At 73.9% G+C, this 56,125-nt stretch carries 48 protein-coding genes and 1 pseudogene (2 of these 49 only partly in view); 25 read left to right on the forward strand and 24 right to left on the reverse strand.

The annotated features are described in order from the left end of the window. Nucleotides 1–440: the end of a 2-hydroxyacyl-CoA dehydratase gene (locus AB0H75_RS42125; RefSeq protein ID WP_367806081.1), read on the forward strand. Its footprint begins 649 nt before the window's first position; only the last 440 of its 1,089 coding nucleotides appear in the window; its start codon lies beyond the left edge, outside the window; the stop codon is at nt 438–440. Beyond that, on the forward strand, nt 428–1,690 hold the full coding sequence (locus tag AB0H75_RS42130) for a 2-hydroxyacyl-CoA dehydratase (protein ID WP_367806083.1): 1,263 nt from the start codon (nt 428–430) through the stop codon (nt 1,688–1,690). Before AB0H75_RS42125 ends, AB0H75_RS42130 begins: the two co-directional genes overlap by 13 nt. Here AB0H75_RS42130 and AB0H75_RS42135 read toward each other — a convergent pair. Further along, nucleotides 1,660–2,565: a PaaX family transcriptional regulator C-terminal domain-containing protein gene (locus tag AB0H75_RS42135; protein ID WP_367806085.1), complete on the reverse strand. Its 906-nt coding sequence runs from the start codon at nt 2,563–2,565 to the stop codon at nt 1,660–1,662. The genes AB0H75_RS42130 and AB0H75_RS42135 overlap by 31 nt on opposite strands. Nucleotides 2,566–2,666: 101 nt before the next feature. Here AB0H75_RS42135 and AB0H75_RS42140 point away from each other — a divergent pair, with 101 nt between their 5' ends. From AB0H75_RS42140 to AB0H75_RS42165, 6 genes are read left to right on the forward strand one after another with little or no spacing between them, the layout of a single operon-like run. Further along, entirely contained in the window at nt 2,667–3,593 is a 927-nt protein-coding gene (locus tag AB0H75_RS42140; RefSeq protein WP_367806087.1) for an SDR family oxidoreductase, read from the forward strand. Between the two features lie 10 nt (nt 3,594–3,603). Beyond that, a complete protein-coding gene (locus AB0H75_RS42145; protein ID WP_367806201.1) occupies nt 3,604–4,494 on the forward strand; it encodes an amidohydrolase family protein in 891 nt (296 codons plus the stop codon). Next, on the forward strand, nt 4,491–4,949 hold the full coding sequence (locus tag AB0H75_RS42150; RefSeq protein ID WP_367806089.1) for a MaoC family dehydratase: 459 nt from the start codon (nt 4,491–4,493) through the stop codon (nt 4,947–4,949). The genes AB0H75_RS42145 and AB0H75_RS42150 overlap by 4 nt, the downstream gene beginning before the upstream one ends. Before the next feature lie 52 nt (nt 4,950–5,001). Next, on the forward strand, nt 5,002–6,591 hold the full coding sequence (locus AB0H75_RS42155; RefSeq protein WP_367806091.1) for a long-chain fatty acid--CoA ligase: 1,590 nt from the start codon (nt 5,002–5,004) through the stop codon (nt 6,589–6,591). A gap of 16 nt (nt 6,592–6,607) precedes the next feature. Beyond that, the gene (locus AB0H75_RS42160; RefSeq protein WP_367806203.1) at nt 6,608–6,919 is read left to right on the forward strand and encodes a PadR family transcriptional regulator; all 312 of its coding nucleotides are present in this window, start codon (nt 6,608–6,610) and stop codon (nt 6,917–6,919) included. Then, complete coding sequence (locus tag AB0H75_RS42165; RefSeq protein WP_367806093.1) at nt 6,916–7,812, forward strand: hypothetical protein; 897 nt, start codon at nt 6,916–6,918, stop codon at nt 7,810–7,812. Before AB0H75_RS42160 ends, AB0H75_RS42165 begins: the two co-directional genes overlap by 4 nt. Nucleotides 7,813–7,836: 24 nt before the next feature. Here AB0H75_RS42165 and AB0H75_RS42170 read toward each other — a convergent pair whose 3' ends face one another. From AB0H75_RS42170 to trpB, 3 genes are all read right to left on the reverse strand, one after another. Beyond that, nucleotides 7,837–8,592, reverse strand: a complete 756-nt coding sequence (locus AB0H75_RS42170) for a GntR family transcriptional regulator (protein WP_367806095.1) — start codon at nt 8,590–8,592, stop codon at nt 7,837–7,839. 69 nt (nt 8,593–8,661) lie between these two features. Beyond that, the gene (gene trpA / locus AB0H75_RS42175) at nt 8,662–9,483 is read right to left on the reverse strand and encodes a tryptophan synthase subunit alpha (RefSeq protein ID WP_367806097.1); all 822 of its coding nucleotides are present in this window, start codon (nt 9,481–9,483) and stop codon (nt 8,662–8,664) included. Then, on the reverse strand, nt 9,480–10,667 hold the full coding sequence (trpB, locus tag AB0H75_RS42180) for a tryptophan synthase subunit beta (RefSeq protein WP_367806099.1): 1,188 nt from the start codon (nt 10,665–10,667) through the stop codon (nt 9,480–9,482). The genes trpA and trpB overlap by 4 nt, the downstream gene beginning before the upstream one ends. A 26-nt stretch (nt 10,668–10,693) precedes the next feature. Here trpB and AB0H75_RS42185 point away from each other — a divergent pair, with 26 nt between their 5' ends. Both AB0H75_RS42185 and AB0H75_RS42190 read left to right on the forward strand, forming a co-directional pair. Then, complete coding sequence (locus tag AB0H75_RS42185; protein WP_367806101.1) at nt 10,694–11,128, forward strand: hypothetical protein; 435 nt, start codon at nt 10,694–10,696, stop codon at nt 11,126–11,128. Nucleotides 11,129–11,152: 24 nt separating this feature from the next. Further along, nucleotides 11,153–11,428, forward strand: a pseudogene (locus AB0H75_RS42190) (nitroreductase/quinone reductase family protein); the annotation flags it as partial. On the opposite strand, the gene AB0H75_RS42195 reads toward AB0H75_RS42190, so the two are convergent. Beyond that, complete coding sequence (locus AB0H75_RS42195; protein WP_367806103.1) at nt 11,423–11,806, reverse strand: winged helix-turn-helix transcriptional regulator; 384 nt, start codon at nt 11,804–11,806, stop codon at nt 11,423–11,425. The pseudogene AB0H75_RS42190 and the gene AB0H75_RS42195 overlap by 6 nt on opposite strands. 88 nt (nt 11,807–11,894) lie before the next feature. On the opposite strand from AB0H75_RS42195, the gene AB0H75_RS42200 reads away from it, so the two are divergent. Beyond that, nucleotides 11,895–12,560 carry an NADPH-dependent F420 reductase gene (locus AB0H75_RS42200; protein ID WP_367806105.1) on the forward strand — a complete coding sequence of 222 codons (666 nt, stop codon included), beginning with the start codon at nt 11,895–11,897 and terminating at the stop codon, nt 12,558–12,560. Between the two features lie 31 nt (nt 12,561–12,591). On the opposite strand, the gene AB0H75_RS42205 is transcribed toward AB0H75_RS42200, so the two are convergent. From AB0H75_RS42205 to AB0H75_RS42215, 3 genes are all read right to left on the reverse strand, one after another. Then, the gene (locus AB0H75_RS42205; protein ID WP_367806107.1) at nt 12,592–13,092 is read right to left on the reverse strand and encodes a ricin-type beta-trefoil lectin domain protein; all 501 of its coding nucleotides are present in this window, start codon (nt 13,090–13,092) and stop codon (nt 12,592–12,594) included. A 145-nt stretch (nt 13,093–13,237) separates the two neighbouring features. After that, nucleotides 13,238–14,152: an alpha/beta fold hydrolase gene (locus tag AB0H75_RS42210; protein ID WP_367806109.1), complete on the reverse strand. Its 915-nt coding sequence runs from the start codon at nt 14,150–14,152 to the stop codon at nt 13,238–13,240. Nucleotides 14,153–14,352: 200 nt separating this feature from the next. Then, a complete protein-coding gene (locus tag AB0H75_RS42215; protein ID WP_367806111.1) occupies nt 14,353–15,336 on the reverse strand; it encodes a helix-turn-helix transcriptional regulator in 984 nt (327 codons plus the stop codon). A gap of 104 nt (nt 15,337–15,440) precedes the next feature. Between AB0H75_RS42215 and AB0H75_RS42220 the strand changes: the two genes are divergently transcribed. Further along, complete coding sequence (locus AB0H75_RS42220; RefSeq protein ID WP_367806113.1) at nt 15,441–15,863, forward strand: VOC family protein; 423 nt, start codon at nt 15,441–15,443, stop codon at nt 15,861–15,863. An 8-nt stretch (nt 15,864–15,871) separates the two neighbouring features. Continuing rightward, nucleotides 15,872–16,960 (forward strand): winged helix DNA-binding domain-containing protein, encoded by a 1,089-nt coding sequence (locus tag AB0H75_RS42225; RefSeq protein WP_367806115.1) that lies wholly within the window; start codon nt 15,872–15,874, stop codon nt 16,958–16,960. 20 nt (nt 16,961–16,980) lie between these two features. Here the strand turns inward: AB0H75_RS42225 and AB0H75_RS42230 are convergent, their stop codons facing one another. Next, the gene (locus AB0H75_RS42230) at nt 16,981–18,207 is read right to left on the reverse strand and encodes an MFS transporter (protein ID WP_367806117.1); all 1,227 of its coding nucleotides are present in this window, start codon (nt 18,205–18,207) and stop codon (nt 16,981–16,983) included. A 61-nt stretch (nt 18,208–18,268) separates the two neighbouring features. Beyond that, nucleotides 18,269–18,676 (reverse strand): ArsI/CadI family heavy metal resistance metalloenzyme, encoded by a 408-nt coding sequence (locus AB0H75_RS42235; RefSeq protein WP_367806119.1) that lies wholly within the window; start codon nt 18,674–18,676, stop codon nt 18,269–18,271. An 85-nt stretch (nt 18,677–18,761) separates the two neighbouring features. Here AB0H75_RS42235 and AB0H75_RS42240 point away from each other — a divergent pair, with 85 nt between their 5' ends. The 3 genes from AB0H75_RS42240 to AB0H75_RS42250 all read left to right on the forward strand — a co-directional run bounded on the left by AB0H75_RS42240 (nt 18,762) and on the right by AB0H75_RS42250 (nt 20,361). Beyond that, entirely contained in the window at nt 18,762–19,133 is a 372-nt protein-coding gene (locus tag AB0H75_RS42240) for an ArsR/SmtB family transcription factor (RefSeq protein WP_367806121.1), read from the forward strand. Further along, nucleotides 19,130–19,918: a GNAT family N-acetyltransferase gene (locus AB0H75_RS42245; protein ID WP_367806123.1), complete on the forward strand. Its 789-nt coding sequence runs from the start codon at nt 19,130–19,132 to the stop codon at nt 19,916–19,918. The genes AB0H75_RS42240 and AB0H75_RS42245 overlap by 4 nt, the downstream gene beginning before the upstream one ends. 173 nt (nt 19,919–20,091) lie before the next feature. After that, nucleotides 20,092–20,361 (forward strand): TfoX/Sxy family DNA transformation protein, encoded by a 270-nt coding sequence (locus AB0H75_RS42250; RefSeq protein WP_367806125.1) that lies wholly within the window; start codon nt 20,092–20,094, stop codon nt 20,359–20,361. Here AB0H75_RS42250 and AB0H75_RS42255 read toward each other — a convergent pair. Then, the gene (locus AB0H75_RS42255) at nt 20,358–21,527 is read right to left on the reverse strand and encodes a lactonase family protein (RefSeq protein ID WP_367806127.1); all 1,170 of its coding nucleotides are present in this window, start codon (nt 21,525–21,527) and stop codon (nt 20,358–20,360) included. The two genes, AB0H75_RS42250 and AB0H75_RS42255, sit on opposite strands and share 4 nt — an antisense overlap. Nucleotides 21,528–21,713: 186 nt before the next feature. Between AB0H75_RS42255 and AB0H75_RS42260 the strand changes: the two genes are divergently transcribed. Next, nucleotides 21,714–22,517, forward strand: coding sequence for an alpha/beta fold hydrolase (locus AB0H75_RS42260; RefSeq protein ID WP_367806129.1), 804 nt, complete (start codon nt 21,714–21,716; stop codon nt 22,515–22,517). Further along, complete coding sequence (locus AB0H75_RS42265; protein ID WP_367806131.1) at nt 22,514–23,791, forward strand: PP2C family protein-serine/threonine phosphatase; 1,278 nt, start codon at nt 22,514–22,516, stop codon at nt 23,789–23,791. The genes AB0H75_RS42260 and AB0H75_RS42265 overlap by 4 nt, the downstream gene beginning before the upstream one ends. A gap of 45 nt (nt 23,792–23,836) precedes the next feature. Here the strand turns inward: AB0H75_RS42265 and AB0H75_RS42270 are convergent, their stop codons facing one another. From AB0H75_RS42270 to AB0H75_RS42280, 3 genes are read right to left on the reverse strand one after another with little or no spacing between them, the layout of a single operon-like run. Beyond that, nucleotides 23,837–24,058: a DUF3072 domain-containing protein gene (locus AB0H75_RS42270; RefSeq protein WP_367806133.1), complete on the reverse strand. Its 222-nt coding sequence runs from the start codon at nt 24,056–24,058 to the stop codon at nt 23,837–23,839. A 27-nt stretch (nt 24,059–24,085) separates the two neighbouring features. Further along, nucleotides 24,086–24,607 (reverse strand): HPP family protein, encoded by a 522-nt coding sequence (locus AB0H75_RS42275; protein WP_367806135.1) that lies wholly within the window; start codon nt 24,605–24,607, stop codon nt 24,086–24,088. Nucleotides 24,608–24,622: 15 nt separating this feature from the next. Next, on the reverse strand, nt 24,623–25,477 hold the full coding sequence (locus AB0H75_RS42280) for an alpha/beta fold hydrolase (RefSeq protein ID WP_367806205.1): 855 nt from the start codon (nt 25,475–25,477) through the stop codon (nt 24,623–24,625). 100 nt (nt 25,478–25,577) lie between these two features. Between AB0H75_RS42280 and AB0H75_RS42285 the strand changes: the two genes are divergently transcribed. Then, on the forward strand, nt 25,578–26,105 hold the full coding sequence (locus AB0H75_RS42285) for a CGNR zinc finger domain-containing protein (RefSeq protein ID WP_367806137.1): 528 nt from the start codon (nt 25,578–25,580) through the stop codon (nt 26,103–26,105). A 118-nt stretch (nt 26,106–26,223) separates the two neighbouring features. Next, nucleotides 26,224–26,802 carry a dihydrofolate reductase family protein gene (locus AB0H75_RS42290; protein ID WP_367806139.1) on the forward strand — a complete coding sequence of 193 codons (579 nt, stop codon included), beginning with the start codon at nt 26,224–26,226 and terminating at the stop codon, nt 26,800–26,802. Here AB0H75_RS42290 and AB0H75_RS42295 read toward each other — a convergent pair. After that, nucleotides 26,784–27,494, reverse strand: a complete 711-nt coding sequence (locus AB0H75_RS42295) for a helix-turn-helix domain-containing protein (RefSeq protein WP_367806141.1) — start codon at nt 27,492–27,494, stop codon at nt 26,784–26,786. The two genes, AB0H75_RS42290 and AB0H75_RS42295, sit on opposite strands and share 19 nt — an antisense overlap. 38 nt (nt 27,495–27,532) lie before the next feature. After that, nucleotides 27,533–28,948 (reverse strand): alpha/beta hydrolase, encoded by a 1,416-nt coding sequence (locus tag AB0H75_RS42300; RefSeq protein ID WP_367806143.1) that lies wholly within the window; start codon nt 28,946–28,948, stop codon nt 27,533–27,535. A gap of 238 nt (nt 28,949–29,186) precedes the next feature. Between AB0H75_RS42300 and AB0H75_RS42305 the strand changes: the two genes are divergently transcribed. Continuing rightward, on the forward strand, nt 29,187–29,759 hold the full coding sequence (locus AB0H75_RS42305; RefSeq protein WP_367806145.1) for a hypothetical protein: 573 nt from the start codon (nt 29,187–29,189) through the stop codon (nt 29,757–29,759). 27 nt (nt 29,760–29,786) lie between these two features. Here AB0H75_RS42305 and AB0H75_RS42310 read toward each other — a convergent pair whose 3' ends face one another. Continuing rightward, entirely contained in the window at nt 29,787–30,638 is an 852-nt protein-coding gene (locus tag AB0H75_RS42310) for a helix-turn-helix transcriptional regulator (protein ID WP_367806147.1), read from the reverse strand. Between the two features lie 130 nt (nt 30,639–30,768). On the opposite strand from AB0H75_RS42310, the gene AB0H75_RS42315 reads away from it, so the two are divergent. Next, the gene (locus AB0H75_RS42315; protein ID WP_367806149.1) at nt 30,769–31,764 is read left to right on the forward strand and encodes an aldo/keto reductase; all 996 of its coding nucleotides are present in this window, start codon (nt 30,769–30,771) and stop codon (nt 31,762–31,764) included. A gap of 61 nt (nt 31,765–31,825) precedes the next feature. Here AB0H75_RS42315 and AB0H75_RS42320 read toward each other — a convergent pair whose 3' ends face one another. The 3 genes from AB0H75_RS42320 to AB0H75_RS42330 form a co-directional block, all read right to left on the reverse strand. Next, nucleotides 31,826–32,797 carry a nucleoside hydrolase gene (locus tag AB0H75_RS42320; protein WP_367806151.1) on the reverse strand — a complete coding sequence of 324 codons (972 nt, stop codon included), beginning with the start codon at nt 32,795–32,797 and terminating at the stop codon, nt 31,826–31,828. A 107-nt stretch (nt 32,798–32,904) separates the two neighbouring features. Beyond that, on the reverse strand, nt 32,905–34,005 hold the full coding sequence (locus tag AB0H75_RS42325; protein WP_367806153.1) for a hypothetical protein: 1,101 nt from the start codon (nt 34,003–34,005) through the stop codon (nt 32,905–32,907). 31 nt (nt 34,006–34,036) lie between these two features. Further along, nucleotides 34,037–47,074, reverse strand: coding sequence for a hemopexin repeat-containing protein (locus AB0H75_RS42330; RefSeq protein ID WP_367806155.1), 13,038 nt, complete (start codon nt 47,072–47,074; stop codon nt 34,037–34,039). 418 nt (nt 47,075–47,492) lie between these two features. Here AB0H75_RS42330 and AB0H75_RS42335 point away from each other — a divergent pair, with 418 nt between their 5' ends. Then, complete coding sequence (locus AB0H75_RS42335; protein WP_367806157.1) at nt 47,493–48,365, forward strand: hypothetical protein; 873 nt, start codon at nt 47,493–47,495, stop codon at nt 48,363–48,365. A gap of 37 nt (nt 48,366–48,402) precedes the next feature. Here the strand turns inward: AB0H75_RS42335 and cpt are convergent, their stop codons facing one another. From cpt to AB0H75_RS42350, 3 genes are read right to left on the reverse strand one after another with little or no spacing between them, the layout of a single operon-like run. Continuing rightward, nucleotides 48,403–48,936 carry a chloramphenicol phosphotransferase CPT gene (gene cpt, locus AB0H75_RS42340; RefSeq protein WP_367806159.1) on the reverse strand — a complete coding sequence of 178 codons (534 nt, stop codon included), beginning with the start codon at nt 48,934–48,936 and terminating at the stop codon, nt 48,403–48,405. 52 nt (nt 48,937–48,988) lie between these two features. Continuing rightward, entirely contained in the window at nt 48,989–49,297 is a 309-nt protein-coding gene (locus AB0H75_RS42345) for an STAS domain-containing protein (protein WP_367806161.1), read from the reverse strand. Further along, complete coding sequence (locus tag AB0H75_RS42350; protein WP_367806163.1) at nt 49,294–53,466, reverse strand: SpoIIE family protein phosphatase; 4,173 nt, start codon at nt 53,464–53,466, stop codon at nt 49,294–49,296. The genes AB0H75_RS42345 and AB0H75_RS42350 overlap by 4 nt, the downstream gene beginning before the upstream one ends. A gap of 216 nt (nt 53,467–53,682) precedes the next feature. Here AB0H75_RS42350 and AB0H75_RS42355 point away from each other — a divergent pair, with 216 nt between their 5' ends. Beyond that, entirely contained in the window at nt 53,683–54,960 is a 1,278-nt protein-coding gene (locus tag AB0H75_RS42355) for a PP2C family protein-serine/threonine phosphatase (protein ID WP_367806165.1), read from the forward strand. After that, nucleotides 54,939–55,295, forward strand: coding sequence for an STAS domain-containing protein (locus tag AB0H75_RS42360; RefSeq protein WP_367806167.1), 357 nt, complete (start codon nt 54,939–54,941; stop codon nt 55,293–55,295). Before AB0H75_RS42355 ends, AB0H75_RS42360 begins: the two co-directional genes overlap by 22 nt. Before the next feature lie 105 nt (nt 55,296–55,400). Here AB0H75_RS42360 and AB0H75_RS42365 read toward each other — a convergent pair whose 3' ends face one another. Further along, nucleotides 55,401–56,125 carry the 3' portion of an LLM class flavin-dependent oxidoreductase gene (locus AB0H75_RS42365; protein WP_367806169.1) on the reverse strand. The gene runs 52 nt beyond the window's last position, so only the last 725 of its 777 coding nucleotides appear in the window; its start codon lies beyond the right edge, outside the window; its stop codon occupies nt 55,401–55,403.

Raw genomic sequence — 56,125 nt, forward strand, 5'->3', positions numbered from 1 at the left:
AGGCGGGAGAGCTGGCCGAGCACACCGGGCGGCGGGTCTTCCTGAGCGGCAGCGACCACGACACGCCGCACGTGTACGAGGCCGTCGAGTCCGAGGGCCAGGTGATCGTCGGCGAGGACCACTCCTTCGGCGACCTCGCCGTGACCGGGCCGGTCGGCGCGGGCGGCCTCGACGCGCTGGCCGAGCACTACCACCACCACGTCGGCCCGACCGCCCACCGGGCCACGGCGGGCGAGCGGGCCGCGTACGCGGCGGCGGCCGTGCGGCGCTGCCGGGCCGAGCTGTTCGTCGCCTACTGCCGGGCCGGGGACGAGGCCCCGGCCTGGGACTTCCCCGCGCAGCGCGCGGCGCTGGACATCCCCGCCGTGCTGCTGGAGCGCCAGGAGTACGGGCGCGTCGACCTGGCCGCCCTGCGGAAGGAACACCCATGCCCGATGTGAGAACGCGCAGCGTGAAGTCCCTGGCCACGGCGGCCGAGGCCGGCAGGCACCAGCGCGAGTGGTTCGCCGACCTGCGCCGCCGGGTGGCCGGCGGCGAGCCGTTCGCCCTGCTCAACGCGGACGTCCCGCACGAGATCTTTCGCACGATGGACATCCCGTACGCGGTCAGCCAATGGTGGGCGTCGCTGGTGGCCGCCAAGCAGCGCTCCGGGCACTACCTGGAGCTGGTGCGGCGGCGCGGCTACCCCGACTACTCCGAGCAGTACAACTCGGTCACCCTCGGCTCGGCGTTCGACCCGGAGCCGGAGGCCGGCCCGTGGGGCGGCCTGCCCAGGCCGGACATCGTCGTCGGCGACGCCTCCGGCGACGTCACCCGCAAGATCTTCGACCTGTGGGGCCGCGAGCCCGGCGTCACCTTCTATCCCCTGGAGAGCGCGGCCGAGAACGAGCTGCCCGTCAACTGGTGGGAGCTCATGCCGCACCGGTGGGAGGAGGCCGTCGGCCCGGCCAGGCTGGACCTGCTCACCGCGGAGCTGGAGAACCTGGTCAGGTTCCTGGAGACCACCACCGGCAGGCGCTTCAGCGAGTCCCGCTTCCGGGAGGTGATGGCCCTGGTCAACGAGCAGGAGGAGTGGAACAGGAAGGCGCGCGACCTCATCGCCCGTGCCCGGCCCGCGCCGCTCGGCGTCGTGGACAGCATCCCCAGCGTCATGCTCCCGCAGTGGCACCGCGGCACCGAGTGGGCCAGGGACCTCGCCAGGCGCTTCTACGAGGAGGTGCGCGACCGGGTCGAGTCGGGCCAGGCCGCCTGCCCGGGCGAGCGGGCCCGGCTGATGTGGATCGGCCGCGGCCTCTGGTACGACATGGGCTTCTACCAGCGCTTCCAGGAGGAGTACGGCGCGGTGTTCGTCTGGTCGATGTACCTCGCCATCGCCGCCGACGGGTACATCCGCTACGGCGACGACCCCATGAGGGCACTGGCGGCGCGCTTCGCCGCCTTCAGCGACCAGCTCTACACCCCGCCGTGGTCGAGCGAGTGGTACGTCAAGGAGGCCCGCCTGCACGGCATCGACGGCGTGGTCCACCTGGTCTCCGACGACCCCCGGGGCAGCTACTTCACCGCCAGGGCGCTGGAGGCGGCCGGGTTCCCGGTGATCGAGATCCACGCCGACAACGTGGACACCCGCACCTTCGGCGACGACGTGGCCGCGCGGGTCGGTCAGTGGCTGGAGGACGTGGTCCTGACCTGACCGGGATCGCCGGGCCGCCGCCGCAGGCCGGAGGTCTCGACGATCGCCGAGGCCAGCCGCGCGGCGGGCGGCTCGTAGCCGCGGGCGAGCGCGTGGAAGACCTGCTCGGCGCGGATCGCCGGCCAGTCGGGCGGCAGGTGCTCGGCGGGCAGGTGCGGGTCCTGCCGGATGAGCTGCAGCCAGTCGGCGTGCAGCAGGAGCTGGCGGGCGAGGTCGTCGGGCGCGGCCGGCACGGGGCGCGGGGTGTCCCAGCGGTCGAGGAAGTGCCGGTAGCGTCCGGCGATGCGCTCGGTGTCGAACGCCTTGCGGACCAGGTCGGCCGAGTCGGTGGGCCGCAGCGCCCGGGCCTGCAGCACGGTGACGTGGTCGGCCACCCGCAGCCCGGCCGAGGCGACGCGGGCGAGGACGTCGCCGACGTCCTTCGTGCCCGGGGCGGCCCACAGCCCGCTCTGCAGCAGGCCGAACCCGGCCCAGACGAGCTGGGAGCGCAGGTCGTGCCGGATGGCGCGCAGGCTGTCGGGGAGGGAGAACCCGACGAGGGTCCAGGTGCCGTCCCAAGCGCGGTTGACCGCGCCGGTCTCCCAGACGCGGCGGCGCCCGTCCTCCAGCACCTGCTCGGCGCGTTCGGTGAGCCCGAAGTACGTCCTGCGCCCGCGCCGGTGCCGGGCCAGCAGGCCCCGCTTCACCATGCGGGCCAGGGTCGAGCGGACCGCCTCCTCGGAGACGCCCAGGCGGGCGAAGACCTCGATGAGGCTCCCCGAGGAGACGGCGACGCCGCGGCCCAGCACGTAGATGCCCAGGAAGCTGAACAGCAGGGCCTGCGGCCGCGCGGCCGACGCCGCCTGCTCGTTGTCGTCACCCTCGGTGCGCGTCACAGCACGAGCGTAGGGAAACCACAGACGTTGGGCAAATCATTGACGGTCGTCGCAAAAGTGACATATGTTCGCGTCATCGCCGTACAACTCAGGGGAATCTCATGGATCTTTCCGGCAAGGTCGCCGTTGTCACAGGTGCGGGCCGTGGGCTCGGCCGCGCGTACGCCGAGGCGCTGGCCGCGGCCGGGGCGGCGGTGATCGTCAACGACGTGGACGCCGAAGCGGCGGCGCGGGTCGTGGCGGCCATCACCGCCGGCGGCGGCCGGGCGCGCGAGGTCGTCGCCCCGGTCGGATCCGCCGAGGTGGCCGACCGGCTGGTCGCCACCGCGGTCGAGGAGTTCGGCCGGCTGGACGTGATGGTCACCAACGCCGGCATCCTGCGCGACCGGGTCCTGTGGAAGATGTCGGACGACGACTTCGACGCGGTGATCGACGTGCACCTGCGCGGCACGTTCACCTGCGCGCGGGCCGCGGCGGTCCGGATGCGCGAACAGGGGAGCGGCGGCCGGCTGATCCTGATCTCCTCGCCGGCGGGCCAGCGCGGGAACTTCGGCCAGACCAACTACGCGGCCGCCAAGGCCGGCATCGTGGCGATGGCCAGGACCTGGGCGATGGAGCTGGCCAGGGCGGACGTCACGGTCAACGCCGTCGTGCCGGTGGCAGCCACGGAGATGACCAGGACCATCCCCGCGTTCGCGCCGATCATCGAGGAGGCCGAGCGCACCGGCCGGCCGTTCCCCGCCTGGCTGCGCAGGGACGAGGGGCTGGGCACGGTCGAGGACGTGGCGGGGCTCGTCGTCTTCCTCGCCTCCGACGCCTCCGCCGGGGTGACCGGCCAGGCGATCGGGATCGGCGGCGACCGCCTCGCCCTGTGGTCGCACCCCGCCGAGAAGGCCGTCGCGTTCGCCGACGGCGGGTGGACGGCCGAGGCCATCGCCGCCTCCTGGCCGTCGGGCGTCGGCGCCGAGCCGGAGACGTACGGCATCCCCGCGCCCAAGGTCCCCGCCGCCGACGGGCAGGGAGCCTGACATGGCGGCCATGAACGTCGCCGATCTGGTCGCGATCGACGTGCACACCCACGCGGAGGTCTCCAAGGACGGGCACGGCTCGCTGAGCCCGGAGCTGTTCGGCGCCTCCGAGGACTACTTCAAGGCCCACGGGCACCGGCAGCCGACCATCCCGGAGATGGCCGCGTACTACCGGGAGCGGAAGATGGCCGCGGTGGTCTTCACCGTGGACGCCGAGCACGCCACCGGGCACCCCCGCATCTCCAACGAGGAGGTCGCGGAGAGCTGCGCCGAGCACGCCGACGTGCTGATCCCGTTCGCCAGCGTCGATCCGTGGAAGGGCCGGGCGGGCGCGCGCGAGGCGCGGCGGCTGGTCGCCGAGCACGGCGTGCGCGGGTTCAAGTTCCACCCCAGCATCCAGGGCATCGCCCCCAACGACCCGGTGGCCTACCCGCTGTACGAGGCGATCGAGGAGCTGGGCGTCCCGGCGCTGTTCCACACCGGGCAGACCGGCATCGGCGCGGGCGTGCCCGGCGGGGGCGGCATCCGGCTCAAGTACAGCAACCCGATGCTGGTGGACGACGTGGCCGTGGACTTCCCCGAGCTGCGCATCATCCTGGCCCACCCGTCGTTCCCGTGGCAGGACGAGGCGCTGGCGGTGGCCACCCACAAGCCGTACGTCTACATCGACCTGTCGGGCTGGTCGCCGAAGTACTTCCCGCCGCAGCTCGTGCGCTACGCCAACACGCTGCTCAAGGACAAGGTGCTCTTCGGCTCCGACTACCCCGTGATCACCCCGGACCGCTGGCTGGGTGACTTCGACAAGCTCGACATCAAGCCCGAGGTCCGCCCGAGGATTCTGAAGGACAACGCCGTACGCCTGCTCGGGCTCGGCACCCAGGAGAGGACGACAGAGGCATGACCACCACGGCGCACGGACTCGACGGGATCAGGGCGCTGGCCGGCAAGGACCTCGGCCACAGCGGCTGGCTGGAGATCGCCCAGGAACGGGTGAACACCTTCGCCGACGCCACCGACGACCACCAGTGGATCCACGTCGACCCCGCCAGGGCCGCGGACGGGCCGTTCGGCGGCACGATAGCCCACGGCTACCTGACCCTGGCCCTGGTCATCCCGCTGTTCAACGAGCTGCTGGACATCCAGGGCGTGAAGATGAGCATCAACTACGGCCTGGACAAGGTCCGCTTCCCCAGCCCGGTCAAGGTGGGCGCCAGGATCCGCCTGGCCGCCGTCGTCGCCTCGGTCGAGGACGTCCCCGGCGACGGCGTGCAGATGCACCTCGACTTCACCGTCGAGATCGAGGGCGCGGGCAAGCCGGCCTGCGTCGCCCGCGCCATCTACCGGCACTACGCCTGACGCCGCCCGCACGGAGGACCCCACCCCCTCAGCGACAGGAGAGCGAACACCGATGCGCAACGCCGGACTGGGCGGCTGGCCCGCCCGCCGGGCCCGGATGACCCCGGACCGGACCGCGTTCATCCTCGCCGACCGGCCCGTCACCTACGCCGAGGTCCACGAGCGGACCACCCGGCTGGCGTCGCGGCTGCGCGCGTCCGGGGTGGCGGCCGGTGACCGGGTCGCCTACCTCGGCCGCAACCACGTCGCCTTCGCCGAGACGATGTTCGCCGCGCACCTGCTCGGAGCGATCTTCGTACCGCTGAACTTCCGCCTGGCCGCGCCCGAGATCGGCTACATGCTGGACCACTCGGGCGCCAAGGTGCTGGTCTACGCTCCCGAGTGCGCCGGGACGGTCCGGGCCCTGCCGGACCTGGCGGCCCCCCTCCAGGAGGTCGTCGCCCTCGACGCCCCGGCGCCGGGGGAGCGGCACTACGAGACCTGGCTCGCGGAGGGCGACCCCACCCCGATCGACACGCCCGTGCGGCTGGACGACACGGCGCTCATCCTCTACACCTCCGGGACCACCGGGCGGCCCAAGGGCGCGATGCTCACCCACGGCAACCTCGTGTGGAACTGCTTCAACATGCTGCTCGGCGTCGACGTCACCAGCGAGGAGGTGACGCTGATCAGCGCGCCGCTGTTCCACGTCGCGGCCCTGAACCAGACCCTGCTGCCGACCTTCCTCAAGGGCGGCCGCTCGGTGATCATGCCGTCGTGGGACGTGGACGAGTGCTACGACCTCATCGAGAAGCACCGGGTCACCTGGATGTTCGGGGTGACCACGATGTTCGCCGCGTTCGCCCGCTCGCCCCGGTGGGCCGGCGCCGACCTGTCGTCGCTGCGCCACCTCATGGCCGGGGGCGCGGCGGTCCCCTCCGCGCTGATCCGCACGTACCAGGCGCGGGGCCTGGTGTTCTGCCAGGGGTACGGCCTCACCGAGACCGCTCCGGGCGCCACCTTCCTCGAAGCCAGCCAGAGCACGCGCAAGGTGGGCTCGGCGGGCGTGCCGGTGTTCTTCACCAACGTGCGGGTCGTCCAGCCCGACGGCACGGACGCGGCGCCGGGACGGCCGGGCGAGGTCCTCGTCCAGGGGCCGAACGTGACCCCCGGCTACTGGCGCGACCCGCAGGCGAGCGCCGCCGCGTTCGCCGAGGGCGGCTGGTTCCGCTCCGGCGACGTCGCCGTGCTGGACGAGGACGGCCACCTGTACGTCATCGACCGGGTCAAGGACATGTACATCTCGGGCGGCGAGAACGTCTACCCGGCCGAGGTCGAAGCCGCCGTCTTCGAGCACCCGGCCGTCGCCGAGGTCGCCGTGATCGGTGTGCCCGACCCCACCTGGGGCGAGACCGGCCGCGCCTTCGTGGTCCCGCGCCCCGGCGCCGGCGTCACGGCCGACGAGCTGCGCGCCTTCCTCCGCTCCCGCCTGGCCAAGTACAAGATCCCGATGTACGTCGACATCATGGACGACCTCCCGAAGACCGGCTCCGGCAAGATCCAGAAACCCCGCCTGCGCCACCTCCCGCTCCCGGGCTCCGGCCCGTCCGGAGACACCGGTCTCCACGCGCACCCGGCCGATACTTCGACGGACGATATATAGTCGGTTCGTGATCGGCATGACGGAGGCGACGTACTTCATCCTCGTCGCCTTGATGGAAGAACCGCTCCACGGATACGGGATCATCAAACGGGCCCGGGCCAAGTCGCTCGGCGAGGTCGATCTCGCCGTCGGCACCCTGTACAGCGCGCTCGACCGGCTCTCGGAGACCGGCTGGGTACGGCTGGACCGCGAGGAGACCGTCAACGGGCGTCCGCGGCGCTACTACCGCATCACCGACGACGGCGTGCGCGCCGTCCGCGCCCAGGCGGCCCGGTTGCAGCGCGCCGCCGCACTCGTCCTGCGGCCGAGCGGGGCGACGAGCGGATGAGCCACGCCCTCGAACGCCGTTACCGCCGCCTCCTGCGGGCCTACCCCGAGCACTACCGCGCCGAGCACGGTGAGGAGCTGATCGGCACGCTGATGGAGGCGGCCCGGCCCGGCGCCCAGCGGCCGCCGCTCCGCGAGACGGCACACCTCCTCGCCGGCGGGTTCACCGCCCGCGTCCGGGCCGCCCGCGCGCCCGGCGTGCCGCCGTGGGCCGACGGCCTGCACCTCGGCGCGGTGGTCGTGGCGGTGGCCACCTTCGCGCAGTTCCCCGTCCTGCCGTACGTCAACTATCCGGCGTGGACCGTGCTCGGGATCGTCCTGATGGTGGCGCTTGTGCGCGGATGGACGCGTGTCGCGGCCCCTGTCGCGGCGGTGGCGGCGGTGTGGACGAGCTGGCCCATCGTCTGGGGAGGGTTCTACGTCCCGGTGGTCAACCTCGGTCCGCTGTACGGTGACCTCGCGCCGGTCGCGCCCTACTGGGTGGTCGCGGTCGTCTCGGTGGTGCTCGCCGTCCGGCGGGCGGGGGCGGACCGCACGGCCGGGAGGGTCCGGTGGTGGGGCGCGACGATGCCCGCCCGATCGTCGCGGTGGTTGCTCGTCCCGCTGGCCGGATGGGCGCTGCAGCTCACGCAGGTGCCGACGTACGAGCCCACCTGGGTCGTCTCGCGGGCCGGCGTCGAGGTGGCGGCCCTGCTGCTGGTGCTGGCCGCCACGCTGACCGCCAGGGACGGCCGCTGGGCGCTGGCGGCCGCCGTCCACTTGCTTCCCGGCCTGGTCTACCTGGCCGAGAACCTGCTGGTGACCAGCGCTCGCGGCTTCCTGTACTGGGGCGTGGTCACCGCTCTCGTCGTGGCCTCCCTGGTCGCCGCCCGCCGGGTGCACGCCAAGGCGTGACCGCCGGTCGCCGCGCAGGGGCTGTCAGCTGGTGGCGCCCCAGGTGAGGGAGAGGCCGGTGGCGGCGCGTTCGGTGCGGATCTCCATCATGCTGCCGAGGATGGTGGCGTGGTCGGACACCACGGGCGTGGCGTCGAGCGTGTAGGTGATCCGGGTGCTGACCAGCACCGGGCTGCCCTGCGGCTCGTGCAGGTGGCGGGCCGCGGCGGCGTCGAGCAGGCCGGGCCTGACCACCTCGGACGCCCGCGCGACCGCCACTCCCTCGTCGGCGAGCGCCGTGTAGAGGGAGACGGCCGTGAAGTCGCGCTCGCGGATCCGGTCGGCCACCGGCCGGCGGACCCACGACACCTGGTGCACGGCGGGCCGCCCGGCGAACTCGCGGATCCGCTCCAGCCGCAGGGCGCTGTCGCCGGGACGCAGCCGCAGCTCCGCGGCGATCGGGGCGGGGACCCGGCGCACCGCCCGCCCGGCCACCACGGTACGCACGTCGTGCCCCTGCTTGCGCAGGTCGTCGACCAGGCTGCGGAGCGAGTCGAGCTGGTACGCCAGGTGCGGCGGCGCGACGAACGTGCCCTTGCCCGGCCGCTGCACGATCAGCCGCTCGTCGCTGAGCTCCCGCAACGCCTGGCGCAGCGTCATGAGGGTCACCCCGTAGGAGGCGCTCAGCTCCCGTTGCGGCGGCAGGGCCTCGCCGGGGGCGTAGTGCCCCGACCGGATCTTGGCGGCGAGGTCGGCGGCGATGGCGCGGTATCTCGCCTCGTGCCCGGCGTCGGGGGTCATCGTGGTCGGTCACGCTCCTGGTCAGAGGGTCGGTGGGTCAGGTGGTCGGCGGGTCAGAGGGTCGGCGGGTCAGGTGGTCGGCGGGTCGGGGCTCGCGTCCAGCGCCTGCCGCAGGGTCGCGAGGAAGGCCCCCAGGTCGTCCGGCCCGGCCCCGTCGAGCACCCGCCGCATGACCGCGGCGCCGACCACCACGCCGTCGGCGTGCCGGCGGGCCTCGCGGGCCTGGTCCGGGGTGGAAATGCCAAATCCTAGCAAGACCGGCCGGTCGGTGACGCTCCTGACCCGCCGCGCCAGCTCCGCCGCCGAGCCGGCGAGACCGGCCCGCTCGCCGGTGGTGCCCATCAGCGACACCGCGTAGACGAACCCGCGGCTGCGGCGCGCGATCTCCGCCAGCCGCGGCTGCGGCGTCGCCGGGGAGGCCAGCAGGGCCGGCTCGATCCCGGCGGGGCCGGCCGCGTCCGTCAGCTCGCCGGCCTCGTGCACCGGCAGGTCGGGCACGATGAGGCCGCGCACGCCGGCCCGGCGCAGCGCGGCGCAGAACGCCTCGGGTCCGTCGTGCAGGACCAGGTTGTAGTAGGTGCTGACGACCAGCGGCACGCCCAGGTCCGGCAGGGCGGCCAGGTCGGCGAGGACGCGGCGGGTGCTCGCCCCCCGGGCCAGCGCGGCCTCGCTGGCCCGCTGGATGGTGACGCCGTCCAGCGTGGGGTCGGAGAAGGGCAGGCCGACCTCGATCGCGTCCGCCCCGGCGGCGGCGAACGCCCGCAGGTAGCCGGTCCAGCCGGGCGTGATCCCGCCGGTGACGTACGGCATGAGCAGGCCGCGGCCGGCGTCCCTGCGGGCGCGCAGGTGGCGCTCGACCGCGCCCGCGGCCAGGGTCGGGTTGTCGGTCACAGCAGCTCCTTCAGGGTGGAGACGTCCTTGTCGCCCCGGCCGGACAGCGTCATCAGCACCGTCGATCCGGCCGGCAGCTCGCCCCGGCCCGCCGCGCGGACGATCCAGGCGAGGGCGTGCGCCGATTCGAGCGCCGGGACGATGCCCTCGGCGCGCGCCAGCCGTACCGCCGCCGCGACCGCCTCGTCGTCGCTCACCGTGACGTAGCGGGCCCGGCCCAGGTCGCGCAGGTGGGCGTGCTCCGGGCCGACCCCTGGGTAGTCGAGCCCGGCGGCGACGGAGTGCGCCTGCTCGATCTGCCCGTCGCCGTCCTGCAGGAACAGCGAGCGGCAGCCGTGCAGGACGCCGAGCCGGCCCCGGGCCGCCCCGGCGCCGCCCTCCGCCTCGACGCCGACCAGGCTCGCGGGGGTGTCGGCGAACCCGGCGAACGTGCCGGCCGCGTTGGAGCCGCCGCCGACGCACGCGACCACGTGGTCGGGTACGCCGGTCCGCAGCTCGGCGGCGCACTGCGCGCGGGCCTCGTCGCCGATGACCCGCTGGAGCTCCCTGACCATCCACGGGTACGGGTCGGGCCCGATGACCGAGCCGACGCAGTAGTGGGAGTCGCCGGTCGTGCCCACCCAGTGCCGCATGGCCTCGCTGGTGGCGTCCTTGAGGGTGCGGCTGCCGGTGGTCACCGGGACCACCTCGGCGCCCAGCATGCGCATGCGGAAGACGTTCAGCGCCTGCCGCTCGATGTCGCGCTCGCCCATGAACACCGTGGCCTCCAGCCCGAGCAGCGCGGCGGCGGTCGCGGCGGCCACCCCGTGCTGGCCGGCCCCGGTCTCGGCGATGAGCCTGCGCCGCCCCATCCGGGTGGCCAGCAGGGCCTGGCCCAGCACGTTGTTGATCTTGTGGGAGCCGGTGTGGGTGAGGTCCTCACGCTTGAGGTACAGCCGCACGCCCAGCTCCTCCGACAGCCGGTGGGCCGGGGTGAGCGGGGTCGGCCGCCCGGCGTGCACGGCCAGCAGCCGCGCCAGCGCGCCGCGGAACCCCGGGTCCGCCCACGCCTCCCGGAACGCCTGCTCCACCTCCCGGCACGCCTCCACCAGGGACTCCGGGGCGTACCGGCCGCCGTACCTGCCGAACCGCCCCCACGCGCCGGGCTCGCCCATCGTCCCGGCCGGGGGTGACACGTCTCGCATGCCGTACTCCGATCGTTCTATAACTCTTGGATGAGTTCTATAACAGTCAGTATGGCACGGGCAGCGCGGGACGGGAGCGGGCGACGGCCAGGGGCGACGGCCAGGGTGAGCGCGGTGACGTGCCCGGCCGGCGCCTCGGCCAGCGCGGGCGGATCGCGGACGGTGAAGGGCCAGGGCGGGCCGACGAGGATGCGCGCCATCGCGGACAGGTCCTCCGTGCCCAGGCCGGCGCCGGCGACGAGCGGGCCGCGCTCGCGGCGATCGGGGCCCGGCTGCCGCGCACCGCCGGTGCCGAGCCGGCCCGGCTGCACCCCGGCTGGCCGCCGGCGTGCACGGCCGGGGTCACCACCTTGGTCGTCGCCGCGATCGGGCTCGCGCTGCATCACATGATCGACGACGAGCTTCCCGTGGACGAGGCGCCGGCCGCGGCCGAGCACCTGCTGCCGGGGGAGGGGACGTGAAGGTCCCTCGCCGCCGCCTCCGGGTGCGGGCCCAAGGCCGGCTGGTACCGCAACGTCCTGGCCGCTCCCGAGGTGACCCTCCAGATCGGCGGCCACGTCGTACGGGCGGCCGCCGCGCCGGTCGCGACGGAGGAGGGAGCGGAGATCATGGCCAGGTACGCGCCCCGCCACCCCGTCGCCGCCCGCCGGCTCTGCGCGATCATGGGGTTCGCGGTGGACGGCAGCCAGGAGGACTACCGCGAAGTGGGGAGGAACATACCGTTCGTCCGTTTCATTCCGCGCCACGCCCCCTCGTCATGACGGGGCGGGCCGGTCGAGGAGGCCGTCCTGGTCGATGAGGCCGTCCTGGTGGTCGGCGGCCCACTGCGCGAGGTGCGCCAGAGGGCCGTTCGCGAAGGATTCGCCCAGCGCGGAGAGCCGGTAGACCGCGCCTGCGGGCGCTGACGTACGGCCGGCGCCGCCGCCTCTCACGACGAGCCCGCGCGCCTGCAGCCGTCGCAGCGCCTGGGTCAGGACCTTGTCGCTGACTCCCGCGATCCTCGTGAGCAGTTCCCTGCGTCGCGTCGGCCCCAGGCGGAGGGCCGAGAGCACGACAGGATCCCAAGCGTGGCTGATGAGCTCGGCCGCCGCGCGCACCTGGCAGTCGGAGACGAATGTCTGGCAGGACCCGTCGAGCACGGAACCAGTATCGCACCGGCGCCCTACCGAACGGTAGGAACCTCGTTCGTAGCGTCAGGAACACAGCTTCGAGACAGAGGAGATCGTTGTGAACGTAGGGATCCTGGGGACCGGGAACCTCGCCGTGACGCTCGGCCGAGCTTGGGCCCAGGCCGGCCACTCACTGGTGGTGGCGGGGCGCGACCCCGTGCACGCCGCGCGGGCCGCCGACCGGATCGGTCCCGCCGCGGAGGCGGTCGAGGCCGCGGACCTCCCCGGCCGGGCCGACGTGCTCGTGATCGCGGTGGCGTGGGAAGGGCTGGAGGCGGCGCTGCATCTCGTCGGCGCCTCCGAGGGATCGCTGGCCGGCACGACCGTGATCGACTGCACCAACCCGGTCGACTACACGACCTATGAGCTGAAGCCGGCGAACGGCTCGGCGGCGGCGCTGGTGGCTGGCACGGCTCCCGGTGCGCACGTGGTCAAGGCGCTCCACCTGTTCGCGGGAGCCTCGTGGCCGTACGCGGGCCCGCAGGAGTCGGCACCGGTCGTGGCGATCTGCGGCGACGATGCGGATGCCCTCGATCGCGCCGCGGCCCTCGTCCGGGACCTCGGTGGACGGCCCGCCGCGGTCGGCGGGCTCGCCAGCGCCCGGCAGCTGGAGGAGGCCGCCGGATTCGTCATGAGGGTCGTCGCGTCGGGCCACAACCCGAGGCTCGCCGTTCCCGATGTGGATCCGGCGCTGCTTCGAGCAGCACAGACGACGGCCGGGTAAGCCGGCAGGCGCCTGGAGAGGGACGCCTCCCTCAGATCTGACCCCATCGGTGGTACACATTGGACGAGTTGCAGGAGGCCATGAAGACGCCTCCACCCGTCGTCGCCCCTACCAGGCAGACGCCCAGACCGGCGTTCTGGACCAGGCCGAGACCGGCGTGGATCCACACCTGGTTGGGTTGTCCGTTGCACGGGGCCGTCCAGGCGCTGGTGGTGCCGGCGGTCAGGCAGCGCCCCGTTCCCCTGTTGACGATGCGGCCGCCCCCGATGTCCTCGACTCCGTACCAGTAGCGGTTGACCCCTGTCGAGCAGCTACCGGTGAAGGTGCCGCTGACGGAGCCTCCGCTGTTGATGAGGCAGCGGCCACTACCGCTGTTGTAGAGGCGGAAGTCCGCGGCCCGGGCCTCGACGTCGCGGGCTTCGCTCCTGCCGGCGGTCCCCGCTGCGGATGCGGGGGCAGCCGCCGCCACGGCGGAGCCGAGCAGGCACAGTCCCGAGAGGATCGCTGCTGTCGTTCCGGCGAGTTTGCTCATTGCGTTTCCTTTGCTCGGACTCTTCCGGGTAGCGCGGTCCCATGCTCGTGCCTGCTCATGGGCCGGACCAGGACACCAGAAGGGCATCTGCCGGGCATTGCCCGTCAGAGGTGCCTCCGATCCAGCCGTGAAGGCGCTCGGGCGGTCACTCGCCGCCCGGCTGGCGGGCGGCCTGCTCGGTGACGCGTTCGACGGCCTTGACGGCGATGTCGGGCTGCTCGACGTAGATGTAGTGGCCGCTGTCCTTGGCCGTGGTCAGCTTGCTGTCGCTGGACAGCGCGAGCCACTTGCGCTGGCCCGCGGCCCACGCCCGCTCCAGGCGCGGCCCGTACGTGGGGATGGCCGCCAGGTACGGCTTGCCGTGCTGGATGACCTCCACCGGGATGTCCCCGGCCGAACGCACCTCGCCGTCGGCGACGACGAGCTTCTCCGGGTTCTCGCCCTGGAACACCGCCAGGTTCTGGGCGCGCAGCTCGGCCGCCGGGCCGGTGGCCGACTTGGGGATCGCCTTCTTGATGTCGGCCAGCATGGTGGACGGGGTGGCGTCCATCAGGACCACGCCCTTGACGCGGTCCTGGTGCTCGGGGGCGTACCTGGCGGCGATCAGCCCGCCCAGCGAGTGCCCGGCCAGGACGACCGGGGCGTCACCGGCGAGGCGGTCGAGCACCCCGGTCAGGACCTCGCCGGTGCTGGAGAAGTCCTGCTCGCCGGCCGGCTGGTCGCTCGCGCCCGAGCCGAGCCGGTCGTAGGAGCAGACCCGGTTCCGCGCGCTCAGCGTCTTCTGGAAGGCGGCCAGCTTGTCCAGCCCGTCGCCGGCGCCGTGCATCAGGACGATGACCGGCCGGCCCTTCTTCGGCTCGCCCGAGCAGGACACGTTCACCGACCGGCCCCCGACGTCGATCTTCTGGGTCCCGGAGATCGGGGCGGCTTCGGACGCCCGCGTGGCCGGGGCCATGGGGTCCCAGTTCTCCAGGGAGTCACCGTCGCAGCCGGCGACCGCCGTGCCGAGCACGGCGCAGCACAGCGCGGCCACGACGGATGTCCTGGTCTGACGGGGCATGAAGTCCTCCAGAGGGAAGTCGGCACAAGGTGATGCGCACGGCGGTGCGGCTCGCACGCGTACGGAGCGCCGTGGCTGCGTCGCAACGCTACGGACCGGGCGGTCCGGGAGCGTCACCGCACGGTGGACATTCACCGGTAGCTCGTACGGGGGACAAACCCGGCCGGAGACCTGACCCGCCCGCCCCGGGAGGGGCCGCGTCACGCGGAGGCGGCGGCGGCGAAGCGGCGGGCCAGGCGCGCGAAGGCTTCCTTGAGCTCGGCCGGGCCGACGACCTCGATGTCGGCGTCGAACCTGCCGAAGGCGGCGGCCAGCCCGGCCCATGACCACGAGCCGAGGACGAGCCGGCAACGGTCCGGGCCGAGCTCCTCGACGATCCCGTCGTGGACGTAGGGGGACACCTCGGCGGCGGGCAGGCCGAGGATCACCTCGCCGCGGCAGAGCCAGCCGCCGGAGCCGCTCGAGCCTCCGGAGTCGCCAGGGTCGCCCGTGCCCAGGAACCGGCTGGTGATGAAGGCGGCCACCGTTCCTCCCGGCAGCTCGCGCGGGGTGAAGCGGGGCCCGGACGGGACGCGCGGCACGATCCGGTCGGCGCGGAACGTGCGCCAGTCCTCGCGGTCGAGGTCCCAGGCCACCAGGTACCAGCGCCCGCCCCACGTGACCAGGTGGTGGGGCTCCGCCCGCCGCGGCGCGGACCGCGGCCCGTAGCCGAAGCGCAGCACCTCGCGGGCGTGGACGGCGGCGCTGAGCGCCATGATCACGTCGCTGCCGGCCTGCGGGGCGGGGTGGAGCGCGGGCCGCTCGACGGCGGTGACCTGGAGGGTGTCGATCCGGTGGCGCAGCCGCGCGGGCATGACCTGCCGGACGGTGCTCAGCGCGCGGGCCGCGGCCTCCTCGATGCCGGCGCCGCTGGTGGTGGCGACCTGGAGCGCGATGGCCAGGGCGACGGCCTGCTCGTCGTCGAACAGCAGCGGGGGCAACCGCGCGCCGGCGCCCAGCCGGTAGCCGCCGTCGGGCCCCTTGAAGGTCACGATGGGGTAGCCCAGCTCGCGCAGCCGGTCCACGTCGCGGCGGACGGTGCGGGGGCTGACCTCCAGCCGCTCGGCCAGCAGCGCCCCCGGCCAGTCCCGGCGCGTCTGGAGCAGGGACAGCAGTGCCAGCAGGCGGGCGGAGGTCTTCGGCATGCCGTCCATCCTGCCCGCAGTAGCGGCCACTCCCTGACCGCTACCCCTGCGACGGTGGTCGCGTAGCGGGCGCTGCGCAGCGTCCGGAACCAATAGGAGCCGACATGTCCGTCAAGTCTGTGACCCATCTGAACTTCCGCGGCGACGCCCGCGCGGCCCTGGAGTTCTACCAGGCCGTCTTCGGCGGCCGGCTCACCGTCGTCACCTACCAGGACGCCGGGGCCGTGCAGGACCCGGCCGAGGCGGACCAGGTGATGTGGGGCCAGGTGGTCGCGGGTGACGGGTTCCACGTGATGGCCTACGACGTGCCCTCCCGGCTGCCGTGGGACCGGGGCGAGAACTCGTTCTTCCTCTCCCTGCGCGGCCAGAGCGTCGAGGAGGTCACCGCGTACTGGGAGAAGCTCTCCGACGGGGCGACGGTCGCGCAGCCGCTGGCGCCCGCGCGGTGGGCCCCGCTCTACGGCATGCTGACCGACCGCTTCGGCGTCGTCTGGGTCGTGGACGTCGCCGCCGAGTACCAGGGCTGAGCAGCGCGATGGCCGTTCTCGGCGCCCGGGCGCTCAACCGCGCGACGCTCGCCCGCCAGCTCCTGCTCGACCGCGCCGGCCTGCCGGTCCTCGGCGCCGTCGCGCACCTGTGCGGCCTGCAGGCGCAGGAACCGCAGGAGCCGTTCGTCGGGCTCTGGTCACGGCTGCGCGGGTTCGACCCGGCGGTGCTGTCGGGCCTGCTGGTACGGCGCGAGGTGGTGCGTATCCACCTCATGCGCCGCACCGTCCACCTCCTCACCGCCGGGGACGCCCTGGCCTGGCGGGCCCGCCACGCCCCCATGCTGCGGCAGCGGGTGCTCGGGACCTACCGCCGCGAGCTCGCCGGGGTGGACCTCGACGAGCTCGCGGCGGCGGGCCGGGCGGTGATGGCCGACGGCGAGCCGCGCTCGATGGGCGAGCTGGCGCGGGCGCTGGCCGGCCGCTGGCCGGAGCCGGGGCCGCGGGCGCTGGGCGAGATGCTGGTCGCCGCCCTCGTCCCGATGGCGCAGCTGCCGCCGCGCGGGTTGTGGCGGACGAGGGCGGGGGTGCGCTACGTCCCGCTCTCCTCGTGGCTGGGGCGGGAGATCGACCCGCCGGCGGCGGACGGCACCGACCCGGTGGGGGAGGCGCTGGCGCGGCGCTACCTCGCCGCGTTCGGGCCCGCCGCCGTGGCCGACCTGCGTGCCTGGTCCGGCCTGGCCGGGCTGCCTGCCGCGGTGGCGGCGATCCGCGGGGAGCTGGTCTCCTTCCGCGACGAGCGGGGCCGGGAGCTGCTGGACCTGCCCGGCGCGCCGCGCCCCGACCCGGACACGCCCGCCCCGGTACGGTTCCTGCCGGCCTTCGACAACACGATCCTCGGCTACCACGACCGCGGCCGGATCATCGACGACGCCGACCGCGGCCTGTCGGTCGCCGGTGCCCGGATGGTCCTGGTGGACGGCAGGGTCGCCGCGACCTGGACCGTCGAGGACGGCACCGTGGCCGTCGCCCCGCTGCGCCCGTTCTCCCGCGCCGAGCGCGACGCGGTGGCCGAGGAGGGCCAGGCGCTGGCGTCGTTCCTGTCCGACGGCGACAGCGACCGCGTACGGCTGGCGTGAGGACGGGGCCGTCCGGGTCGTCAGTCGTCGTGGGCGATGAGCATGAGCTGCCGCCACAGCAGCACCACGAACACCGCCGAGCCGGCGAAGGCGAACCAGAAGGGCGCCGTGACGCCGAAGCGGGTGGCCAGCACGCCGCCGATCAGCGAGCCGACCACCAGGCCGCCGTAGACGCAGATGGTGTTGACGCTGCCCACCCGCCCCTGGAGCTCGCTCGGCACCGCGCGCTGGCGGACGGTGACCGAGGTGGTGCCCCAGATGAACGCGTGCGCGCCGAAGACCAGGAAGATGCCGCCGGCGACCCACGGCGAGCGGGTCAGGGCCAGGCCCAGATGGGTGAGCGTCTCGATGACGAGCCCGATGCGCATCAGCGCGCCCAGGCTGACCCTGCGGGTGATGACCCCGTACAGCCCGGTGCCGATCAGGCCGCCGATGCCCTGGATGGTGGCCACCACGCCGAAGCCGATCGCGCCGAGGCCGAGCCGTTCCCGGGTGTAGAGGACGAGGACCGCCCAGGCGGCGCCGAAGGTGAAGTTGAAGATCAGGATGGTCAGGACGAGCGTGCGTACCGCCGTGTGCCGGAAGGTCCAGCGGAACCCGGCGAGCAGCTCCCGCACGGTGTCGGGCCGGGGATCGCCGGCCCGCCGGCCGTGCGGCGGCAGCGTGACCCGGGAGACCAGGACGATCCCCGCCAGCACCAGGAGCAGCTGCCCCGCGAACGGCCAGGTCATGCCCAGGCCGAACAGGGCCGCGCCGACCGGCGGCCCCGCGAGCTGGTTGAGCGTGATGAAGCCCGTGCCCAGGCGGGCGTTGGCCACGACGAGATCGTCCTTGTCGACCATCATGGGGGTCAGCGTGGCCGTCGCGTTGTCGGCGAACACCTCGGCGACCGACCGCAGTGTGAGCGCGATCAGCGCCGTCACGACGGTCACGGCGCCGGTCGCCATGAGCACGACCAGCGCCGCCAGCACCGCGACCCGCACCGCGTTGGCGACGAGCACGATCGTGCGCCGGTCGTGCCGGTCGGACAGGACGCCCGCGTACAGGCCGAACAGCAGCGGCGGCGCCCAGCTCACCAGGGCCGCCAGCGAGATCATCAGCGGGTCGCGGGTCAGCGTCGCGATGAGCAGCGGGCCGGCGGCGGCCGCGATGCCGTCGCCGAGGTTCGTCAGCCAGCTGGAGGCCAGCAACCAGCGGAACGCCGTCCCCAGCCGGGCCGGCAGCACTCGCTCCACCACGGTAGTCACGAGCGCAGAACCATACGATTGGCGGGGATTCGCGGCAACAGGTTTTCGCGCCGCCCGGCGGTCAGCAGCAGGACGGCGTCCGGGCCGGGGCGTCGGCGTCGCCCTTGACCACGTAGACCTCCCAGGGCTCGTTGCCGGGGCCGTGGACCCACACCTTGTCCTGGAGGGCGTAGCAGCAGGAGGTGTCGCTCTCCTCGAAGGTGGCCAGGCCGGCGTCCTTGAGCCGCCGGGTGGCGGCCTCGACCTGGGCGCTCTCCTCGACCTCGACGCCGAGGTGGTCCAGGCGGGTGCCCCGGTCCTCCTCGCCTGCCTCGCCCTCGATGAGCACCAGCTTGAGCGGGGGCTCGGCGATGGCGAAGTTGGCGTAGCCGGGGCGGCGCTTGGCCGGCTCGACGCCGAACAGCTTGGAGTAGAAGGTGATCGAGCCTTCCAGGTCGGCGACGCGGAGGGCGAGCTGGACGCGGGACATGGCGGTCTCCCATCGGGCTGTTTCGACGAATGTCTAAGCAAGCCCGAGTTTGCGCTTCTGCTTAGGCATCTGTCAAATTAGAGACATGTCGAATCAGCAGTTGCCGGTGCTCGCCTCCGGATGTTGCGCGCCGCTGGTCGCCGAGCCCGTCGGCGCGGAGGCGGCGGGCGAGCTGGCGCGCGTGTTCAAGGCGCTCGGCGACCCGATCCGGGTACGGCTGCTGTCGCTGATCGGCGCGCACGCCGGCGGCCGCGAGGAGGGCGAGGGGGTGTGCGTGTGCGAGCTGACCGGCGCCTTCACGGTCACCGCGCCGACGATCTCGCACCACCTGAGGGTGCTGCGCGAGGCCGGCCTGATCGACGGGCAGCGGCGCGGCACCTGGGTCTACTACTGGATCGTCCCGGCCACGCTCAAGCAGCTCACCGGCGTGCTCGCCCTGCCGGGAGAGGCCCAGTGAGCCACGGAAGGCACGACGTCCCGGGAAACCACGACATCCCGGGGAACCACGACGTCCTGATGAGCCGCGACGTCCCGGTGAGCCGCGGCGTCCCGGCGAGCCGCGACGCCGCCGTGCTCGACGACCCGGTGGGCGCGTCGCTGAGCGGCCACCACGCCCACCTCGCCCGGCGGCTCGGCGGGGCCGCCACCTACCAGCCGGAGGTCGCGTCCTTCTCCACGGTGGCCGCCGGCCGGGACGGGCGGGAGTGGGCCGACCTGGCCCGGCTGCTCGGCCGGGGCGCGCTCGCCGACCTGTTCAGCTCCCCGGCGACGCCGCCGCCGGACTGGGAGCCGGTCTTCGTCCTCGAAGGCCGCCAGATGATCTGGACCGGCCGCCCGCCCGCCGGGGCCGGCGCCGGCGTGGTCGAGCTGGGCGCGGACGACGTACCCGAGATGCTGGACCTCGTCGCGCGGGCCCGGCCGGGGCCGTTCCGGCCGCGTACCCGCGAGCTCGGCACCTACCTCGGCGTCCGCGACGGCGGCGGCAGGCTGGTGGCGATGGCGGGCGAGCGGCTCAGGCCGCCGGGCTGGACCGAGATCAGCGCCGTCTGCACCGCCCCCGAGGCGCGCGGGCGAGGGCACGCCGCCCGCCTGGTCCGCACGCTCGTCGCGCGGGTCGCGGCGCGCGGCGAACGTGCCTTCCTGCACGTGGCCGAGTCGAACGCCGGCGCGATCGCCCTGTACGAGCGGCTGGGCTTCCAGACCCGCGGGCCCGTCACCTTCCGGGGGTTCCGCACGCCCTGACCTGCCCGGCGCGTCCCGCGCCCCTGACCCGTCCCCGCTCGCCCGCCGGCCCGGTCGCCGGCGCGGTACTCGTTCTTCAGCAGGTCGTAGAGCTCGCCCATGTGGAAGGACTCCCACTTGCGCGGCGGCAGGGCCGGGTCCTTCCAGTCCATGTAACCCGAGCAGGGGCCGGTGTGGCGAGGGTCAGCAGCAGGGCGAGCGCCACCAGCGGGCGCCCGCTTCCTGACGGGCGGCGCGGCGGCGGCCGGTTCCTGTCGGAGCCGGTCGCCAGGCTCGCCGAGCTGGCCGCCGTCGAGGTCTACCGGCGCTTGCAGGACGTGGCCGTTCCCGGGCTCTCGCTCAACGCGTTATGGGCGATGGAAGGCGCGCTCACCGACACCGACTGGCGCCACCTGCCGCCGCAGCGGAAGGCGGAGCCGCCGGCCGAGCTCGCCGATCACTAGCGGGCCCCGCCCGCGGACGGGCGGATCGGGCCTACGGCGACCGACTGGTTCAGCGGGCGTTCGCCGCCGGTGGGGAAGGGCGAGCCCGGCGCCTCCGTCAGCTCGCCGCCCGCGCCGATCGCGAACGAGGCGAGCTGGTTGGTGTCCCTGACGGCGGCGAAGACGTCCCGGCCGTCCGGGGTGACGGCGACCGCCGCGACCTCGGCGCCGTCGGGCGTGCGGGCGGGGGAGCCGGCGATCGGCCTCAGCCCGCCGCCGGCCAGGATCGTGTAGCCGAGCAGGCCGCCGCGCTGCTGATCGTTGTCGGGGTCGTTGCCGGCGACGTACAGGTGCTGCCCGTCGGGGGTGACCTTCAGCCCGACCGGGCCGTCGGGCGCGGGGAACGGCGAGCCGGGCACCGGGGTCAGCGAGCCGTCCGCGCCGCGCCTGAACGCCCAGACGTTCTGCCCGACCAGCGACGTCACGTAGACGAGGCCGCCGTCCGGGCTGATCGCGATGCCGAAGTTCGCCTGCGCGACCTTCGCCACGTCCTGGCCGGGCCCGAGCGTGCCGTCGGGGCGCACGGCGAACCTGGTGATGGCCCGTGGCGGGCTGTCGCCGGTCTCGTCCACGTCGGCGTACGACAGGTAGAGGAACCGGCCGTCGGGCGACAGGACGGTCTGCTTGGGGTTGTCGGAGGTGGCGGGGAAGTCGCCGAGCCTGACGGGCGTGCCGCCGGGGCCGATCCGGTACGCGGAGATCGCCGCGGCGGCGGTGTCGGTGACGTACAGGGTGCGCCCGTCGGGGGAGACGGTGGCGCCCCACGGCTCGTCGCCGGTCCTGACGAGCCGCGGCCCCGGCTGGAGCGCGCCCCGCGCGCCGACGCGGAAGACCGAGAGGAGGTCCGAGTCGCTGTTGACGACGTAGGCGGTGGCGCCGTCCGGGGTGAGGGCGATGCCCCGGGGGAAGGCGCCGCCGGTGCTCACGGGTGCGCCGAGCGGCGTCAGGACGCCCTTGGGGCCGATCGCGAGGGAGGAGACGTCGCCGGTGGCCGCGTTGGTGACGTAGACGACGCCGGACGGCGGCGGCACCGGTCCGGGGGCGGCCTGGGCGGGGGCGGACACGGCGAGCAGCGCGGCGGCGGCCAGGAGGGCGCCGCCCGCGCGGGCGGACAACGGGATGGACACGGGGACTCCTTGTCGGAAGTGCGGATTCACCCGGGGGGCGTGCCATCCCGTTCCATGGGCCGCTGGGCGCCGCGGCAGATGAGCGGGCATGCCAGGATGCTTGTAAAGTGCGCAACCATGACAATCCGGGCGGGAGATCACCTGCCGGGTGGCGTGCGGCGGACCCCTGAGTGCGAGGATGGCGAGATGGATATCCTGTCGAGGAACAACGTCACGGTCACCGGCAACCCGGCCGGGCCGGCGGTGGTCCTGGCGCACGGGTTCGGCTGTGACCAGAACATGTGGCGGCTGACGGTGCCGGCCCTGGCCGACACCTACCGGGTGGTCCTGTTCGACTATGTCGGGTCCGGCCGTTCCGACCTGTCGTCGTTCCGCGAGGATCGTTACAGCAGCCTGGAGGGCTACGCGCAGGACGTGGTGGAGGTCTGCGAGGCGCTCGACCTGCGCGGGGCGGCGTTCGTGGGCCACTCGGTCAGCGCCATGATCGGCGTGCTGGCCGCCCGGCAGGCGCCCGACCGGATCGGCGCGCTGGTGATGGTGGCCCCCTCGCCCTGCTACATCGACGACGAGGGCTACCGGGGCGGGTTCAGCGCCGCGGACATCGACGAGCTGCTGGCCTCGCTGGAGGCCAACTACCTGGGCTGGTCGTCCGCGATGGCCCCGGTGATCATGGGGAACCCCGGCCGGCCCGAGCTGGGCGAGGAGCTGGCCAACAGCTTCTGCGCCACCGACCCGGAGATGGCCAGGGTCTTCGCCCGCACCACGTTCCTGTCCGACTCCCGCGACGACCTGAAGACGGTGACCGTGCCCACGCTGGTGCTGGAGTGCGAGCAGGACGTCATCGCCCCGCGCGAGGTCGGCGCCTTCGTGCACGCGCGGATCCCCGGCTCGACGCTGGTCACCCTTCCGGCCACCGGGCACTGCCCGCACCTGTCCGCGCCTGAGGCCACCAACCGGGCCATCACCGCCTTCCTGGCGGAGCTGGGATGATGTCTCCCGTGGGGTGCGGCACCGGTGCTCATGGAGCCGACGACGGAGGGGCCGGCGGCGAGGCCACGGACGCGGTGTTCGTGGGCCTGCTGGAGGACAGCGCCGAGGAGCTCTACGACACCGCCCCCTGCGGCTACCTGTCCACCCTGATGGACGGCACCATCGCCAAGATCAACGCGACGCTGCTCACCTGGCTCGGCCGGGAGCGGCAGGAGGTGGTCGGCCGCCTCCGCTTCACCGACCTGCTCACCGTGGGCGGCAAGCTCTACCACGAGACGCACTACGCGCCGCTGCTGCGCATGCGCGGCGAGGTCAGCGGCATCGCCCTGGAGCTCAAGGCCGCCGACGGCACCCGCATACCGGTCCTGGTCTCCTCGGCCCTGCGCTACAGCGGCGAGGGCGAGCCGATGCTGATCCGCACCACCGTGTTCGACGCCCGCGACCGCCGCGCCTACGAGGAGGAGCTGCTGCACCGCCGCAAGGCGGCCGAGGCGGCCGCGCGGCAGGCCGAGGCCGACCGCGCCCGGTTGCAGGACGCCCTGGCGGTGCTGCAGCAGAGCCTGCTGCCCAGCACGCTGCCCGTCATGCCGGGGCTGCGGGCGGCCGCCCACTACCACACCGCCTCTCCCGACCAGCTCGGCGGCGACTTCTACGACGTGTTCCCGGTGGACGCCAAACGCTGGGGCTTCTTCCTGGGCGACGTGTGCGGCAAGGGGCCGCAGGCCGCCGCGCTGACCTCGCTGACCCGCTACACCCTGCGCGCCGCCGCCCTGCACGACCCCGACCCCGTCTCCGCCCTGCACACCCTGAACACGGTGCTGCACGAGCGCTACGCCAAGGGCGACTCGCGCTACTGCACCGCGATCTTCGGCGTCATGGAGCCCGACCCGGAAAGCGGCCACGTCGCCGTGCACCTGGCCTCGGGCGGGCACCCCCCGGCGCTGGTGCTGCGCGCCGGCGGCGGGTGCGACTTCCTGCCCACCCCCGGCGGGCTGCTGGTCGGCGTCCTGCCCAGCCCGTACTTCGCGCCCGCCACCACGAGCCTCGGGCCCGGCGACGCGCTGGTGCTCTACACCGACGGGCTCACCGAGGCCCGCACCGGCTCCGACCACGCGGCCCTGTTCGGCGACGAGGCCCTGCGGGACTTCCTCGCCGGGCACGCCGGGGAGCCCCCGGAGACCCTGATCGAGGCGCTGGCCGGGCTGCTGAAGAGCTTCGGCGACGGCCTCGACGACGACACCGCGCTGCTCGCCCTCGGCGTCCCTGCCGAGTAGACCGGCCCCGCGGGCCGCCGCCCGGCGGTCAGCCCTTCTCGCCGGTCAGCCCTTCTCTCCGGTCCGGGCATCGGACGAGCGCAGGCGCTCGCTGTCCTCCTGGAGCTCGTCGATCATCCTGGACGCCTCGGCCTTGCTCAGCCCGTCAGGCACCTCCCTGCCCGCCTCCCTGGCCAGCGTGTTCAGGTAGGACTCCTGCGGGGCGGTCATGGGCTCGTCGCCGGTCGTCCACTCGTCCGGGTCCTTCTCCACCGGTCCGTTGCTCATGTCATCTCTCCTCGAACGCACGTTCCCTTACGGGGAGGGCGTCTGCCCCCGGGAACGCGGCGCAAACCCGGCGGCGGGCGGCCGGCCCGGCAGGAACCGGCCGAGCAGGGCCCCGCCCGCGATCACGACGACGCAGGCCGCGAGCACCGGCGTGACCAGGTACAGCGGGGACGGAGCGGTGAGCCCGATGAGGGCGGCCGTGGCGGCCGCCGGCGGGTGCGCGGCGCGGAGCAACAGCATCGGGGCGGTGGACAGGGCGGCCGCGACCGCCGCCGTCCACACCGATGGGCCGGTCACGGAGGTGACGGCCAGGGCCAGCGCGGAGGCGCTGAGGTGGCCGAGCAGGACGCTGCGCGGTCGCGCGAAGGCGACGCCGGGGGCTGTTGCCACCAGCACCGCCGAGGCGACGAACGGCAGCGCGAACAGCCCCAGCCCGGTCAGGGCGGCGACGGCGGCCAGCGACAGCAGGCCCGCGAGTGCCGCGGCGGTGGTGAGCAGCACCTCCTTGAGCGGGGTGCGGCCGGGTGGCCGGCGGGCGTGAGTGGTCATCCGAGCTCCTCGGGATCAATCCTGCAGGCGGCGGAGGAAGTCGCGGACCAGGGACGCGATCTGCGCGCCACGCGTCTCCAGGGCGAAGTGACCGGCGTCCAGGAGCTGGACGTGGGCGTTCTTCACGTCACGGGTGAAGGTCAGCGCCCCGTCCGGCCCGAAGATCTCGTCGTGACGGCCCCAGACGGCCAGCACCGGCGGCTGGTGGGTGCGCAGGTACTCCTGCCACCGCGGGTACTGCGGCGGGTTGGTGGCGTAGTCGAGGAAGAGGGCGAGCTGGACGGCGTGGCTGCCGGGCCGGTCGAGCACGGCCTGGTCCAGGGCCGCCTTGTCCGGGTTGACGAGCGTGGTGTCGCGCACGCCGTGCGTGTACTGCCAGCGGGTGGCCTCCTCGGTGTAGTAGCCGAGCAGGGCGGCGGTGTTGGCCTCCGACGGGTCGGCCCACGCCTTCTTGAACGGCTCCCAGAACGCGGTCAGCCCCTCTTCGTAGGCGTTGCCGTTCTGGGTGACGATGCCGGTGATGCGCTCGGGGTGGCGCAGCGCGAGGCGGAAGCCGACCGGTGCGCCGTAGTCGTGGACGTAGATCGCGTACTTGGTGACGCCGATGGCGTCGAGCAGCCGGTCCACCACGTCGGCGAGGTGGTCGAAGGTGTACTGCCACGCGTCGGCGCGGGGGGCGGAGCTGTGGCCGAAGCCGGGGTAGTCGGGCGCGATGAGGTGGAACTCGCCGGACAGCTCGGCCATCAGCTCCTGGTAGGCCACCGATGAGGTGGGAAAGCCGTGCAGGAGCACGAGGGCGGGGGCGGACGGGTCGCCGGCCTCGCGGTAGAAGACGTCGAGTCCGTCGATCGTCATGGTGCGGTAGTGCATGCTCACGACCAGGTCCTAACCATCTAAATCCAATTTGGTGGTTAAGTGGTAGCATGGCTGTCGTTAACCTGTCAAACAGTCTTTGGGGGTTAAAGTGAGGGTGCGGCCACTGAAGGGCGAGCCGGTCGCGCTGGACCTGGTCGACACCGTCTGGGTGGAGCACGGGACACTGCTCGACCAGTTCGACGCCCTGGAAGGAGTCCGGGCGTGGCTCGCCGACCACGGCTGGGACGGCGACGGCGAGGTGGAGCCGGTACGCGACCGGCTGCTGGAGGCTCGTGCCGCGCTGCGCGACGCGCTGGAGGGCCGCGGATCCGGCAGGCTCAACGCCGTCCTCGATCACGGCGCCTGGCGGCCCCGGATGCGGGACGGGGAGCCGTACGAGGAGGTGGTCGTGGACGAGACGGCCTGGCGGCCCGCGTGGGTGGCGGCGGCCGGCTTCGTCCGGCTGATGGGCGAGCGCTCGGAGCGGGTGCGCAAGTGCGCCAACCCGCAGTGCGTGCTGTGGTTCCTGGACGTCAGCAAGAACGCCAGCCGCCGCTGGTGCTCGATGGAGGTCTGTGGCAACCGGGCCAAGGTGGGCCGGTTCCACCAGCGCGCCAGGAGCACCGGCCGGCCGGGCGCGTGACCGGCCCGCGCGGTGACGAGGCCGTTCCGGCCCCGCTGTCGTTTTCGTTCAAGACGGCGGCCACGGCGGTGGCCTAACGTGGACGCGGCAGTCCGCTCGCGCATAAGGAGACAGCACAGTGCGTACCTTGGTCTACACCGGTTTCATGTCGCTCGACGGTGTCGTGGACTCGCCTGGCGGCGGGCCGGGAGAGGAGCACCGTAGCGCCGGGTGGGTGTTCAAGGACCTCGAATTCGTCCCCGAGGTCTGGTCGCTGAAGGGTGAGGAGCTCGCCGACACGACGGCGTTGATGTTCGGCCGCCGCAGCTATGAGGCGTTCGCGGCGACCTGGCCCGACTCGCAGGACCACACCGACTACAAGGAGTTGCCCAAGTACGTGGTGTCGACCACGCTGTCCGAGGATGCCGTCGTCGACGGATGGGGGCCGACCACGATCCTGCGCTCGATCGAGGACGTCGCGGCGCTCAAGGAGAGCGAGGGCGGTGGGATCTTCATCCACGGGAGCGCGGAGCTGGCTCGGCGGCTGTCGGACGCGGGGCTGATCGACCAGTACAACCTGCTCGTCTTCCCCCTCCTGCTCGGTGCGGGGAAGAGCCTGTTCGACCGGGCCGACCGGGACAAGTACATGCTGACGCTGCGGGAGTCGGAGAGCTACGCGAACGGCATCCTGAAGCTGGTCTACGACGTCAAGCGCTGATCCGGATCGAGGGCGATCGCGCCGCCGGCGCCCTCGCGCAACTGTCCGGCGGTGCGTCCGACGTAGGAGCGTAACGCGCGGGCCAGGTGCGGCTCGTCGGAGTAACCGAGCTCGGCGACGACGTCGGCGGCCGGGGTCCGGGCGACCAGCAGCCGCGCCGCCGTGCGGGCGCGCTCGATCTGCCGGACGGCGCCCCGCGTCAGCCCGGTCGCGGACCGGAACCGGCGTTCGACCGTGCGCCCCGAGACGGCTGGACGGTGACCCCGCAGCACCTCGACGAGGAGCGGGTCACGGACCACGATCCCGGCCTGGACCAGACGTCCGACCAGAGCCTCGGCGTCGTCGGGGCCGGGCGTCTCCCAGCGCGCGCCGTCCAGCCGGAACGTCCGGCGCGTGGTGTCGGGGAGCTGGATGCCGCTGTCGACCAGCGCCGGCGCGGGTACCGCCCGCAACGAGGTGCCCACGGCGAACTCGATGCCGGTGAAGGTCGCGCCCTCCGGCACCGGCGCCGTCCCGGTCCGGGTCTCGGGACCGGTGACGCCCGCGAACGCCCGGCCGGCGTGCTCCCAGAACACCAGGCCCCAACGCACCCCCGCGACGGACGTCATCGCGGTGACCTGCTCGCTCGTGCACGTCCACACACTGTCGACCCACGCCGAGTCCGACGCGCGCGTCCTGAACCGCAATCCCACGGGGGGAAGGATACGTCGCTGCGCGAACCCGGCGGGCCCTACCGGCAGACGGTCCCGGCGGCGGGCAGCCGGCCCGAGGCCAGGTAGTCGTCGATGCGGGCCGTGGCGCAGGACGACCTGAGGTAGGAGCTGTGGCCGTCCCCGCCGTTCTCGTCGTTGACCAGGAGGCCGGAGCCCTCGATGCGGGAGGAGAGGCTGCGCGCCCACGACAGCGGGGTGGCGGGGTCGTGGGTGTTGCCCACCACGAGCACCGGCGGGACGCCGCGGACGCGCAGCGGGCGCTGCGGGTTCGTCGGCGGGACCGGCCAGCCGAGGCAGCCCGCCGTCATGTCCCAGAACTCCGAGGTGCCCTTCATGTGGGGGGCGAGGTTCATGACGCGGTCGATCCTGGCACGCAGGTCGCGGTGGCCGTCGATGCCGTGCGCGATGTCGAGGCACAGGATCGACCGGTAGGCCGCGGTGCTCGCGGGGTCCTCCAGGGCCGAGGCGCGCACGGAGGCGAGGATCCCGGCGTCGCCGTTCTCCGCCTGGACGATGCCGTTGGCCAGGCCGTTGCCGTACTCGGGAAGCTGGTTGAGCAGGACGTAGGCGACGTAACGCAGCTCCTCGGCGGTCAGCGGGCGGCCGCCCGTGACGGGGACGGGCTCGCGTTCGGCCCTGGCCACCAGGTCGTCCCACACCCGGGTGACGTCGCGGCCGTGCAGCGCGCACGCCGGCGTGTCCGCGCACCAGCGCGCGAAGCGCCCGAAGGAGTCCTCGACGGCGGCCGCGGCATCGGTGACCAGCCGCTCGGCGCCGAGGCTGTGATCGACCGCGCCGTCGAGCGCCATCGTGCGGACCCTGCCGGGGAACAGCCGCGCGTACTCGGCGCCCAGCATGGTGCCGTAGGACTTGCCGAGGAAGCTGATCCTCGACTCGCCCAGGGCGGCCCTGACCGTGTCGAAGTCGCGGGCGACGCTCGTGGTGTCGATCTCGCGCAGCAGGGGGCCGGTGCCCGAAAGGCAGCTCAGGCCGACGGCCCGGTTGTGCGCCGCCAGCGCGCGGTAGCCGGCGAGGGTCCGGGGGAACTGCGTCACGGCCGGGTCGTGGACCGGACGCCCGCAGGTCACGGCCGCGCTCCCGCCCACGCCGCGCGGATCGACGCCGACCACGTCGAAGCGGCGCAGCAGCTCGTCGCTGACGGCGTACTGGGGATAGTCGCGCAGCAGCATCGCGGCCTGGCCGCCGGGGCCGCCGGGGTTGAAGAGCAGCGTGCCGAGGCGTTCGCCGGTGGCCCTGCGGCGGACGACGGACAGCTTGATCGTGGGGCCCGCCGGGGCGTCCCAGTCGAGCGGGACCTCGACGGAGCCGCACTCGGCGTGCCGCGTGCCGCAGGGGCTCCAGTCGATGGGGGCCGGGGGAGCGGCGGGCGTGGGGGGCAGGGCCAGGACGAGCGCCAGAAGTGCGTGGTTCACGGGGAACCATGCTGCTCGCGTACGGGATCGCGGGCCTCGTCCGAAAGGCCGGTCCGGCTCGGCCGTCCGGCCGACCACGGCGCGGTCTCGCCGACGGTGCCGGTCAGCGCCGCCGCCCTGAGCGGGCGGGACGGCCCGCCGATCGAGGTCTTGCCGACCGGGCGAGAACCGGTTCTACTGGGCAGGGACCGGTTCTCCTGGGCAGGGAAAAGTGAGGCTGTCGGCAACGAGGGTGAGCATGGGCCGCGTCCTGGCCCTCGGCGTGTCGGCCGTGGGCGTCGCGCTGATCGTCGTGAACGTGTCGTTCCGGGACGGGTTCGCCGTGACGCGTCCCGCGTGGGCGGCGGTGGGGGCGCTCCTGATCGTGCTGGCCGCCCGCCCGCTGCTGCGGCGCCGCTCCGGGCTGGCCGCGCAGGATCGCCTCATCGCGGACATGTGGGCCGCCCTGCGGGGACGGCCGCACGGCTGGCACGCCACCGATCCGGTGACCGGCCGGGTGGTGGCCATCGACCGCACCAGGAGCAGGGTGACGCTCATCGTCCGCGACGGCGCGGCGCGGGAGCCCGCCGGCGAGCAGGCCGGCACCATGACGCTCTATCTGCTGGGCCTGCTCGGCACCCGCCGGCCGGCCCCTCTGCTGCGGGAGCTCCAGCCGTTGCGGCAGGAGCCGGAGCCGATCACCTGGCGCCGCCTCAGGCAGGCGAACGCGGCGGCCCGCCGGGCCGGGACGACCGCCACGGCCTCGCCCGACGAGCTGGCCGCGCTGCACGCCCAGGTCATGCGCACGGCCGGGCCCCCCGGAAGCCGATGAGGCCGGGCAGCGGCGCTCGCCGCCGCCTCAGCGTACGGGCGTGCCCGTGGGGAACTCCTCGGTGCCGAGCACCCGCAGCAGCTCCAGCCGCTCGCGGGTCTCGTCGTCCGCCGGCGTGAACACCAGCAGCTCCTGCCCCTGGTCGGGCGTGATCAGGGTCTCGCAGTCCATCACCAGGCGGCCCACCCGCGGGTGCAGCAGCGTCTTGCGGTTGGCGCGCCGGACCGCCACCTCGTGCTCGTCCCACAGCCGCCGGAAGTCGGCGCTGGCGGCCCGCAGCCGCTCGACCAGCCCGGTCACCACGGGGTCGCCGGACCGGCGGCCGGCGACCGCGCGCAGGTCGGCGACGAGCTGGCGGGCCTGGTGCTCCTGCTCCTCGGACGGGTGGGCGGCCCGCGCGGCGGGCTCGGTGAACCAGCGGTACACGACGTAGCGGCGGTCGCCCGCCAGGCGGGTGTAGTCGCCCATCACCAGCAGGGCCGCGCGGTTCTGGGCCAGGACCTCGCCCAGGTCGGACAGCACCGCGGCCGGGGTGTCGCCGAGCAGGTCGAGCATGCGCATCAGGCCGGCGCGGGCCAGACGGGCGGTCCCGTCGGCGGGCGGGGGCCGGTGACCGGCCAGGTGGAACAGGTGGTCACGCTCGTCGTCGGACAGGCGCAACGCCCGCGCCAGCGCGCCGAGCAGCTGCGTGGACGGCTGGCTGCTGCGGCCCTGTTCGAGGCGTACGACGTAGTCCACCGACATGCCGGCGAGCATCGCCACCTCCTCCCTGCGCAGCCCCGCGGTGCGGCGGCGGGGGCTGTCGGCCAGGCCCACCTCGGCCGGGCGGATCGCCTGGCGGCGGCGGCGCAGGAAGTCGGCGAGCTGGTCACGTTCCATGACTCCATCCTGCCGCCCGCCCGGCGGGCCGAGCCAGGGAGCGCCTCTCCCAGGATGAACGCTCCGCTCCCGCCCGCCCCGATCCGGGGCCAGGCTGGGCGGCATGACATCGACGACGAGGGAGAACGTGATGAGGCTTCGGACCCTGGGCAGCACCGGACCGGCCGTCTCGGCGCTGGGGCTGGGCGCGATGGGCATGTCGGGCGCCTACGGCGCGAGCGACCGCGCGGAGAGCGTCGCCACCGTGCACGCCGCGCTGGAGGCCGGCGTCACGCTGATCGACACCGGCGACTTCTACGGCATGGGCCACAACGAGCTGCTGCTCGCCGAGGCGCTGCGCGGCCGGGACCGCGACAGCTACCGGCTGAGCGTCAAGTTCGGTCAGCTACGGGGGCCGGGCGCCGAGTTCGGCGGGCAGGACGGCCGTCCCGAGGCGGTGAAGAACTTCCTGGCGTACTCGCTGACCCGGCTGGGCACCGACCACGTGGACATCTACCGCCCCGCCCGGCTGGACCCGGCGGTGCCGATCGAGGAGACGGTGGGGGCCATCAAGGAGCTGGTGGAGGCCGGGTACGTGCGGCACGTCGGGCTCTCGGAGGTCGACGCGGCGACGATCCGCCGGGCGCACGCCGTGCACCCGATCGCCGACCTGCAGATCGAGTACTCGCTGCTCTCGCGCGGGGTGGAGGCGGAGATCCTGCCCACCCTGCGGGAGCTCGGCATCGGCCTGACCGCGTACGGGGTGCTCGGCCGCGGCCTGCTGTCCGGGCACTGGACGGCGGGCCACGCCGCCGGGCCCGGCGACATGCGCGGCATCAGCCCGCGCTTCTCCAGCGGGAACGTGGAGCACAACCTCGCCCTCGCGGACGCGCTGCGCCGGGTCGCCGAGGCGAAGGGCCACACCGTCGCCCAGCTCGCCATCGCCTGGGTGGCCGCGCAGGGCGAGGACATCGTGCCGCTGGTCGGCGCCCGCACCCGTGAGCGGCTGGCCGAGGCGCTGCCGGCGGCGGACCTGCGGCTCGGCGCGGACGACCTGGCCGAGATCGAGAAGGCGGTGCCCGCGGGGTCGGCGCGGGGCGACCGGTATCCGTCCATGTTCATGTCCCATCTCGGGGTGGGCAACTGAGACGGCGGGTGAAGCCGGTGCCCGCCTGTGCGGTGATCGGGGAAGGCGGGTAGCCGGGACGTCATGAGCACTTCGGAGCGGAACGTCCCGGCGACCGGCGACGCGGCCGTGCACGGGTGGCCGCTTCGACGGCGCCGATCCACATCTCGCCGAAGCCCTGGGCGTCCAGGCCGGTCAGCACCCGCGTCCGCCGCCCGTCCCGGCCGGGCTCGAAGCGCAGCACCCCCTCCTCGACGACGGCCCGCAGGCGCTGTTCCCGGACGACGGCGCCGGGCCAGCCGAGCGCCACGGCGCAGGCGACGGGATCCCAGTGGACGTTGAGCAGGTCGTCGGGCAGCCCGGCATGGGCGCGGCCCAGCTCCGCCATGCCGCTGTCGATGGCGTAGGCCTCGCACTGGCGGGCGATCAGCTCCCCCAGAGGCCCCGACGCGGCCAGGCGGGGCAGGTGCGCGGCCCGCAGGTGCGCCTCGAAGGCGACCGGGAGGGTGACCAGGGTCAGCCGGGCGCGCTCGGCCGTCAGCCGGGCGGCCAGGATGTCGCACTGGGTGTTCCAGTCCAGGTCCGGGCCCCACGGGGGCAGGCCGGGGGCGGGCGGCCGTATCCAGCCGCCCATGGCGACCACGGGCACTCCGTCCAGGCGGCCGGGGCGGGCCTCGTGCAGCAGGGCCAGGTTGGTGAAGGGCCCGATGGCCACGATGGTCGCGCCCTGGTCGATGCCGCGTTCCAGCAGGTCGAGCGCGGCCTCGGGCGGCCCGGGGCGGGGGGCGACGGGGACGCCCCAGTACCGCTCGTGGTCGGGCAGGTCGCCCATGGGCCGGCCGGTGGTGAGCGACCTGCCGGCGCCGGCGGCGACCGGGATGTCCTGGCGCCCGGCCAGCCGGAGGCAGTGCTCGACGTAACCGGCCCGCCGGCCGTCGGGATCGGCGGTCGTGGTGATGCCGACGACCTCCACGCCGGGCCGGCCGAGCACCATCGCCAGGGCGCAGAGGTCGTCGGGGTCGCTGCCCAGGTCGGTGTCGAGGTGCAGGCGCACGCGGTCCTTCCGAAGGGCCGGGGATCGGCGGTCAGGTGCCCGGGTGACCGGCGACGCGGCCCTGGGCGGGCGCAGGATGCGGGTGGGTCCCGCATCCTGCGCGACGGTCACGTGAAGGCGCGGTGGAGCTGGGTCATCGTCTGCTGGACGCGGCTCTTGTCGCCGACGACCACGTACGTCTCGTAGGTCACCTTGTCGCCCTTGTCCAGGGCGCCGCTGGGCGTGGTGACCTGGATCGTGTTCTCGCCGAACTGGCCGTTGTAGTCGCTGGGCCGGCGGGTCATCGTGTAGTAGTAGGCCCTGTCGCCGAGGACCTCGGGCTTGACGTACATGCCGAGGCAGTAGTCGCCGTCGCCCGTGCACCGCACCATCGGGTCCTTGCTCGCGTGCGAGTCCGCCGGCTTGGCCGACAGCCGGCCGGTCGCGAGGTCGTAGGCGTAGACCTTAGTGAAGTCCGGCTGCAGGTACGCGACCAGGACGCCGTCGAACTGGTCGTGCCGCTCGTCCTCGGACTTGATGGTGGCCGTCGCCCGGAAGACGTTCTCCAGCTCGGGCGCGTCGTGGTCGGGCGCCAGCTCGACCCTGGTCTCCAGCCAGTACGGCGACAGACCCAAGGTGAACGGCGAGCGCCTGGGCTGGTGGTCGGCGGTGCGGCAGCCGCCCCAGCCCGGCTTCGTGTCGGCCAGGGTCACGAACATCGCGGGCCGCCCCGCCGTGCGGATGGAGCTGCCCGAGCCCGCCATCGTGTAGAGCGCGCTCGTGCTGGGACCGTGGTAGGGAGGCGGCTGGCCGTCGTCGTCCGAGCGCGCGCCCGCCTGGGTCGGGTTGTAGCACTCGCTCGCCTCCTCGCCCTTCTGCCAGGCGTGGAAGGCGTACTGGAAGGCGGCGCCGTGGCCCCCGCTGGAGATGAACTCCTTGTCGTTCACCTTCACCGACGCGATCGCGCCGGCCAGCGCCGTCGAGGTGGTGACCGACAACCTGTTGCGCTTGTCGACCAGGACGGACGCCGTGACGTCCTGGAACGTCCTGTCCCAGTTCTTCTTCGAGGCGCAGGCGGACTTGTAGGTGAGCACGAAGTCGTCGTAGCCCGCGCTGCCGCGTGCCGGCGCCTGGCACGAGACGGGCGCGGCCGTCGCCGCCACCGGCGCGGCCACCGCGGTCACCACGGTGGCCGCCGCCAGTAAGGCCCCCTGTCGGATGGATCTCATGCCCTGATTCAACCAGGTTCCGGCGCCGCCGTTATCCGGTTTCGGCCCGGTAGACCAGCACCAGGCCCAGGCCGAGCAGGGCCCGCCGGTCGCCGTCCAGGACCAGCTCCCACTCCCGCCCGCCGACGGTGAGCCCCGGCGTCCGCAGGGTCGTGCCCTGGTCGAGGGCCAGCCGCCGGTCGCCGCCGAGCAGGAAGCGCGCGGCGCCGCCGTCGGCCAGCGCGTACGTCGCGTGCACCGCGCTGATCTGCCGGCTGCGCATGCCGGGGAACTGCTCCGGCGCGAACGGCAGCCGCAGGACGTCGTCCGCGCCGCCCGTGAACAGCTCCCACTCCTTGGGGAAGGCCGCGGCCACGTCGAAGTACCGGGCGGTCTGATACGGCTTGAGCAGCCCCCGCACCGCGTTGGCGAAGACCTCCCCGCCCTGCTCGGCGGTGTACTTCACCACGATCGTGACGTCGGTCAGCCCCTCCGTCCGCCGCCCCGGCAGCTCCAGCCGCCACCGGGAGACCGCGCCGGTGCCCTCGAACGGCAGGTACCGGTCGTCGTCGAAGCGCAGCTCGAACAGGCCGTTGTTGTCCTTGTACTGCTCCAGGTCGGACAGCGCGATCTGCTGGCCGGGCCGCCACTCGCCGCGCAGGGTGTCGGGCGGCGAGCCCTTCGGGTCGAGCAGGTGCTTGACCGCGCGCACGTCAGGGGCGAGCACGGTCTTGCCGTCGAGCTGGGTGAGCGTGGCGTTCATCCCCACCGGGCCCTGCTCGCCCTCGAACGTCACCGACACCGTCTTGATCCGCCGCCGGTAGTGCCCGGGGAAGTCGCGGTCGAACAGCGCCTCGGTGAGCGCGAACTCGCAGCGGCCCTCGTCGAGGAAGGTCAGCAGGGCCAGCGGGTCGAGCCGCAGCAGCGACACCCGCTTGATGATCTCCAGGCCGCGGCCATCGCGGTCGAGGTAGGCCCGGCCCAGCCGGTCGAGGTCCAGGGCGAGGGCGTCGCCGGCCAGCAGGCCGTTGCGGCGGCTCTCCCAGTACGCCGGCCGGATGATCTCCTCGGCGGCCCCCTTCTCGTAGTGGTAGGCGCGCTGCGCCGACCTGGCCAGCTCGTAGGCGAGGGTGTAGCTCTGGTAGTACAGGCCGGAGATCCGCCCGGCCATCCAGCCGTACAGCTCGGAGCCGGTGAACTTCTCCTTCATGAAGGTCGTGACCGCGTCCAGGTGCGCGATCTGCCGGTCGGCGAGGGCCAGCTCGCGCCGGGCGTTGGCCAGCTGGATCTCGCCGGTCTTCACCTGGTGGTCGAGCACGGCCATGTCGTTGCGGGCGGTGGCGAGCTGGAACCGCCAGTCCTCCTCCATGCGCTCCTGCTCGGCGCGCACGCCCAGCAGCTCGCCGAGCAGGCTGTAGCCCTCGCCGCCGAGCGAGGCGACCTCGGCGCCCCGGTCGAGGGCCTCGCTCACCTCGATGCCGCCGTGCTCGGTGCCGATGATGAACGGGCCCACGGTGACCTGCGGCAGGGCCAGCGCGATCCCGGAGCCGATCTTGAGCGCGGCGCCGATGAACTGCGCGTCGGCGCCCCGCTCCATCGCCTCCAGCTGGGCCGCCTGGAGCGGCGTCACGCCCTGGTCGATGAGCCGCTGGAAGTGCTCGGCCCGCTCGGCGGCGCCCTCGCGGCCGGCCTGCAGCTCGGCCAGCTGCTCGGCCGCGATCGTGACCTCCGCCTCCCTGATGGCCCTGGTCAGCCCGAGGATGACGCCCTCCTGCCGGTTCTGCAGCAGGGCCAGCTCCTCGGAGTCGTGCCGCTCCAGGACGCCCAGCAGGTCGTTGCCGAGCTGCCGCAGCCGGTCGGCCAGCTCCTGCGCGCGCCGGAACAGGAAGGAGAAGCGGTGCTGGGGCGTGACGGCCGGCCCGGTGGCGGCCACGCGGTCGAGCGAGGCGCCGCCGGCGACGTCGGCGACCAGCGCGTCGACGTCGAGCGGCGGCTCGAACAGCGGCAGCGGCCGGGCGACGCCCATGATGTCGAGCGACTGCCTGATCTTGCGCAGCCGGTCCTCCACCCGCGTCCAGTAGTCGAGGAACACGCCGTTGGCGGGCACGTGGAAGTAGGTGCTCTCCACGCCGGAGTGGACCTGGCCGCCGCCCCGCAGCAGCGCGCCGCCGGCGGTCAGCTCGGCCTGCGCGCCCTCGCCGCCGGCGGTCAGCTCGCGGTAGCTCAGCGCGGCCGGCAGCGCGCGCGGGCCGAGCGGCTCGGGCCGCTCGCCGAGCAGGTCGTGGGCGAAGACGTACAACATCCTGGCCTCGTCCACGCTCTCGGCCGTGTACTGGCGGAAGAGCAGGTCACCCCAGTCGAGCAGGTTGTCGACATAGGCCATGACGACCGCGCGGCGGTAGGCGGCCGGGCGCAGCGCGGCGATCGCGTGCGGGTGGAACGGATCCTCCTGGTACGCCCTGAGCAGCGCGTCCCGGTCGCTCATCAGCTCGTACTGGCGGCGCAGCCCGGCCATCATCGCGACCCGCTCGCGCAGGCCGTCGGCGAGGGCGGGCAGCCCGGCGAGCGCCTGGAGGGCGCCGGCGAGCCCGCCGCCCTCCAGGTCGGCCAGGAAGTCCTCGTCGCCGTCGTCCAGCTCGCGGGCGTGCAGGAAGGCGGGCGCCAGCCGGTCGAGCCCGGCCAGCTTCTCGTCGAGCGCGGCGCGCACCGCCGTGACGTCCACGCCGGCCGCTTCGAGCCGGCGCAGGTCGGTCCGGCAGCTCTCGGTCAGGGCGCTCAGGTCACCGGCCAGGAACGGCAGGAAACGCCAGTACCTGACCGGCTGGGTGGGGTCGAAGACGTACTCGTGCCAGCGGCGGGCCTCGTCGAAGCGCTGGGCCTGGTTGAGCGCCCCGGCGATGAGCATGGGCGCGTGGAAGAAGATCTCCCAGTTGTAGAGGCCGTTGGCGCTCTGGAAGTCCAGGTGGGAGCTGGTGGGGCGGGACCGTTCCGGCACCTGCGCGGTGACCTTGATGGTGGTCGGGCCGGACTCCTCGCCGCTGAAGCGGGGCAGCTCGTCGGTCTCCTGCGTCTCCGGCGCGAGCAGGCCCGCGACTCCGGCGGTCAGCAGCTCGCGGTTGAGCTTGTACGCGGTGCTGGAGGTCAGGCGGACGATCTGGTGGAGCAGCGTGGCGTAGGCGTAGGGCCGCTCGGCCGAGGCGGTGTACCAGCCCTCCGGCTTGGCCCCGCCGGTGCCGCCGCCGACCGTGAGGAACAGGAACAACCGCCCGCCGTCGTCCATCGCGCCCGTGAACGACGTGCCGAAGCCGGCGGGCAGGCCGCCCCAGTCGCCGGCGATGGGGGTGAGGGCCAGCGACAGGTCCGGCTCCGCCGTCGCGGACGGCAGCGTGGCGTAGGTGCCCTCGCCGAACACGTGGCGCGTCCCGCCGCGCGCGAAGACGGCCTTGACCGGCGCCGGGAGCGGCTTGGGGTAGCCCTCGTCGATGGTGCCGGGCCCGGTCCAGCCGCTCGTCACGGTGTAGCGGACCAGCTCCTCGCCCCGGGTGAGGTAGAGCAGGTGCGTGCCGTCGGCGCCGGGCACCGCCCAGGCCGCGTCCACGGCCCCGTCGGCGGTGATGGCGGTGCCGATCCTGGCCAGGTCCTTGATGTCGCCGCCGGCCCGCTCCGCGCCGCCGAGGTAGGTGTAGGTCTTCGCGGCGGTGAAGAAGTAGGCGCCGTCGCCGTAGGGCAGGCAGGCCCGGACGGTGCCCGAGGTGGGCAGGCCCTCCTGGTTCTCCGACAGCTTCCTCGGGTACTCCCCGTCGGGGCGCTGGGGGGACCTGCCGTCGTGGTCGCCGGTGAAGCGCGTGTACCGCTCGCCGAAGATCATGTACAGGTGGCCGTTCAGGGTGAAGGCCGTGTCCACGGTGCGCACGTCGTCCGGCAGCGACCACCGCTCGCGGATCGGCCGCGGCGAGCCGAAGGACGGCCCGCGGACGTACTGCGTCCCGTCCTTCTGGTGGGAGAAGAAGTACTCCCTGCCGTCGGGGCCGGTGAAGGCGGCGTCCACGCGCTCCCATGCCGAGGGCAGGGTGTCGGCGTTGCCGGCCAGCGGCTTCGGGCGGGGCGCGGGCCCGAACGGGTCGCCGGTGTGGACGTAGTAGCTGCCGTCGCAGAAGAGCAGGTTCTCCCCGGGGCGGGCCAGGGCGGCGTCCACCCGCTCCCGGTCGTACATCGGGTGGGACACCAGGCCCCAGTGGTCGCTGATGCGCCGGCCGCGCTGGCCGGTGCTCTCCGCGCCCGCCGGGGTGCTGATGAAGCGGTGCTCGGTGTTGTCGAAGAAGTACCGCGCGCCGCCGGGCAGCGTGACGGCCGCGTCGATCCGGCTCCACGTGGTGGGCAGCCGGTCCCGGTTGCCGCGCAGCGTCATGAGGCCGTTCTCGTCGACCGCCGGGACGATCGGCCGGCACAGGAAGCTGCCGCCCTTGTGGTCCACGCTCATCCAGGGGGCGTCCTGGGTCTCGGCCGGCATGTTGAAGGGCACCACGCCCGCCTCGGCGACCGGCTCGTCGAAGATGCGGGTCACGTAGGAGGGGTCGGGCGGCACGGGCGGCTCGGCCAGGCGGACGGCGTACAGCTCGGGGGTGAGCACGAACGCGTAGCGGTGGTCGGCGCCGCCGGAGCGGTAGGAGCAGGTGACGACGATCGAGTCGTGGTCGCCGCCGCCGGGGACCGAGGCGGCCGCCTGCACGTAGAGGCTGACGTTCGAGATCGGCTGGTTGTGCCGGTCGCCCGCGGGGAGCTGCTGGGCCGGCACCCAGTCCTGGTTCAGGTTGAGGAAGGAGAAGGAGATCTTGACCTGGTAGACCGGCTCGGGGTTGGTGCCGGCGGGGGCGTGCGCCGGGTCCTCGGGCGCGACGGACTCGGCGACGGCCCAGAAGGCGAAGACGCGGGCGAAGGCGTGCACCGGGTAGACCCGGTCGGCCTCGATCTGCACGCCGACCTCGCGCCACGGCCGCCAGGTGGTGGACAGCCGCTCGCCGTCGCGGAACTCCGCCTGCCGGTAGTAGTGGCGCCTCGGCTCGGTGCGGGTGCGGCCGAACAGCACCAGCCGCCGCAGGTCCGGCTCGCCGGGGTCCGGGACGTACACGTAGCCGCCCGCGACGGCCAGGCGGGAGACCTCGGTGTACTCGTCGAGGTAACGCTTGTACGCCCGCAGCGCGCCCTCCTCGGTGATCTCGTTCCGCAGCAGGTCGTCCTCCAGCGCCTCGAACGCCGGGGTCTTGTCCTGGCGCAGCTCGGGGCGCACGTAGTTCTCCGGGTAGAGGAAGACCTTCCTGTTGGCCTCCCACAGGCGGTAGTTCCGCAGCCAGGCCCAGCGGGCCCTCACCCGCTCGCGCACCCCGGCCGGGTCCTCGCCCGCCCGGACGCGCACGTCCTCCAGGTCGAGCAGGTAGCGGTGCAGGTAGAGCTGCGTGGCGGCGATGGCCTCGCGGACGGGCGAGGTGCGGCCCTCGGCGCCCATGTCCACGTCGATGAGGAAGCGCTCGTACAGGTCCCGCGAGGTGAGCGCGCCGGCCCGCCTGAGGCAGAGGGCGACGAGCGCGTCCCGCTTGAGCACCTCCAGCTCGCCGTCCACGCGCTCCGACAGCGCCGCCCACTCCTCCTCGGTACGCGGGCGCTCCAGCAGCGCGTGGAGGTGGTCGGCCGCCTGCGCCGCGGGGCGGGAGACGATCTCGGCGTGCACCGCGGACGGCGTGGAGCCCATCCGGCGGGTCACGGCGAACGCCTCGGCCAGCCGCAGCAGGAACTCGATCTCGAAGCGGTCCTCCTCGGCGGTCCTGATGGTCAGCAGGTGCGCGTTGCGCCTGGCCCAGGCCACCTCGCCGGGGTCCCAGCCGAACAGCTCCGCCAGCCGCAGGTACGGGTCCTCGACCGGGCCGGTGAGGAAGGCGGCCAGCCCGTCGCGGCGCGAGCGGGCCAGGTCGGTGAACCTGACGATGGTGTGCACGTCGCTCAGCCGGTAGTCGGCCGACTCCGACCAGCGGTTGCGGAACGGCTGCGGGAACGTGCGGTCCGGCGTCCCGCAGGAGGGGTCGGAGTAGCGCACGTAGGCGTCGCCCTTGACCAGGTAGGTGCGCCCGCGCAGCACGAACGCGGCGTCCGGCCCCTCCTCGAAGGTGCCGGGCAGGTCGCCCCAGTCGTCCTGGACCGTGCGCGGGTAGCCCTCGGCCACCTCCTCCAGCCGGCCCGGCAGGTAGCGGACGTACTGGCCGGTGCGGAAGGCGTACAGGTCGCCGGTGGGCGCGACGAAGGCGGCGTCGATGGCCTGCGGCGTCGCGTCGAAGGCGTTGTCCACCGTGCCCCAGGTGCCGGCGATCGGCGCGAGCGTGCCCTCCCGCAGGCTCTGCTCGCCCTTGAACAGGTACGTGTGGTCGCCGGGGCCGTGGAAGGCGGCGTCGAGCCCGGCTGCGAACGCGGGCGGCAGCGGCGGCAGGCCCAGCTCGCCCGCGAGGCCGCCGTCCGGGTCGCCCGTCCCGTCGCCGATGGCGCGCGGGTAGCCGTCGTCGACGTAGTCGTAGGCGGTGCCGGTGTAGCGGACGTACTGGTCGGCGGCGAACAGGTACGTGTGCTCGCCCCTGACCAGCGTCGCGTCCACCCTGCGCCGCGCGGCCAGCTCGTTGCGGACCCGGCCGCACCCGTCGAGGTCGGAGGCGGCGGCCCTGGCCCGGGAGACGGCGTGCACGGCCCCGCCGGTGAACACGTACGCGGTGCGCCGGTTGCCGACCACCGCGTCGATCACCTTGCGCGCGCCGCCGGCGATCCGGTCGGCCACGGCGTCGTCGAACGCCTCCGGCAGGTTGGCGAACGCCTCCTCGCGCCGCAGGTTGCCGACGATCTTCTTCGGGTAGCCGGGGTCGATGTAGCGGTACTCGGAGCCGGTGTAGCGGACGTACCGGTCGCCGGAGAACAGGAACGTGCGCTCCCCGGCGTTCGTGGACGCCGTGTCCACGAACGCCGCGTCCACCTGGGCGGTGCCGTCGCCGGCCACGAACGGGTTGCGCGACCGGCCCCACGTGTCCCTGATCATGGTGAGGGGGGAGCAGGAGCCGCCGGCGTAGCGGGTCCAGCGGTGCTGGAAGAAGAAGCAGACCGAGCCGTCGGCCGCGGTGAAGGCGGTCCTGAGCCGGTCGCCGGGCTCCACGGTCAGGCCGGCCCAGATCCGGGCGGCGGGCCGCGGGTAGGACCACTCCCCGGTGGTCTCGTCCAGGCGCACGCACCGCTCGCCGTCCAGCAGGAACAGGTTCTCGCCCTCGGCGAGCACCGCGTCCGGCAGCAGCGCGCCCGCGGGCCGGTAGCCGGCCGGGACGTCCCAGAAGCTCGCGTCCGTGACCATGAGGGTTCCGGGCAGCCGGTAGTCGTCGCCGGTGTGCAGCAGGTAGCGCACCGTCCCGTCGGCCGAGGGGCGCTCGAACAGGTAGGTCTCCTCGCCCCGCACGTACGCCAGGGCCACGCCGCTCAGGCCGCCCCAGTGCTCCGCGACGGGCAGCGGGTCGCCCTCGATCGTGTCCTGGTCGCCGGGGGAGTAGACGACGAACTGGTCGCCGCTGAACAGGTACGTGCGGCCGTCCCTGCCGGTGAAGGCCGCGTCCACGGTGTTGTCCTGCTGGACGGTGTTGCGCGGCAGGCCCCACTCGGCGGCCAGCGGGTACTCGCGGTTGAGCCTGGTGCTCAGGCACATCGGGCCCTTGAACAGGTACGTGTTGCCGTCGGCCCCCTCCAGGACCGCGTCGAGCCCGTCCCGCCAGGTGGCGGGGGCCGCGTGCAGCGTGCGCGGCCGGGCCGGGGCGGAGGTCGCCTCGGTGGCCTCGACGGCCGAGTGCCGGTGCCAGCCGCCCCGCCGCTCGACCATCAGGGAGCCGTCCTCCAGGAACGCGCAGCCCAGGCCGGGCAGGTCGAGGTGGTCGTACCTGCGGTAGAGCGTGTCGGAGACCACGTAGCAGTCGCCGCCGCGGAACAGGTAGACGTTGCGCCGGTCGGCGTAGGCCGCGTCCACGCCGTCGAGCGTGACCGGCAGCGCGCCGAAGCGCGGCTCCTCGGCCAGGTCGGCCAGGGCGCGCGGGTAGCCGGGCTGCGGCGTGCCCGGGGCGGTGCCCTCGAAGCGCAGGAACTGGTCGCCGGAGAAGACGTAGGTGCAGGCGCGGGTCGTCTCGGCGCCGTTGACGGTCTCGGTCACGTCCATGACGAGCACGGCGTCCACCCGGCCGGTCCGCGCCACGTTGCTGACCACGTTGCCCCAGTAGGCCGGCACGTCGGCCGGGAAGCGGTCGTCCACGCGGCTGTAGTCGGCGCCGGAGTACCGGACGTACTGGTCGCCGCTGAAGACGTACGTCCTGCCGTCCTTGCCGACGAACGCGGCGTCCACCGTGGTGAACGGCAGGCTGTCCCACTGCTCGGCCAGCGGGCGCGGCTCCGACCACCAGCGGTTCCTCTGGTCGAAGACGACGTACTGGCCGCCGAGGAACAGGTAGGTGCGGCCGTCGCGGCCGGTCAGCACGGCGTCCACCCTGGCGGGCCCGCCGGGCAGGTTCCACCAGTCGTCCGGCAGCGGGCGGGGGAAGCCGGCGTCGGGCACGGTGTAGTCACGGCCGGAGTAGCGCACGTGGAAGGCGCTGTCGTCGGAGTGGACCTTGACGCTCGCCGGATCGGGCGCGAGCCGGACCGTGACGCCCTGCTCCGTCGGGACCGTCCAGCCCCCGGACGCGGCGGCGGCCGGGGCCGCGTCCTCGGCGAGGGACAGGCCGTGCTCCTGGAAGCGGCGGCGCAGCGCCGGCGACAGCCGGCCGGCCTCCAGCTCGGGCACCTGGTCCAGGGGCAGCTCGAACAGCAGCCCGCCGGTCCCGAACAGGTACGTCCTGCCGTCCATGACGAACGAGGCGGCCACCCGCCGCAGCCCGCCCCAGTCGCCGGCGATGACCCGCGGGTAGCCGAGGTCCACCACCGAGTAGTCCGCGCCGGAGTAACGCAGGTAGGTCTCGCCGCTGAACAGGTACGTGTTGCCGTCCAGGCCGGTGAACGCCGCGTCCACGCGCCCGCCCGGCAGCGCCGGGGCCAGCGCGCCCCACCGCTCGGCCGTCGGCTCCGGCGCGCCGGAGCCCGCCACCGTCCTGCCGTCCTTGAAGACGTGCAGGACGCCGGAGCGGTCCACGAAGGCGGCGTCCACGTCGCTGGTGAAGCCGGGCGGGAACAGCGCCGACAGCAGGCGCGGGTAACCGTCGTCCACGCACACGCCGTCGTTCTCGACGCTGTCGGTGTAGCGGACGAGCTGGTCGCGGGCGAGCAGGCACACGCGGCCCTCGGCGTCCACGTACGCGGCGTCCAGGCGCGGGGCGCGCTCGAAGGCGTTGCGTACCCGGCCCCACTTCTCCTCGACCGGCTGCGGGTCCTTGCCCGCGGTCAGGTAGCCGTGGCCGGCGAACAGGTGGACCCGGCCGTCGGTGTCCTGGAAGACCGCGTCCAGCGACCTGCGGAACGGGGCCGGCAGCGGGGTGCCGTGGCCCTCGCGCTCCCACCACTCGTGGATGCCGCGCGGGTAGCCCTCGTCCACGGCCGCGTACCGGCTGGAGGAGTAGCGGACGTACTGGTCGCCGCAGAACAGGTAGGTGCGGCCGTCCTCGTCCACGAAGGCGGCGTCGATGCGCTTGGGGTCGTCGAAGGTGTTGCGCACCCTGCCCCAGACCTGCTCGCGCTCGGCCCAGCGGGTGCCGCCCGGCTCCCTGGCGAACACCTTGGAGGCGCCGGCGGCGGTGCGGCCGACGATCCACTCGGCGCCGTCCGGCAGCGCGAACGCCGCGTCCACGCCGTCGAGGCCGGCGAGGCGGGGCGACAGCTCGGCGAGCGGCCGCGCGCGGGGGCTTTCCAGCGCCTGCGTGGCGGCCGAGTAGACCAGGTAGCGGCGGCCCGTGAAGGCGTAGATGGAGCCGTCCGCGCTCTCCAGCAGGGCGTCGAAGCGGTCCACGCCGGGCGGCAGGGCCAGCGGCTCCGGGTACTTGCCGGTCAGGTCCTGGTCGTGGAAGACGGCGGTGACCTCGGTGGCGTCCAGGCCGAGCCGGGCGGCCAGCAGGGCGAACGAGCGGATCCTGCGGTAGGTCTGGCGCAGCCGCGGGTCGGCGTCCTCGCGGGCTCCCGCCAGGGCCGGTGCCACCAGCGCGTCCAGGGTCTCCTGCGCGCTGCCCGTCACGGCGGCGCAGACGGCCTCGGCGGTGGCGGCGGGCACGCCGAAGGCGTCGGCGAGCGCGTCGTAGAGGGTCTGCCGCTGCGCCCGCGCCCGCTGCTCCAGCGTCGCGGCGATCTCGGAGATCGCGGTCGCGGTCTCCGCGGCGACGGCGTGCAGCAGGAAGAACAGGTCCCGCTCGTAGTCCTCCAGCGCGGGCAGGGTGAACTCCAGCGCGTTGGTGACGGTGCGGAAGTAGCCGAGCAGCTCACGCGGCACGGCCAGGCGCCCGTCGAGGTGGCCGGCCGTGACCAACCGGCCGACCAGCAGCGGGAGCTCGTCCTCGGTGAAGCCCAGCTCGGCCAGCGCCCGGCGGTCGATCCGGTACGGCCGGCCGTCCTCGGCGATCTCCGCCAGCCGGGCGGTCACCGCGCCGGCCTCCTCCGGCGAGAACACGGCGGGCAGCACCGGCTCCCCGCCCGGCCCGGCCTCGGCGACCGCCTCGGCCGCCAGCCCGGCCATGACGTCGTCGGCCAGCGGCACGAAGTCCGCGGGCGCGAACGTGTACAGCTCGGCCCGGAACGCGGCGATCTGCTCCTGCATCGCCTCCAGCACGGCCTTGCGGTACGGGTGGAACTCCAGGGCCAGGCCGAACCCGGCGAGCGGCTGCCCGGCCAGCGCCGCCACGTCGGTGTAGCGGCCGTCGGCGTCCACGTAGCCGTTGAAGCGCAGGCTGTCCACCAGCTCGTCCGGGTCCGGCCGCAGGCCGGCGAAGATGCCCCGGTCCAGCTCGGGGCGGGCCGCGCGGAAGCGCTCGACCCGCTCGGCCAGCACCGCCAGCACGCGCGGGGCGACGTCGCCGAAGTCGGCGTCCACGGTGAAGAACGCCAGGTTGGTCTCGTCGGCGAAGAAGGCGGGGTCGCGGACCTCGCCGCCGGGCTCCAGGTAACCGTGGTAGACGAGGTTGTCGTACAGCTCGGCCAGCTCCGCCTCGGTCAGGTCGCCGCCCACGGCGGCCAGGTCGGACGGGTAGACGGCGGTGGAGCCGTCGAGCAGGGTGCCGATCAGGCTGAACAGCGGGCCGGCCAGGGCGTCGTGGCGCGTGGCGGGGCGCAGGCTCCCGGGCAGCGGGGTGACCAGGGCTCCGCCGGGCTCCAGGTGACCGGCGAGGACGAGGTTGGCGAAGATCTTCCCGGCCGGGCGCTCGCCGAGGCCGATGCCGAGGAAGTCGTCCTTGACCGGCGTGGCCAGCGCGGTCACCGCGTCGTAGGCGGCCGCGGCCACGCGGTCGGCGTCGAGGCGGAGCAGCCGGCCGTCGCGGGCCGACACGACGCCGTCGCCGGGCCCGTTCCCGCCCTCGCAGCCGTTCCCGTTCTCAGCCCCGTCCCCGTGCCCGTGCCCCGTCAGCACGTCGTGGATCACCCGGGAGGCGCGCGGGCCGAACCGCTGCCCGGCGAACAGACCGGGCGCCATCGCGACCGGCGCGAACCGCCGGCCCAGCCCGTCGAGCACCTGCGCCATCCCGCCGTGGCCGGCCGCCTCGCCGCCCAGCACGTCCTTCAGGTCGGTGACGGCGAGCCCGGCGCCGGCCGCCCAGCGCGTCACCGCGTGCAGGGTCTGGGCCAGCCACAGGCCGTCGGCGGGCGCCGCGCCCTCGACGATGCGGTAGCAGTCCTGGACACCCGCCCTGACCATCACCGCGTACGCGGTGTGCCGCCACAACGAGGGATCGCTCTCCAGCACCTCCAGCAGGTCGAACAGCTCGCCGGCGGACAGGCCGAGGGCCGCCGTGTACAGCCCGACCCGGCGCAGCAGCGCGACCACCGGCTCGCGCGGCCCGCCGCGGTCGAAGGGGCTCGGCTCCAGCTCGGCGTAGCGGGCGCGGTAGCGCAGCACGGTGTCGGTGATGTCCCGCTCGGAGACGTCGATGGCGCGGGACAGCAGGCGCAGCGCGTCCCTGCTCTGCGGCGCCAGCAGGTCGCCGGTGAAGGGAGGGAACGCGACGGCGGCGGCGGGCGCGGCCAGGGCGCACACGTCGGCGACCGGCAGGCCGTAGTCGTGCTGGAGGCGCAGGACCACAGCGATCACGCGCAGCGCCGGGCGGTCCAGGCGCCCTTCGCAGCAGGAGGTGACGATCCCGGCGACGTCGGCGGGCGCGACCCCGGCCTTGCGGGCCAGCCGGACGACCCGGTTGACCAGCTCGAACCAGGCGGTGGGGACGTGCTCGCGCCGGGCGCCCCACACGAGGGCACGGCCGTCCTCGGACAGGTCCGCCTCGCCGGCGTCCACCAGGTCGCGCAGCTCCGGCCCGGTCAGGCCGGTGGCGGCCAGGAAACGCTCGACGTCCTCCAGCGCGGCCGGGCCCTCCTTGTCGCCGAGCCCGTAGCGCGCGGCGAACCCGGGCCCGTCGGCGGCCGGGGTGGTGATCAGGCGGGCCTCCTGCCCGGTCAGGCCGAGGCACACCCGGGCCAGCACGTCCGGGTCCGGCTCCGGCGTGAACAGCCGGTACAGCTCCTCGGGGGTGACGCCGAGCCGGCGCAGGTAGGCGGCGACGCGGGTCTCGTGCAGCGCGAACGGCAGGGTGAGGGGGTGCTCGGCGCGTTCCAGCTCCCCGTAGGGGTCGGGGCCGGCCAGCCGCTCCAGGACCTTGTTGACGATGCCGAGGTACGAGGTGGGGGTGAAGGTGTGCTCGGCGTCGAACGGGATCTCCGCCAGGTCCGGCCGGCGGTCCGTGTCCAGCAGGGACGCCTGCTGGAACAGCTCGTCCAGCAGGTCCAGCAGCTCGGTCAGGTACGCGCCCGGCGAGTACACGGACCTGGCCTCGTCCTCCTGCCAGACGGGCGAACCGTGCTCCTGGAAGAGCAGCTCGTAGTCGGGCAGGGATCTGTCTGCGAACACGGGGGGCTCCCTCGCGTGGTGGTTGCCGGGCTGCCCCATGTTGAGTTCGCGAACGGGTGGCTGATACGGACCGGCGGGCCGCTGTCCAAAAAGGGCGCGGCGGTATTTCGATCAATGGCCGGCGGCTCCGGATGGGCCCGCCTTTTTCGGACCGGCGGCCCGGCGCGTTCTTGTGTCCAAAACGTTAGTTCTCAGCGGGGCGGGTGTGGTGAAACATGGGGGGCCGGCTCACGCAACCGACACGGAAGGCTCCGCGATGTTCGGAAAAGGCAAGCGACCGCCGGGGACCGGCCCCGCCACTCCTGTTGTCCCGGGCACGCCGCAGACACCGGGGTCCGGCGGGACGACGAACCCCGGGCAGCAGGGCGGCACCCCCGCGACCTTCCGGAAGCCGTCCCCCAAGCGGAACGCCATCCAGATGAAGAAGTCGATATTCGAGAACAAACTCGTGGCCGACATGCTCTACATCACCACCGAGTACGCGAAGTTCTACGACTCCGCGGGCGGCGCCAGAAAGGCCGACTACGCGCAGAAACTGACCGAGCATTACGCGGACATGAGCACCTTCGACACCCGCTACCTGAACACCCCGACCCCGCCCACGGCGATGGTGAAATACCTCCAGGGCATGAAGGACGGGAAATACAAGTTCTCCCCCCAGGAGGGCACGCTGAAGGACGCGCTCACCAAGCCCGACGCGATGGACTATTTCCATTTCCAGAACTACGACCACGCCCGGGGGCAGGCGCCGGAGGCGTCCCGGCGCATCGTCGTCGGGTTGTGGTCCCAGAGTGACGCGCTGCCGCTCGCCGACGCCATGCTGGAATTGTTCAAGGATCCGGACATCGGCCCGCGCATGGCCTCGTTCAAGGTGTTCCTCAGCTTCAACCCCTCCACGACCAGGACGGACCCGGTGCAGATGAAGGGCGACAAGGCCGTCATCTACTACTCCGCGGACCTCGACGACCTGGACACCGACAGGGTGGGGAGCACGATCGCCCGCGCCGTCGACGCGGCCGTCCCGGCGAACCGGAGGGACGCCAGGCTGGCCCCCTTCTACGAGGAGATCGCGCAGGGCATCGCCTGGGCCGACGAGACCGGCAAGGCCAGCTTCACGCAGGTGCGCGACGACCTGATCACCCGGGTCGTGCGGGCCAACCCGAACGTCACCGACCAGCGGGCGTTCTACGACCTCGTGCTGGCCCAGATGCGGCAGGACAACGTGGACCCGTCCGCCACCCACCGCTACTTCGCCGACGTCGAGACACCGCCCGCCCCGAAGCTCGGCTGACGTCCGCGGGAGCATCCCGCCGGCCCGGCACGGCGGGTCACCCGGCGTGGGCGGCGATGGCCCGCGCGCACTCCATCGGCTCGGCGTGCGTGCTGTCCACCACCAGGTCGTAGGTCACGCCCTGGTGGACCACCTCCGCCTGCGACCGGGCCATCCCGGCGACCCGGTCGCCCCGGGCGGCCTCGCGGGCCGCGGCGACCGCGCCGTCGCACCGCACGCCGACCCAGAGCACCTCCAGCCCGGCGAGGGCGCGCTGCCAGCGCCGCTGGGACGCCGCCCCGCCGAGGAACACGTCGTCCACGACGATCCGGGCGCCCGCGCGCGCCATGGCGGCGATCCCCGCCGTCCACGCCGCGTCCAGGGCGTCGAAGTCCGGTCCGACGCTCACCCGCCCGTCGGGGGCGAAGTCGATCCCCGCGTCCGAGCCGTGCAGGGCGGCGGGCATCGCGTCCACCAGGTCGTCGATGGAGAAGGCGAGCCACGGCTCGGGCAGGACGGCCTGCAGGCACCGGGCGATGCCCGTCTTGCCCGAGCTGGACCCACCGTTGAGAACGATCACCTGAGTCGTCACCGCGTCATGATAGAGGCCCGCCCCTGAGCCCCGACCCCGCGGACTCCTGGGCTCAGGCGCCGTCCGGGGAGGCGTCCTCGACGGTGGTGACCTCGGCCAGGCCCGAGATGGTCAGGACGGGTTCGAGCAGCGGGTTGGCGACCAGGCTGATGCGCGAGGCGTGGGAGAACAGCACGGTCAGGCCGGCGCTGTCGAGGTAGTCCACCGCGCTCAGGTCCACCAGCACCCGCGCCCCGCCGGTCGTCCTGACCAGCGCGTCGTCCAGGGAGCCGGCGTTGCTCATGTCGATCTCGCCGGTGACGGCCAGGACCGGGGTGCCGTCGGGACGCTGCGAGACGGACAGGGTCAGAGGGGTGGTCATCCGGTGATCCTCGCATGCATGTCGACGGTGGTCCCGGTGTCGCCCGGGTGGATGGTGACCTCGCTCATCAGGGCGCGCATGAGGGCGACGCCGCGGCCGCGGTGGGCGTTGGCCTCCGGCTGGGGCGGTTTCCAGCGGCCGGAGTCGGCGACCGTCAGGTGCAGGTCGCTGCCGGTGGCGATGGCCCTCAGGTGGATCGTCCGGTCGGGGGCGTTGCGGTGCCCGTGCTCGATCGCGTTGGCGCAGGCCTCACCGGCCGCGACGAGCACGTTCTGGATCATCGAGGGGGTGAGCTGGCAGCGGCTCAGCCAGTCGCGCAGGGCGGTGCGCACGGGCGCGAGCTGGCTGGACTCGGCGGGGAAGGCAACCTCCAGCGGGGCGGGCTGGCGGTAGAGCAGCAGGGCGACGTCGTCGTTGAAGCCGCCGTCCGGCATGAGGCTGACCATGACGTCGGTCGCCAGGTCGTCGATCGGGGCCGCCCGGCCGGCCTGGACGGCGGCGCTGGCCTGGTCGATGCCCGCGGTCAGCGGCCGCCGGCGGCGTTCCACCAGTCCGTCGGTATACAGCAGCAGGGTGGACCGGGCCGGCATGGTGCAGCGCGCCTCGGGCCGCGGCTTGCTCGTCGCCACGGCCAGCGGCACGGACCGCCCGCCCTCCAGGAGCTGGGTCGTCCCGTCGGCGTGGGCGAGGATGCCGGGCGGGTGGCCCGCGCTGGAGTAGACCAGCTCGCCCGTGGTGGTGTCCAGGACGCCGCAGAAGACGGTGGTGCACTTGGCGCCTGGGACGAACGCGGCGAACCGGTCGAGCGTGGTGAACACCTGCGCGGGGCTCGCGTCCTGCAGCAGCAGGGCCCGGCAGGCGCTGCGCAGTTGCCCCATCACGGCCGCCGCCTCCAGCCCCCGCCCCACGCAGTCGCCGACCACGATGCCGATGCGGTCGTCGGCCAGCGGCACGATGTCGTACCAGTCGCCGCCCACCTCCAGGGGCCGCCCGGCCGGCTCGTAGCGGACGGCGAAGCCCGAGGGCAGCTGGGACGGGCCGAGGATGGCGCGCTGGAGGGCCACCGCGGCCTCCCGCTGCTGGTCGAGCTGGTGGACCCGGTGCAGGCCCTGGCCGAGGTGGCCGGCCAGCAGCGCCAGCAGGGTCTGGTCCTCGGCGGTGAAGGGCCGGTCCTGGCCGAGATCGACCCAGACGGCCAGCAGGCCCTCGGGGTGCTCCAGGGTGACGCCCGCGCCGCCCAGGTCGGGGGCGACCGGGCGCAGCGGCGGCTGCTCCCGCAGTACCGCCAGCTTCTTCAGCAGCGGCTCGGGCAGGTCCGGCGTGCCGTCGGCCGGCGGCGCGCAGAGCAGGTCCGGCGGGGCGTCGCCGGCCCAGACCGCGGACAGGACCTGCCGGGCGTTCCAGACCTCCCGCAGCGCCTCCAGCGCGCCCGACAGCGCGTCGGCCACGGTGTCGGCGCGCGACAGGCGCATGCTGAGCGCGGCCAGCGCGCTCTCCCGCTGCACCATGTAGTGCTCGGCGGTGACGTCGCGCATGGTGCCCACGACGTGGCGGCGGCCGGTGTCGGGGTCGGTGACCCCGTTGAAGGTGACCGCTATCCAGACCTGGTGCCCGTCGCGGTGGGTGACGGGGATGACGGAGCTGCCCCTGCCCTCGTGGACGAGCCGGCCGAAGGCGGCGGCGACCATCGCGTGGCCCTGCGGGTCGGCGTGCTCGTCCGGCCACCAGGGGTGGATGGGGGTGTAGGGCAGCCCTTCGGGGCCGTAGCCGAGGATGTCGGTGAACGCCGAGTTGATCTCGATGACGCTGCCGCCCTCGTCGGTGACGAAGAACGCCTCCTGCAACGAGTCGATCATGGCCTTGCGCCACCGGTTGTGGTGGTTGCGCAGGCGGGCCAGCTCCACGTTGGCCCGCGCCCGCGCCAGCAGCTCTGCCGCCGAGAACGGCTTGACCAGGTAGTCGTCGGCGCCCGCCGCCAGGCCCTCGATGGCGGCCTCCTGGCCGGCGCGGGCCGACAGCAGCAGCACCGGCACGCCGGCGGTCCGCGGGTCGGACCGCAGCGCCGACACCAGGGCCAGGCCGTCCAGGCGGGGCATCATCACGTCGCTGACCACGAGGTCCGGCGCGTCGGCGCGGACGGCGTCCAGGGCGTCGAGCCCGTCGTTGACGGCGGTGACCCGGTATCCGGCGCCCTTGAGCAGCCGGACGAGGTATTCACGCATGTCGCTGTTGTCGTCGGCGATCAGCACCCGGGGCGGCGGGCCGCCCGTCGCCGAGGGGCCGGCGCCGGTGGAGACGTCGCCGGCCGCCCCCGTGGCGCTGTCGCCCTCGGGCAGCCAGCGCAGGGCCTCCTGGACGAACGGGTCGGCGGTGGCCGAGACCGCCTCCGTCGCGCCGGCCGGGACCAGGCTGTCGGCCGGCAGGTGGGCGGAGCCGAAGGGCAGCCGGATGGTGAAGGTCGTGCCGGCGCCCTCGGTGCTCTCGGCGGTGATCGTGCCGCCGTGCAGGCCGACCAGCTCCTGGACGAGGGCCAGCCCGATGCCGCTGCCCTCGTTGGAGCGGGAGCGGGCGCTCTCGATGCGGTGGAACCGCTCGAACAGCCGCGGCAGCTCCGCGGCCGGGATGCCGATGCCCGTGTCGGCGATGGACACCACCGCGTGCCCGTCCTGCTCGCGCACGCTGACGCTGATCGAGCCCTCGAAGGTGAACTTCAGCGCGTTGCTCAGCAGGTTGAGGACGACCTTCTCCCACATGCTCCGGTCGATGTGGACCGGCTCGGCCAGCGGGGGGCAGCTCACCTCGAAGCTCAGCCCGGCCCGGTCGATCGCCGAGCGGAAGACGCTGGCCAGCTCCGCGGTCACCGCCGCCAGGTCCACCGGCTCGTAGCGGGCCTGCATGCGGCCGGCCTCGATGCGGGAGAAGTCGAGCAGCGTGTTGACGAGCTTGCCCAGGCGCAGCGCGTTGCGGTGGACGACCTCCAGGTCCTGGCCCACCTGCGGGCCGGCGTCGGCCAGCGTGTTGCGCAGCTCCTGCACCGGGCCCATGATCAGGGTGAGCGGGGTGCGGAACTCGTGGCTGATGTTGGAGAAGAAGACGGTCTTGGCCCGGTCCAGCTCGGCCAGCTCCTCGGCCCGCCGCTGCTGGGCCTGGTAGCTGCGGGCCGAGGAGATGCCCGTCGCGACGTGCCCCGCGGCCAGCTCGATGAACCCGCGGTAACCGTCGTCCAGCGGCCGGTACCGGTTGAGCGCGGCCACCAGGAACCCGTACGGCGTGCCGCCCTGTTGCAGCAGCGGCACCACCAGCGCCTGCTCGGGCGGCTCGGTCCAGCTCCCGGACGGCAGCGCGGCGAACGGCGCGCCGTCGAGCGCCACGAGCACGGACTCGCCGTGGGCCGGCGCCTCCACCGGCCACACCGCGTCCGGGTCGCCGGGCGCGAGGGTGGCGGGGGCGGCCGGGTGGCCGGCGGCGAGCCCCGTCGTCTCGGCCAGCCGGGCGCCGCCCTTGCCGTCCTCGTCGAACAGGTAGGTCAGGGTGAAGGGCAGGTCCTGCGGGTTCTGGCCGAGCTGGCGGCAGGCGAAGGCCAGCATCTCCTGCTCGGTGCGGACCACGCTGGGGTCGGAGCCGAGGTCGCGCAGGGTGGCCATGCGCCGCTCGCCGATGACCCGCTCGGTCTCCTCGCTGACCACGCAGAGCATGCCGACCACCGAGCCGCTGTCGTCGCGCAGCGGGCTGTAGGAGAAGGTGTGGTAGGTCTCCTCCGGATAGCCGGCCCGCTCCAGGAACAGCAGCAGCGCCTCGTCCCAGGTCGCCTTGCCCGTGGACAGCACGGCGTCGATGCGCGGGCCGATGTCGCCCCAGATCTCCGCCCACACCTCGCTGGCCGGCCGGCCCAGCGCCCACGGGTACTTGCGGCCCAGGGTGTCGCGGCGGTAGGCGGCGTTGCAGAAGAACGTGAGCTCCGGGCCCCACGCCATCCACATCGAGAAGCGGGAGGACAGCAGGATGCTCACCGCGGTCTGGAGGCTCTGCGGCCACTCCCCGGGCGGCCCCAGCGGGGTGGCCCGCCAGTCGACGGCGGCCAGGTCGCGGCCCACCTCGTCGTCCACGGTGAAGATCTCAGCCCCGGCCGCCACGGCCGGTCCACGCTCCACGTCGTCGTCGCGTGCCATCCGAGACCCTTTCGTCCGCTTCCGAGCACAGTCCTTCCCTCCGGTGTCCGTGACGGTCCCGGCCGCTCTGACCTGGCAGGTCAGAGGGAAGTCCTGGCGTACGTACAATAGGGCAAATCACGCCGAGGGCTGTGCTCAGGTACGGAGCGTGCCCGGGCGACGAGGGGGAAGGAGCCGGAGGTCAGCACCGCCGACGACGCGCGCCGCCTGGCGGCTGTGCACCGCCACCGGCTCCCGGACGCCCCCAGCCAGGACGTGCTGGACCGGGTGGCCACGCTGGCCGCACGGATCTTCCGTGCGCCGATGGCCAGCGTGACGTTCGCCGACGACGAGGAGATCCGCTGCTGGGCCGCGCACGGCATGCCGGTGGAGGCCCACCACGGCAGGCGCGCGGCCGGCCTGTGCGCGACGGCCCTCGCGCGGGGCGAGGTCTGCGTGATCCCCGACGCCCCGGCCGACCCGCGGGTGGCCGCCGACCCGCTCGTCACCGGCGAGCCCGGCGTGCGTTTCTACGCGGCGGCCCCGATCGTCACGCCCGGCGGCCACCGCGTGGGCAGCGTCAACGTCATGGACACCCGCCCCCGGCAGGCCGACCCCGACGACCTCGACGCCCTGCGGGACCTGGCCGCCCTGGTGACCGGCGAGCTGGAGCTGCGGCTGGCGGCCGCGCACACCGTCGCCGTCGAGCGCGGGCTGCGCGCCGACGCCGAGCGCCTGGCGCGCACCCTCCAGCGCACGCTCCTGCCGCCGGCGCTGCCGCAGGTGCCGGGCCTGTCCGCGGCCGCGGCCTACCACCCGGTCTCCGTGGACGAGGTCGGCGGCGACTTCTACGACCTGTTCCCCCTCGACGGCAACCGCTGGGGGTTCTTCCTGGGGGACGTGTGCGGCAAGGGCACCGACGCCGCCGTCCTGACCTCCCTCGTCCGCTACACCCTGCGCGCGGCGGCCGTCTACGACCCCGACCCGTGCGCGGTGCTGGCCAACCTGGACGCGGTCCTGCAGCAGGAGCACGACGGCCGCGCCGCGCCGCCGCCGTACTGCACCGCCCTGTTCGGCGTCCTGGAGCCCGACGCCGGAGGGTTCGCCGTCACGCTGGCCGGCGGCGGGCACCCGCCCGCCCTGGTGGTGCGCGCGGGGGGCGGTGTCGAGGCCGTCCACCCCGAGGGCGGGCAGCTCATCGGCATCCTGCGCAACCCCCGCTTCGCGCAGGTGACCACCCGCCTGGAAGCCGGCGACTCGCTGCTCCTCTACACCGACGGCCTGACCGAGGCGCGCGTCGGGACCGGAGCCAGGCTGGACGAGGAGGGCCTGGCCGCCTATCTGGCCGCCGCCGCCCCGACCGGCGCCGACGATCTGCTCGCCACGGTGCATAAACTGATCGCGACCCTCGGCGAGGGAGTGTCGGACGACACCGCGGTGCTCGCCCTGTCCGTCCCCGTCCGAGCGACGACCGTCCCATCTCAGGAGCCTAGGTGCAGCACGACCACGGTCTGACCGTCACCTACCAGCCGCATTCGGCGCGCGTCCACGTCCTGGTCGTGACCGGCGATCTCGACCATCACACCTCCCCCCTGCTGCAGGGGGCGCTGGACGAGCTGACGCTCGCCCCCGGCGACGGGCTGGTGATCGACCTGTCGGCCCTGCCGTTCTGCGACTCGACCGGCATCTCCATCCTGGTGACCGCGCACCAGCGCGCCCAGGACGCCGGGGCCCGGCTGGCGCTGGCCGGGCTCGACCCCGACATCGCCCACGTCTTCAAGATCATGGGCCTGGACCGGCTGCTGTCGTTCTACGAGACCACCGACAAGGCCATCGCCGCCCTGCGGTGACCCGCCCGGGCGCCGCCCCGGGGCGATCCGCCAGGGCACCCGCCCCAGGGTGACCCGCCAGGGCACCCGCCCCGCGGTGACCCCGCCCGGGCGCCGGCGCGCGGGTCAGCGCGGCGGTCCCGCGGCGATGGTGGCGCGGGCGTCCGCGGCCCCGCCGCGCCACCAGCCCATCGCCTCCACCCACCAGGTCATGCCCGCCGCCGCGTAGTCCTCGACGAGGCCGTCCGCGGCGCGCCCTTCCAGCGCGATGTCGAACCCGTCGAGCGAGCCCCGCTCGGCTTCCAGGAACTCGACCACCTGGGCGAACTCCGCCACGGGCACCGGGCGGTCCTGCCCGTAACCGTGGAAGGTGGGCATCGCCCCGTCCCAGCGGGCCGCCCGCCGGAAGCCCGCCCTGGTCGGCCACCGCCCGGGGCACCAGATCGGGATGCGCGGCTGCTGCACCGGCGCCGGCGGCAGCTGCTTCCACAGCCGCGTCAGGTCCTCCAGCGCGCCGTCCAGCCTGGCGGCGCGCGTCCGCAGGTCGGGGTCCTCGCCGAACTCCGCGTACTCGGCGTCGATCGACCCGAGGCCCGCGCCGAACACCAGCCGCCCGCCGGACAGCAGGTCCAGCGTCGCGGTCTCCTTGGCCACGATCTGGGTGCGCCGCCGCGGCAGGGCCGTCATCAGCACGCCGAGCCGGATCCGGCTGGTGCGCGCCGCGATCGCCGACAGCACGACCGTGGGGTTGACCACGGGCCATGCGGGGTCGTGGTAGAGCAGGTGGTCCCACAGGTAGACCGCGTCCCAGCCGCGTTCCTCGGCCGCGACGGCCAGCTCGACCAGCAGTG

Source organism: Nonomuraea sp. NPDC050783, assembly GCF_040802095.1.
Lineage (GTDB): Bacteria > Actinomycetota > Actinomycetes > Streptosporangiales > Streptosporangiaceae > Nonomuraea.

Coding starts and splice junctions, on each gene's coding strand:
- AB0H75_RS42130 (WP_367806083.1), top strand. CDS start 428: ATGCCCGATGTGAGAACGCGCAGCGTGAAGTCCCTGGCCACGGCGGCC.
- AB0H75_RS42140 (WP_367806087.1), top strand. CDS start 2,667: ATGGATCTTTCCGGCAAGGTCGCCGTTGTCACAGGTGCGGGCCGTGGG.
- AB0H75_RS42145 (WP_367806201.1), top strand. CDS start 3,604: ATGAACGTCGCCGATCTGGTCGCGATCGACGTGCACACCCACGCGGAG.
- AB0H75_RS42150 (WP_367806089.1), top strand. CDS start 4,491: ATGACCACCACGGCGCACGGACTCGACGGGATCAGGGCGCTGGCCGGC.
- AB0H75_RS42155 (WP_367806091.1), top strand. CDS start 5,002: ATGCGCAACGCCGGACTGGGCGGCTGGCCCGCCCGCCGGGCCCGGATG.
- AB0H75_RS42160 (WP_367806203.1), top strand. CDS start 6,608: ATGACGGAGGCGACGTACTTCATCCTCGTCGCCTTGATGGAAGAACCG.
- AB0H75_RS42165 (WP_367806093.1), top strand. CDS start 6,916: ATGAGCCACGCCCTCGAACGCCGTTACCGCCGCCTCCTGCGGGCCTAC.
- AB0H75_RS42170 (WP_367806095.1), bottom strand. CDS start 8,592: ATGACCCCCGACGCCGGGCACGAGGCGAGATACCGCGCCATCGCCGCC.
- trpB (WP_367806099.1), bottom strand. CDS start 10,667: ATGCGAGACGTGTCACCCCCGGCCGGGACGATGGGCGAGCCCGGCGCG.
- AB0H75_RS42205 (WP_367806107.1), bottom strand. CDS start 13,092: ATGAGCAAACTCGCCGGAACGACAGCAGCGATCCTCTCGGGACTGTGC.
- AB0H75_RS42210 (WP_367806109.1), bottom strand. CDS start 14,152: ATGCCCCGTCAGACCAGGACATCCGTCGTGGCCGCGCTGTGCTGCGCC.
- AB0H75_RS42215 (WP_367806111.1), bottom strand. CDS start 15,336: ATGCCGAAGACCTCCGCCCGCCTGCTGGCACTGCTGTCCCTGCTCCAG.
- AB0H75_RS42220 (WP_367806113.1), top strand. CDS start 15,441: ATGTCCGTCAAGTCTGTGACCCATCTGAACTTCCGCGGCGACGCCCGC.
- AB0H75_RS42225 (WP_367806115.1), top strand. CDS start 15,872: ATGGCCGTTCTCGGCGCCCGGGCGCTCAACCGCGCGACGCTCGCCCGC.
- AB0H75_RS42235 (WP_367806119.1), bottom strand. CDS start 18,676: ATGTCCCGCGTCCAGCTCGCCCTCCGCGTCGCCGACCTGGAAGGCTCG.
- AB0H75_RS42240 (WP_367806121.1), top strand. CDS start 18,762: ATGTCGAATCAGCAGTTGCCGGTGCTCGCCTCCGGATGTTGCGCGCCG.
- AB0H75_RS42260 (WP_367806129.1), top strand. CDS start 21,714: ATGGATATCCTGTCGAGGAACAACGTCACGGTCACCGGCAACCCGGCC.
- AB0H75_RS42265 (WP_367806131.1), top strand. CDS start 22,514: ATGATGTCTCCCGTGGGGTGCGGCACCGGTGCTCATGGAGCCGACGAC.
- AB0H75_RS42270 (WP_367806133.1), bottom strand. CDS start 24,058: ATGAGCAACGGACCGGTGGAGAAGGACCCGGACGAGTGGACGACCGGC.
- AB0H75_RS42275 (WP_367806135.1), bottom strand. CDS start 24,607: ATGACCACTCACGCCCGCCGGCCACCCGGCCGCACCCCGCTCAAGGAG.
- AB0H75_RS42280 (WP_367806205.1), bottom strand. CDS start 25,477: ATGCACTACCGCACCATGACGATCGACGGACTCGACGTCTTCTACCGC.
- AB0H75_RS42305 (WP_367806145.1), top strand. CDS start 29,187: ATGGGCCGCGTCCTGGCCCTCGGCGTGTCGGCCGTGGGCGTCGCGCTG.
- AB0H75_RS42310 (WP_367806147.1), bottom strand. CDS start 30,638: ATGGAACGTGACCAGCTCGCCGACTTCCTGCGCCGCCGCCGCCAGGCG.
- AB0H75_RS42315 (WP_367806149.1), top strand. CDS start 30,769: ATGAGGCTTCGGACCCTGGGCAGCACCGGACCGGCCGTCTCGGCGCTG.
- AB0H75_RS42325 (WP_367806153.1), bottom strand. CDS start 34,005: ATGAGATCCATCCGACAGGGGGCCTTACTGGCGGCGGCCACCGTGGTG.
- AB0H75_RS42335 (WP_367806157.1), top strand. CDS start 47,493: ATGAAGAAGTCGATATTCGAGAACAAACTCGTGGCCGACATGCTCTAC.
- AB0H75_RS42345 (WP_367806161.1), bottom strand. CDS start 49,297: ATGACCACCCCTCTGACCCTGTCCGTCTCGCAGCGTCCCGACGGCACC.
- AB0H75_RS42350 (WP_367806163.1), bottom strand. CDS start 53,466: ATGGCACGCGACGACGACGTGGAGCGTGGACCGGCCGTGGCGGCCGGG.